The sequence below is a fragment of the Stenotrophomonas sp. STK17_22 genome, from assembly GCF_051983905.1.
GTDB lineage: Bacteria > Pseudomonadota > Gammaproteobacteria > Xanthomonadales > Xanthomonadaceae > Stenotrophomonas > Stenotrophomonas maltophilia_A.
The window spans coordinates 1065012-1119484 of sequence record NZ_CP197010.1 but is presented as its reverse complement, the minus strand read 5'-3'; the positions used below and the strand labels follow the sequence as shown (position 1 = coordinate 1119484).

The 54473-nt window shown below is 67.3% G+C and carries 53 protein-coding genes (2 of these 53 cut by a window edge); 30 read left to right on the top strand and 23 right to left on the bottom strand.

Annotated features, from left to right (window positions below; genetic code table 11):
• The 13 genes from lptB to ACSYS9_RS04995 all read left to right on the top strand — a co-directional run.
• On the top strand, nt 1–386 hold the 3' portion of the coding sequence (gene lptB, locus ACSYS9_RS05055) for an LPS export ABC transporter ATP-binding protein (protein WP_049400688.1). The gene continues 334 nt to the left of window position 1, outside the view; only the last 386 of its 720 coding nucleotides appear in the window; the start codon falls outside the window, past its left edge; its stop codon occupies nt 384–386.
• Between the two features lie 40 nt (nt 387–426).
• Nucleotides 427–1851 (top strand): RNA polymerase factor sigma-54, encoded by a 1425-nt coding sequence (locus tag ACSYS9_RS05050; protein ID WP_071228062.1) that lies wholly within the window; start codon nt 427–429, stop codon nt 1849–1851.
• Nucleotides 1852–1909: 58 nt separating this feature from the next.
• Entirely contained in the window at nt 1910–2227 is a 318-nt protein-coding gene (gene hpf / locus ACSYS9_RS05045) for a ribosome hibernation-promoting factor, HPF/YfiA family (RefSeq protein WP_004147311.1), read from the top strand.
• A 21-nt stretch (nt 2228–2248) separates the two neighbouring features.
• On the top strand, nt 2249–2701 hold the full coding sequence (locus tag ACSYS9_RS05040) for a PTS sugar transporter subunit IIA (protein ID WP_071228061.1): 453 nt from the start codon (nt 2249–2251) through the stop codon (nt 2699–2701).
• On the top strand, nt 2698–3648 hold the full coding sequence (gene hprK / locus ACSYS9_RS05035; protein ID WP_005408388.1) for an HPr(Ser) kinase/phosphatase: 951 nt from the start codon (nt 2698–2700) through the stop codon (nt 3646–3648). The genes ACSYS9_RS05040 and hprK overlap by 4 nt, the downstream gene beginning before the upstream one ends.
• Nucleotides 3649–3675: 27 nt before the next feature.
• Nucleotides 3676–4560, top strand: coding sequence for an RNase adapter RapZ (gene rapZ / locus ACSYS9_RS05030; protein ID WP_032130190.1), 885 nt, complete (start codon nt 3676–3678; stop codon nt 4558–4560).
• A gap of 284 nt (nt 4561–4844) precedes the next feature.
• On the top strand, nt 4845–5237 hold the full coding sequence (locus tag ACSYS9_RS05025) for a PTS sugar transporter subunit IIA (protein WP_049462131.1): 393 nt from the start codon (nt 4845–4847) through the stop codon (nt 5235–5237).
• Nucleotides 5230–5499, top strand: a complete 270-nt coding sequence (locus ACSYS9_RS05020) for an HPr family phosphocarrier protein (RefSeq protein WP_005408385.1) — start codon at nt 5230–5232, stop codon at nt 5497–5499. The genes ACSYS9_RS05025 and ACSYS9_RS05020 overlap by 8 nt, the downstream gene beginning before the upstream one ends.
• Before the next feature lie 2 nt (nt 5500–5501).
• The gene (gene ptsP / locus ACSYS9_RS05015) at nt 5502–7271 is read left to right on the top strand and encodes a phosphoenolpyruvate--protein phosphotransferase (RefSeq protein ID WP_049462132.1); all 1770 of its coding nucleotides are present in this window, start codon (nt 5502–5504) and stop codon (nt 7269–7271) included.
• 194 nt (nt 7272–7465) lie between these two features.
• Nucleotides 7466–8827 (top strand): magnesium transporter, encoded by a 1362-nt coding sequence (mgtE, locus tag ACSYS9_RS05010; RefSeq protein ID WP_005408383.1) that lies wholly within the window; start codon nt 7466–7468, stop codon nt 8825–8827.
• Nucleotides 8828–8888: 61 nt separating this feature from the next.
• Nucleotides 8889–9155 carry a hypothetical protein gene (locus ACSYS9_RS05005; RefSeq protein WP_071228060.1) on the top strand — a complete coding sequence of 89 codons (267 nt, stop codon included), beginning with the start codon at nt 8889–8891 and terminating at the stop codon, nt 9153–9155.
• A gap of 70 nt (nt 9156–9225) precedes the next feature.
• On the top strand, nt 9226–10044 hold the full coding sequence (locus ACSYS9_RS05000) for a prolyl oligopeptidase family serine peptidase (RefSeq protein ID WP_071228059.1): 819 nt from the start codon (nt 9226–9228) through the stop codon (nt 10042–10044).
• Nucleotides 10045–10251: 207 nt separating this feature from the next.
• Nucleotides 10252–10743 carry an REP-associated tyrosine transposase gene (locus ACSYS9_RS04995; RefSeq protein WP_071228058.1) on the top strand — a complete coding sequence of 164 codons (492 nt, stop codon included), beginning with the start codon at nt 10252–10254 and terminating at the stop codon, nt 10741–10743.
• A gap of 122 nt (nt 10744–10865) precedes the next feature.
• On the opposite strand, the gene ACSYS9_RS04990 is transcribed toward ACSYS9_RS04995, so the two are convergent.
• From ACSYS9_RS04990 to ACSYS9_RS04980, 3 genes are read right to left on the bottom strand one after another with little or no spacing between them, the layout of a single operon-like run.
• The gene (locus ACSYS9_RS04990) at nt 10866–11816 is read right to left on the bottom strand and encodes an aspartate carbamoyltransferase catalytic subunit (RefSeq protein ID WP_032130186.1); all 951 of its coding nucleotides are present in this window, start codon (nt 11814–11816) and stop codon (nt 10866–10868) included.
• Between the two features lie 15 nt (nt 11817–11831).
• The gene (gene ruvX / locus ACSYS9_RS04985) at nt 11832–12326 is read right to left on the bottom strand and encodes a Holliday junction resolvase RuvX (RefSeq protein ID WP_049400682.1); all 495 of its coding nucleotides are present in this window, start codon (nt 12324–12326) and stop codon (nt 11832–11834) included.
• Nucleotides 12319–12885, bottom strand: a complete 567-nt coding sequence (locus ACSYS9_RS04980) for a YqgE/AlgH family protein (RefSeq protein ID WP_004147177.1) — start codon at nt 12883–12885, stop codon at nt 12319–12321. The genes ruvX and ACSYS9_RS04980 overlap by 8 nt, the downstream gene beginning before the upstream one ends.
• A 91-nt stretch (nt 12886–12976) precedes the next feature.
• On the opposite strand from ACSYS9_RS04980, the gene ACSYS9_RS04975 reads away from it, so the two are divergent.
• Together ACSYS9_RS04975 and ACSYS9_RS04970 are read left to right on the top strand one after the other, a co-directional pair.
• Nucleotides 12977–14764: a DUF4153 domain-containing protein gene (locus ACSYS9_RS04975; protein ID WP_071228057.1), complete on the top strand. Its 1788-nt coding sequence runs from the start codon at nt 12977–12979 to the stop codon at nt 14762–14764.
• Entirely contained in the window at nt 14761–15303 is a 543-nt protein-coding gene (locus ACSYS9_RS04970) for a DNA-3-methyladenine glycosylase I (protein ID WP_049400680.1), read from the top strand. Before ACSYS9_RS04975 ends, ACSYS9_RS04970 begins: the two co-directional genes overlap by 4 nt.
• Nucleotides 15304–15376: 73 nt before the next feature.
• Here the strand turns inward: ACSYS9_RS04970 and ACSYS9_RS04965 are convergent, their stop codons facing one another.
• From ACSYS9_RS04965 to ACSYS9_RS04955, 3 genes are all read right to left on the bottom strand, one after another.
• Nucleotides 15377–16084 (bottom strand): YitT family protein, encoded by a 708-nt coding sequence (locus ACSYS9_RS04965; protein WP_032130182.1) that lies wholly within the window; start codon nt 16082–16084, stop codon nt 15377–15379.
• Nucleotides 16085–16177: 93 nt separating this feature from the next.
• Nucleotides 16178–16627 carry a GNAT family N-acetyltransferase gene (locus tag ACSYS9_RS04960; RefSeq protein WP_071228056.1) on the bottom strand — a complete coding sequence of 150 codons (450 nt, stop codon included), beginning with the start codon at nt 16625–16627 and terminating at the stop codon, nt 16178–16180.
• A gap of 96 nt (nt 16628–16723) precedes the next feature.
• Nucleotides 16724–16936 (bottom strand): DUF4287 domain-containing protein, encoded by a 213-nt coding sequence (locus tag ACSYS9_RS04955; RefSeq protein WP_071228055.1) that lies wholly within the window; start codon nt 16934–16936, stop codon nt 16724–16726.
• Between the two features lie 302 nt (nt 16937–17238).
• Here ACSYS9_RS04955 and ACSYS9_RS04950 point away from each other — a divergent pair, with 302 nt between their 5' ends.
• Nucleotides 17239–18138 carry a LysR family transcriptional regulator gene (locus tag ACSYS9_RS04950; RefSeq protein ID WP_071228054.1) on the top strand — a complete coding sequence of 300 codons (900 nt, stop codon included), beginning with the start codon at nt 17239–17241 and terminating at the stop codon, nt 18136–18138.
• Between the two features lie 72 nt (nt 18139–18210).
• Here ACSYS9_RS04950 and ACSYS9_RS04945 read toward each other — a convergent pair whose 3' ends face one another.
• From ACSYS9_RS04945 to ACSYS9_RS04935, 3 genes are all read right to left on the bottom strand, one after another.
• The gene (locus ACSYS9_RS04945; RefSeq protein WP_071228053.1) at nt 18211–19194 is read right to left on the bottom strand and encodes an aldo/keto reductase; all 984 of its coding nucleotides are present in this window, start codon (nt 19192–19194) and stop codon (nt 18211–18213) included.
• A 181-nt stretch (nt 19195–19375) separates the two neighbouring features.
• The gene (locus tag ACSYS9_RS04940) at nt 19376–20539 is read right to left on the bottom strand and encodes a PilT/PilU family type 4a pilus ATPase (protein WP_049400675.1); all 1164 of its coding nucleotides are present in this window, start codon (nt 20537–20539) and stop codon (nt 19376–19378) included.
• A 79-nt stretch (nt 20540–20618) separates the two neighbouring features.
• A complete protein-coding gene (locus ACSYS9_RS04935; RefSeq protein WP_006422551.1) occupies nt 20619–21656 on the bottom strand; it encodes a type IV pilus twitching motility protein PilT in 1038 nt (345 codons plus the stop codon).
• 87 nt (nt 21657–21743) lie between these two features.
• Between ACSYS9_RS04935 and ACSYS9_RS04930 the strand changes: the two genes are divergently transcribed.
• Together ACSYS9_RS04930 and proC are read left to right on the top strand one after the other, a co-directional pair.
• On the top strand, nt 21744–22421 hold the full coding sequence (locus ACSYS9_RS04930; protein WP_071228052.1) for a YggS family pyridoxal phosphate-dependent enzyme: 678 nt from the start codon (nt 21744–21746) through the stop codon (nt 22419–22421).
• Nucleotides 22422–22439: 18 nt separating this feature from the next.
• On the top strand, nt 22440–23261 hold the full coding sequence (proC, locus tag ACSYS9_RS04925; protein WP_071228051.1) for a pyrroline-5-carboxylate reductase: 822 nt from the start codon (nt 22440–22442) through the stop codon (nt 23259–23261).
• A gap of 59 nt (nt 23262–23320) precedes the next feature.
• Here the strand turns inward: proC and ACSYS9_RS04920 are convergent, their stop codons facing one another.
• A complete protein-coding gene (locus ACSYS9_RS04920) occupies nt 23321–24196 on the bottom strand; it encodes a LysR family transcriptional regulator (protein WP_071228050.1) in 876 nt (291 codons plus the stop codon).
• Between the two features lie 100 nt (nt 24197–24296).
• Here ACSYS9_RS04920 and ACSYS9_RS04915 point away from each other — a divergent pair, with 100 nt between their 5' ends.
• Nucleotides 24297–24899 (top strand): short chain dehydrogenase, encoded by a 603-nt coding sequence (locus ACSYS9_RS04915; RefSeq protein WP_071228049.1) that lies wholly within the window; start codon nt 24297–24299, stop codon nt 24897–24899.
• Nucleotides 24900–24971: 72 nt separating this feature from the next.
• Here the strand turns inward: ACSYS9_RS04915 and soxR are convergent, their stop codons facing one another.
• Nucleotides 24972–25406: a redox-sensitive transcriptional activator SoxR gene (gene soxR, locus ACSYS9_RS04910; RefSeq protein WP_071228048.1), complete on the bottom strand. Its 435-nt coding sequence runs from the start codon at nt 25404–25406 to the stop codon at nt 24972–24974.
• A gap of 29 nt (nt 25407–25435) precedes the next feature.
• On the opposite strand from soxR, the gene ACSYS9_RS04905 reads away from it, so the two are divergent.
• A complete protein-coding gene (locus ACSYS9_RS04905) occupies nt 25436–26857 on the top strand; it encodes an MFS transporter (protein ID WP_071228047.1) in 1422 nt (473 codons plus the stop codon).
• A 38-nt stretch (nt 26858–26895) separates the two neighbouring features.
• Here the strand turns inward: ACSYS9_RS04905 and ACSYS9_RS04900 are convergent, their stop codons facing one another.
• On the bottom strand, nt 26896–28917 hold the full coding sequence (locus ACSYS9_RS04900) for an esterase/lipase family protein (protein WP_049463618.1): 2022 nt from the start codon (nt 28915–28917) through the stop codon (nt 26896–26898).
• Nucleotides 28917–29891 (bottom strand): Lnb N-terminal periplasmic domain-containing protein, encoded by a 975-nt coding sequence (locus tag ACSYS9_RS04895; RefSeq protein WP_071228046.1) that lies wholly within the window; start codon nt 29889–29891, stop codon nt 28917–28919. Before ACSYS9_RS04895 ends, ACSYS9_RS04900 begins: the two co-directional genes overlap by 1 nt.
• Before the next feature lie 171 nt (nt 29892–30062).
• On the opposite strand from ACSYS9_RS04895, the gene ACSYS9_RS04890 reads away from it, so the two are divergent.
• A complete protein-coding gene (locus ACSYS9_RS04890; protein WP_049421554.1) occupies nt 30063–30467 on the top strand; it encodes a GFA family protein in 405 nt (134 codons plus the stop codon).
• Nucleotides 30468–30738: 271 nt separating this feature from the next.
• Here the strand turns inward: ACSYS9_RS04890 and ACSYS9_RS04885 are convergent, their stop codons facing one another.
• Together ACSYS9_RS04885 and ACSYS9_RS04880 are read right to left on the bottom strand one after the other, a co-directional pair.
• The gene (locus ACSYS9_RS04885; protein ID WP_071228045.1) at nt 30739–33840 is read right to left on the bottom strand and encodes an efflux RND transporter permease subunit; all 3102 of its coding nucleotides are present in this window, start codon (nt 33838–33840) and stop codon (nt 30739–30741) included.
• Nucleotides 33841–33844: 4 nt separating this feature from the next.
• Nucleotides 33845–35023 carry an efflux RND transporter periplasmic adaptor subunit gene (locus ACSYS9_RS04880; protein ID WP_071228044.1) on the bottom strand — a complete coding sequence of 393 codons (1179 nt, stop codon included), beginning with the start codon at nt 35021–35023 and terminating at the stop codon, nt 33845–33847.
• A gap of 152 nt (nt 35024–35175) precedes the next feature.
• Between ACSYS9_RS04880 and ACSYS9_RS04875 the strand changes: the two genes are divergently transcribed.
• From ACSYS9_RS04875 to ACSYS9_RS04865, 3 genes are all read left to right on the top strand, one after another.
• Nucleotides 35176–35859: a response regulator transcription factor gene (locus ACSYS9_RS04875; RefSeq protein ID WP_071228043.1), complete on the top strand. Its 684-nt coding sequence runs from the start codon at nt 35176–35178 to the stop codon at nt 35857–35859.
• The gene (locus ACSYS9_RS04870) at nt 35837–37219 is read left to right on the top strand and encodes a sensor histidine kinase (RefSeq protein WP_071228042.1); all 1383 of its coding nucleotides are present in this window, start codon (nt 35837–35839) and stop codon (nt 37217–37219) included. Before ACSYS9_RS04875 ends, ACSYS9_RS04870 begins: the two co-directional genes overlap by 23 nt.
• 99 nt (nt 37220–37318) lie before the next feature.
• A complete protein-coding gene (locus ACSYS9_RS04865; protein ID WP_071228041.1) occupies nt 37319–39409 on the top strand; it encodes a TonB-dependent siderophore receptor in 2091 nt (696 codons plus the stop codon).
• Here the strand turns inward: ACSYS9_RS04865 and ACSYS9_RS04860 are convergent.
• A complete protein-coding gene (locus tag ACSYS9_RS04860) occupies nt 39393–40910 on the bottom strand; it encodes an MFS transporter (RefSeq protein WP_071228040.1) in 1518 nt (505 codons plus the stop codon). The genes ACSYS9_RS04865 and ACSYS9_RS04860 overlap by 17 nt on opposite strands.
• 107 nt (nt 40911–41017) lie before the next feature.
• Here ACSYS9_RS04860 and ACSYS9_RS04855 point away from each other — a divergent pair, with 107 nt between their 5' ends.
• Complete coding sequence (locus tag ACSYS9_RS04855; protein ID WP_071228039.1) at nt 41018–41917, top strand: LysR substrate-binding domain-containing protein; 900 nt, start codon at nt 41018–41020, stop codon at nt 41915–41917.
• A 13-nt stretch (nt 41918–41930) separates the two neighbouring features.
• Here the strand turns inward: ACSYS9_RS04855 and ACSYS9_RS04850 are convergent, their stop codons facing one another.
• The 3 genes from ACSYS9_RS04850 to ACSYS9_RS04840 form a co-directional block, all read right to left on the bottom strand.
• Nucleotides 41931–42809, bottom strand: coding sequence for a LysR family transcriptional regulator (locus ACSYS9_RS04850; protein ID WP_071228038.1), 879 nt, complete (start codon nt 42807–42809; stop codon nt 41931–41933).
• 38 nt (nt 42810–42847) lie between these two features.
• Nucleotides 42848–43747: an SDR family NAD(P)-dependent oxidoreductase gene (locus ACSYS9_RS04845; protein ID WP_256200912.1), complete on the bottom strand. Its 900-nt coding sequence runs from the start codon at nt 43745–43747 to the stop codon at nt 42848–42850.
• Between the two features lie 141 nt (nt 43748–43888).
• Complete coding sequence (locus ACSYS9_RS04840; RefSeq protein ID WP_049421562.1) at nt 43889–44752, bottom strand: DMT family transporter; 864 nt, start codon at nt 44750–44752, stop codon at nt 43889–43891.
• Nucleotides 44753–44885: 133 nt separating this feature from the next.
• Here ACSYS9_RS04840 and ACSYS9_RS04835 point away from each other — a divergent pair, with 133 nt between their 5' ends.
• Nucleotides 44886–46265: an aminotransferase-like domain-containing protein gene (locus ACSYS9_RS04835; RefSeq protein WP_071228037.1), complete on the top strand. Its 1380-nt coding sequence runs from the start codon at nt 44886–44888 to the stop codon at nt 46263–46265.
• Here ACSYS9_RS04835 and ACSYS9_RS04830 read toward each other — a convergent pair.
• On the bottom strand, nt 46204–47148 hold the full coding sequence (locus tag ACSYS9_RS04830) for a LysR substrate-binding domain-containing protein (RefSeq protein ID WP_071228088.1): 945 nt from the start codon (nt 47146–47148) through the stop codon (nt 46204–46206). The two genes, ACSYS9_RS04835 and ACSYS9_RS04830, sit on opposite strands and share 62 nt — an antisense overlap.
• A 115-nt stretch (nt 47149–47263) precedes the next feature.
• Between ACSYS9_RS04830 and ACSYS9_RS04825 the strand changes: the two genes are divergently transcribed.
• The gene (locus ACSYS9_RS04825) at nt 47264–47962 is read left to right on the top strand and encodes a glutathione S-transferase family protein (protein ID WP_071228036.1); all 699 of its coding nucleotides are present in this window, start codon (nt 47264–47266) and stop codon (nt 47960–47962) included.
• Between the two features lie 87 nt (nt 47963–48049).
• Entirely contained in the window at nt 48050–48724 is a 675-nt protein-coding gene (locus tag ACSYS9_RS04820; protein ID WP_071228035.1) for a class I SAM-dependent methyltransferase, read from the top strand.
• Between the two features lie 3 nt (nt 48725–48727).
• On the opposite strand, the gene smqnr is transcribed toward ACSYS9_RS04820, so the two are convergent.
• Nucleotides 48728–49375, bottom strand: coding sequence for a SmQnr family pentapeptide repeat protein (smqnr, locus tag ACSYS9_RS04815; protein WP_071228034.1), 648 nt, complete (start codon nt 49373–49375; stop codon nt 48728–48730).
• Between the two features lie 159 nt (nt 49376–49534).
• Here smqnr and ACSYS9_RS04810 point away from each other — a divergent pair, with 159 nt between their 5' ends.
• A complete protein-coding gene (locus ACSYS9_RS04810; RefSeq protein WP_049400656.1) occupies nt 49535–50311 on the top strand; it encodes a DeoR/GlpR family DNA-binding transcription regulator in 777 nt (258 codons plus the stop codon).
• Between the two features lie 11 nt (nt 50312–50322).
• The gene (locus tag ACSYS9_RS04805) at nt 50323–51456 is read left to right on the top strand and encodes an MFS transporter (protein ID WP_071228033.1); all 1134 of its coding nucleotides are present in this window, start codon (nt 50323–50325) and stop codon (nt 51454–51456) included.
• A gap of 9 nt (nt 51457–51465) precedes the next feature.
• Here ACSYS9_RS04805 and ACSYS9_RS04800 read toward each other — a convergent pair whose 3' ends face one another.
• Both ACSYS9_RS04800 and ACSYS9_RS04795 read right to left on the bottom strand, forming a co-directional pair.
• A complete protein-coding gene (locus tag ACSYS9_RS04800; RefSeq protein ID WP_071228032.1) occupies nt 51466–52971 on the bottom strand; it encodes a PepSY domain-containing protein in 1506 nt (501 codons plus the stop codon).
• Nucleotides 52972–52982: 11 nt separating this feature from the next.
• Nucleotides 52983–54473, bottom strand: the 3' portion of a protein-coding gene (locus tag ACSYS9_RS04795; RefSeq protein WP_071228031.1) for a TonB-dependent receptor. 648 nt of this gene lie beyond the right edge of the window; only the last 1491 of its 2139 coding nucleotides appear in the window; its start codon lies off the right edge, out of view — the gene reads right to left on this strand; its stop codon occupies nt 52983–52985.

Sequence of the window (54473 nt, the reverse complement as noted above, 5' to 3'; positions counted from 1 at the left end):
GCGAGCGTGAATTGAACAGCCTGCTCGACGAACTGCAGCTGGGCCACGTCGCCGACCAGCTCGGCGCCAGCCTGTCCGGTGGCGAACGTCGCCGCTGCGAGATCGCCCGTGCCCTGGCCGCGCAGCCGCGCCTGATCCTGCTCGACGAACCGTTCGCCGGCGTCGACCCGATTTCCGTCGGCGAGATCCAGCGCATCGTCACTCATCTCAAGCAGCGTGGCATCGGCGTGCTGATCACCGACCACAACGTGCGCGAGACCTTGGGAATCTGCGACCGCGCGTATATTCTCGCTGAGGGCAGCGTGCTGGCCCAGGGCTCGCCGGAAGCGATCCTGGACAATGCCGACGTGCGTCGCGTCTACCTCGGGGATTCCTTCAAGCTGTGACGGCAAGCGCCGGGTCCCTCTCCTTCCTTTCGGCACAGGCATGAAGACTCGGCTGCAGACATCGTTGGGACAGCAACTGGTGCTCACGCCCCAGTTGCAGCAGGCGATCAAGCTGCTGCAGATGTCCACCACCGAGCTGGAGCTGGAGATCGCCCAGGCGGTGGAAAGCAATCCGCTGCTGGACTGGGCCGACAGCAGTGACAGCAGCAGCGCCAGCAACGAAGGCAGCGATGGCAACGACGGTGACGCCCCGGCAGAACGTACCGATGCCGGTGACGACTGGGCACCGGCCGAACTGGACTGGAGCGCGGCCGGCAGCGGCGGCAGCTTCGACGATGACGACGACACCGGCAGCGCCGCCGAGCGCGTAGCCGAAACCGAAACACTGGCCGACCATCTGCTGTGGCAGCTGCATCTGTCGCATTTGTCCTCGCGTGATCGCAGTATCGGTGCCGCACTGATCGATGCGCTGGACGACGACGGTTACCTGCGCGAGCCGCTGGCCACCATCGCCGAAACCCTGTTGCCGGCGATCCACGCCGACGAGGACGAGATCCTCGCCGTGCTGCATCGCATCCAGCGTTTCGATCCGGTCGGTGTGGCTGCACGCACGCTGGGCGAATGCCTGCTGCTGCAGCTGGATGTGCTGGCCGGTGACACGCCCGGCCTGGTGCTGGCGCGACAGATTGCCGCAGGCCCGCTGGAACGGCTGCCGCGCAGCGGCGTCGCCGGGCTGGCCCATGAACTGAAACAGCCCCTGGACGAGGTCGAGACCGCAGTCACCCTGCTGCGCTCGCTGGACCCGCGCCCGGGCACGCAGATCGCACCGCTGTCGCAGGACACCTACGTGGTGCCGGATGTGGTGGTGTGGCGGCAGAACGGCGTATGGCGCGCAGCGCTGGCCGCGCATGCCGGGCCGAAGGTGGTGATCCACCGCGGCTACGAACAGCTGATCCGACGTTGTGGCGACGCCGATGCCGGCTACCTGCGTGCCCAGCTGCAGGAAGCGCGCTGGCTGCTGAAAGGGCTGCAGCAGCGTGGCGAAACCCTGCTGCGGGTGGTACGCAGCCTGATCCTGCAGCAGGCCAGCTTCCTCGAATTCGGCGAGCAGGCGCTGCGTCCACTGACCCTGCGCGAGATCGCCACCGAGCTCGGCCTGCACGAATCCACGGTCTCGCGTGCGATCGCCCGCAAGCACGTGCGTACCCCGCGCGGCACCCTGCCGCTGCGCGCCTTCTTCGCCTCGGGCATCGATACCGAGGGCGGTGGCGAGGCGTCCAGCACGGCCATCCAGGCGATGATCCGGCGCCTGATCGACGACGAGAACCCGCGCAAGCCGCTTTCTGACGCCAAGCTGGCTGACCTGCTCAAATCGTCGGGAATTCCAGTAGCGCGACGCACCGTGGCGAAGTATCGTGAAGCCATGAACATTTCCGCCTCGCACGAAAGGGTCAGAATCGCTTGACGCGCCGCCGCGCCCGGCGGAGAGGTTCATTGGCACATCCGAACACAGGAGAAACCCGATGCGCATCGAAACGTTTGGCAAAGATGTCGAAGTCACCCCGGCCCTGCAGTCCTATGTAGAGGAGAAGCTGGCCCGGATCGGCAAACACTTCGACCAGCACTGCGAAGCGCGGGTGACCCTCAAGCTGCAGAAGACCGAACACCACGTCGACGCCAGCCTCAACATTCCCGGCCAGACCCTGCACGCCGAGGCCAATGCCCAGACCATGTATGCCGCGATCGACCTGCTTGCGGACAAGCTTGACCGTCTGGTGATCAAGCACAAGGAGAAAAAACAGCAGCACGCACCGCTGCCGGTGGGCGACAATGGTGGCTGATCGCCACCGTTCCCCGCAGACATGCCCCTGACTGACCTCCTGGCGGCCGTGCAGACCCAGCTCTGCACGGCCACCGACCGCGACAGAGTCCTGCAGGCCGCCGCCGGGTTGCTGGCCTGCCGCCAGGCCAACGCCGAACAGATCTATCTGAACCTGTGCCAGCGCGAAGCGCTGGGCAGCACCGCGATCGGTCACGGCATCGCCATTCCCCACGGCCGCGCGCCAACCCTGGACCGCCCCCGCGGCGCCCTGCTGCGGTTGGCCACCCCGGTCGACTTCGGTGGCGACGAGCCGGTGGACCTGGTGTTCGCCATGGCCGTCCCCGCCCACTACACCCACCAGCACCTGATGCTGCTGTCCGAGCTGGCCGAGCTGTTTTCGGCGCCCGACATCCGCCAGGCCCTGCGCGAAGCGGGCGATGCCCGGGCGCTGCGCGAGGCGCTGGACATGACCCCACCTGCGAGTGCCGCATGAATACCAGCATCACCGCCCGTGAACTGTTCGAACAGCAGCGCGAGCGGCTGGGGCTGCGCTGGGCTGCCGGCAAGTCCGGCGAGAAGCGCGAGCTGGAGGCCGGCAACACGGTCTCGCGGCGTCCATCGCTGGCTGGTTATCTCAATGCGATCTACCCCAACAAGGTGCAGATCCTGGGCACCGAGGAACTGTCCTGGCTGGATGCGCTGGAACCGCGCCAGCGCTGGGAGACCATCGAAAAGATCATGCAGTCGCACCCGCTGGCGCTGGTGCTGACCCGCAACCAGGCCTGCCCGGAAGACCTGCGCGCCGCTGCTGACGAATCCGGCACGCCGCTGTGGCTGTCGCCCAAGCGCGGCCACGAACTGCTCAACCATCTGTCCTACCACCTGGCGCGCACGCTGGCGCCGCGGGTGATCCTGCATGGCGTGTTCATGGAGATCTACTCCATCGGCGTGCTGATCACCGGTGAGGCCGGATCGGGCAAGAGCGAGCTGGCGCTGGAGCTGCTCAGCCGCGGCCACCGCCTGGTTGCCGACGATGCCCCCGAATTCACCCAGATCGCGCCCGACGTGCTCGATGGCACCTGCCCCGAACTGCTGCAGGACCTGCTGGAAGTGCGCGGCCTGGGCGTGCTGAACGTGCGCGAGATGTTCGGCGACACGGCTGTAAAGAAGAACAAGTACCTTCGGCTGATCGTCCACCTGACCAAGCCGATGACCGAACCCACCCCGCATGGCTACGAGCGCCTGACCGGCGACTCGGGCACCCGCCATGTGCTGGACCTGGATGTACCGCTGATCACCCTGCCGGTGATGCCCGGCCGCAACCTGGCCGTGCTGACCGAGGCCGCGACCCGCCTGCACATCCTGCGCACCAAGGGCATCGACCCGGCGGCCATGTTCATCGCCCGCCACAGCAACCTGCTGGAACGGCGAACACCCTGATTCCCCTGTCCTTCGAAGAGCCTGTCCATGAGCACCGTCACCCCCTCCGCCCCGACCCTGATCATCGTCAGCGGCCTGTCCGGCTCGGGTAAATCCGTCGCCCTGAAGACCTTCGAGGACCAGGACTACTACTGCTCGGACAACCTGCCGATCAATCTGCTGCCCGACTTCGTGCGCAGCCTGCTGGCCAACCACGACGGCAGCGCACCACGCCGCCTGGCCGTAGGCATCGACGTGCGCGGCCAGGCCGACCTGAGCCAGCTGGGCGACTGGCGGCAGCTGGCCACCGATGCCGGCGTGGAAGTGAAGGTGCTGTTCTTCGAGGCCAGCGACGAGGCCGTGCTCAAACGCTACGCCGACACCCGCCGCCGCCATCCACTGAGCCAGCTGGGCCTGTCGCTGCCCGAAGCGATCGCGCGTGAGCGTGAATTGACCGCACCGCTGCGCCGCGAGGCCGATGCGGTGATCGATACCAGCAATCTCAACGTGCATCAGCTGCGGCGGCGGATCATCACCGAGTTCACGATGGACCATGCCACCGGCCTGTCGCTGCTGTTCGAATCGTTCGCCTACAAGCGCGGCGTGCCGGCCGAGGCTGACTTCGTGTTCGATGCGCGGGTGCTGCCCAACCCACACTGGGACCCGGATCTGCGTGCGCTGAGTGGCCGCGAACCGGGCGTGCGCGACTACCTGGAAGCGCAGCCGGACGTGCAGCGCTACCTGACCCAGCTGATGGATTTCCTCGATACCTGGCTGCCGAAGCTGGGGGATGGCACCCGCAGCTATGTGACCGTGGCCTTCGGCTGCACCGGCGGCAAGCACCGTTCGGTGTTCCTGGCCGAGCGCCTGGCCCGGCATGCCCGCGAGATGGGCTGGGAAGACGTGGCGACCTACCACCGCGAACAGGATTGAGGGATGCGGCCGGGCTGCGCCCGGCACCCGCAGAGGCCACGTCAACGGCAAGAGCGGGATTACGTGGGATGGCGGGGCGGTGTGCTGTTGGTAGGTGTCGACCTTGGTCGACACGGTAGATCCACGCCATGCGTGGATGAATCCCGGTCAGGCACCGAAAAACGGATGGGGTCGGATCCTTTTCCAACGGAAATGGGCTCCGGCCCGAGCAACACTGAATACGGGACACAGTGCCCCTCATCTGCTGCTATCGCCAATTCACCTTGACCTGTTAACGTGCAGTAATGACCTGTGGCATTCTCCTCGTAACACATCCCGGGGTCGGGACCGCCCTGCTAGACGTGGCGACCCGGCTCCTGCGGCAATTGCCGCTGAAAACCGAAGCTTTCGAAGTACCGTTCGACGCAGACCTGGACGCCCTGCTCCCGCTCGCCTCGGCCGCTCTGCGGCGGGTCGACAATGGTGAAGGCGTGCTGATCCTGACCGACCTGTACGGCGCCAGCCCCGCCAACCTTGCCGGGCAGCTGGCCCGGCTGGGGACCCCGGTTCGCCGGGTGTCGGCGCTGAGCCTGCCGATGTTGCTGCGGGTGATGAATTATCCGGAACAGGGACTGGATCAACTGCCCGCCACAGCCGCGGCGGGTACCCGTAATGGAGCGATAGTCGACGATGCTTGAACGAGAACTCACCGTGAGCAACCGCCTGGGCCTGCACGCCCGGGCCACCGCCAAGCTGGTGCAGACCCTGGCGCCGTTCCGCTGCAACGTGACCATGGCCGCCAAGGGCCGTGAGATCAACGCCAAGAGCATCATGGGCGTGATGCTGCTGGCCGCCGGCCAGGGCACCCCGGTCACGGTGCGCATCAACGGCGAGGACGAAGCCGCCGCGATGGAAGCGGTGGTCGGCCTGTTCGAACGCCGCTTCGACGAGGACAGCTGAGCGTGCCACGCGCGCGCGCCGGCCAGGTCCCTTCCGGCCAGCGGCCGGTACAGCTGCTGGCCGGGCACGGTGCTGCCCGTGGCGCAGCGATGGGCCGGGCGCGGGTGCGCCTGCCACATGCGCTGGAAGTGGCCGAGCAGCGCGTCGCCGCCCATCAGGTCGAGGCCGAGCTGGCCCGCCTGCACCGCGCGGTGGATGCCGCGCGCACCGAAATGCACGAACTGCGACAGCGCCTGCATGGCGCCCTGAACCAGGAAGTGGGCGAGTTCCTCGACCTGCATGCCCTGCTGCTGGACGACCCCGAGCTGTTGTTCGGGCTGGACGAACTGATCCGCAGCGGCCCCTACAGCGCCGGCTATGCGTTGCGCCTGCAGCGTGACCGCCTGGCCAAGGTCTTCGATGGCATGGACGATGCCTATCTGAAGAGCCGCATGGACGACCTCGACCATGTGATCGGCCGCATCCACGCCTTCCTGCAGCCCGAACGCCCGGAGGTGATGAAAGGCCTGGCCGGTGAAATCCTGGTCTGCGACAACATCGCGCCCTCCGAGCTTGCCCAGTTGCAGGCGCAGGGCGTGGTCGGCATCGTCACCGCCGCCGGCAGCGCGCTGTCGCACAGTGCGATCCTGGCGCGCAGCCTGCACCTGCCCTTGATCGTCAACGTGCCGCAGCTGCTCAGCCGCATCGCCGATGGCGACGTGCTGATCATCGATGGCGCCGACGGCAGCATCACCGCCAACCCGCAGGCCGACAACCTGCGCGACTACCGCGCGCGCCTGAAAGAACATGCGCGCGAGCAGCGCGAGCTCGGCCGCCTGCGCAGCAAACCCAGCCGTACCCGCGACCAGGTCGACATCGCCCTGCTGGCCAATGCCGAATCGCTGGAGGACGTCACCCAGGCGCATGCGCTGGGCGCGCAGGGGCTGGGCCTGTACCGCACCGAATTCCTGTTCCTGCAGCGCAACGAGCTGCCGGACGAAGAAGAACAGTTCCAGACCTACCGCGATGCCGCGTTGGGCATGAGCGGGCGACCGGTCACTATCCGCACGCTCGATCTGGGCGCGGACAAGGCCGACCGCACCGGCCTGACCCTGAGCAACGAAGAAAACCCGGCCCTGGGACTGCGCGGCGTACGCCTGTCGCTGGCACGGCCCAAGGTGGCCGACACCCAGCTGCGCGCGATCCTGCGCGCCTCGGCCTACGGCAAGCTGCGCGTACTGGTGCCGATGGTCAGCACCCGCGAGGAACTGCTGGCGGTGCGCCGACGCATGCTCAAGCTGACCGAGCAGCTGCGCAGCGAAGGCCACATGGTGTCCGACCATGTGCCGCTGGGGGCGATGATCGAGGTGCCCGCTGCGGCGTTGGCGCTGGAGAGCTTCATCGACCTGGTCGACTTCCTGTCGATCGGCACCAACGACCTGGTGCAGTACCTGCTGGCCGCTGACCGCAACAACGAGGCACTGGGCGAGCTGTATTCGCCGCTGCATCCGGCCGTGCTGCGGTTGCTGCAGATGGTGATCGAGACCGGCGCGCGGCATCGCATTCCGGTGGCGGTCTGCGGTGAGATGGCCGGTGATGCACGGATGACTCCGCTGCTGCTGGCGCTGGGCCTGAGCGAATTCAGCCTGCACCCCGGCACACTGCTGGAGGTGCGCCGCGCGATCCGCGAGGCCGACCTGGCCGCGCTGCGCGCGCGCGCACCGAAGCTGCTGGCCGCACGCGACCGTCGCGCGATCGAGCGCTGGCTGGCGCTGGTGGCGGATACGCCCTGAGCGCCAAGGGTAGTGCCGGCCGCTGGCCGGCAACCTCATGGCCTTCGATGGGGCCGCTTGCCGGCCAGCGGCCGGCACTACCACCGCCCGGCGGCTATGCGTTGAAACATCCCCTTGCGATAATGACGCGCTGAACACCCCTGTTGCCGCATCCTTGCCGGGATCGCGGCTTTTCTTATCCCGCGGGAGCTGCGATGGCTGAAGCTGTACGCCACGACAAGACTGCGCGCCAACTGCGGATGCTGTCCGACGCACTGGACAGCGGTCGGCTGGGCCCGGTGCGCCGCCTGGTCAACACCCTGGCCCCGGCCGAGATCGGCAACCTGCTCGAATCGCTGCCGCCGGGCAAGCGCGAGGTGGTCTGGGGCCTGGTCGATCCGGAAGATGACGGTGAGGTGCTGGTCCACGTCGGCGACGACGTGCGCGAGAGCCTGCTCGCCGACATGGACCCGGACGAGATCATCGCCGCGGTCGAAGACCTGGACATCGACGATCTGGCCGACCTGGTCGAAGATCTGCCGGACACGGTCATCGACGAAGTCCTCAAGTCGATGGACCGCGAGAACCGCGAGCGCCTGGAGCAGGTGCTGTCCTACCCCGAGGACAGCGCCGGCCGCCTGATGAACCCGGACGTGGTGACCGTGCGCGCCGACGTCAACGTTGACGTGGTGCTGCGCTACCTGCGCCTGCGTGGCGAACTGCCCGACCACACCGACCACCTGTTCGTGGTCAGCCGGCGCCACCAGTACCTCGGCCGGGTGTCGCTGGCGGCACTGGTGACCCACGAGGACACCACCCCGATCAACCGTCTGATCGACGACGAGCAGCCGGCCATCGACGTCGGCGAGAGCGACCAGGAGGTCGCCCGCCAGTTCTCCGACCATGACTGGATCTCCGCGCCGGTGGTGGACGACAACAACATCCTGATCGGCCGCATCACCATCGATGACGTGGTCGACATCATCCGTGGCCAGGCCGAGCACCAGGCGCTGGGCGCCGCCGGTCTGGACGAGGACGAGGATCTGTTCAGCCCGGTCTGGCGCGCCATGCGCCGGCGCCTGATGTGGCTGTCGGTGAACCTGTGCACCGCCTTCCTGGCCTCCAGCGTGGTCGGCCACTTCGAAGGCACCATCGACAAGCTGGTGGCGCTGGCCGTGCTGATGCCGATCGTGGCAGGCCTGGGCGGCAATGCCGGCACCCAGGTGCTGGCGCTGATGGTGCGCGGCCTGGCACTGGGCCAGGTGGGCGCGTCCAACGCGCGCACGCTGCTGTGGAAGGAGGTGCGGGTCGCCTTGTTGAACGGCGTGATGCTGGGTTCGGTGCTGGGCCTGATCGTACTCGCTTGGTTCCACTCGCCCGGGTTGTCGGCGGTGATCGCCATCGCGCTGACCTGCAACCTGCTGTTCGCCGCGTTGGCCGGCGTGCTGGTGCCACTGACCCTGAAACGCTTCGGCTTCGACCCGGCGCTGGCCAGCGGCATCTTCCTGACCGCCGTGACCGATTCGATGGGCTTCTTCACCTTCCTCGGCCTGGCCACCCTGGTGCTGCTGCACTGACCGCATCAAGGGTCGGATCCGCACCGCGCGGGGCGCTGACCCGATCCCAACTGGAACACCCATGGCAACGACGATCGAAAATTACTTCCAGCCCGGCTGGCGTGACCAGCAGTACACCTGCACGGCCTGCGAATGGAAGGGCAGCTCGCGCGCCATGGTGATGGAGTTGGACGAAGACGCCACCGAGTACGACTGCCCGGTCTGCGAGAACCCACTGCTGGTGGTGCTGCATCCGGATATGGCGCAGGTGCAGGCGGCCGCCGCCGAAGGCAATGCTGAAGCACAGGAGCAGCTGGACATCATCGCCAGCTTCCCGCGCCCGGAGTGACGCAGCGCATGATGCCAGGCTGATCGCGGCGGACTACGATGCAGACGATCCTGCCGCTACGGGAAAGCCCATGGTCCGTTCGCTGTCGCGCTGGCTGCCATTGCTGGCCCTTCTGATGATGAGCGGTTGCACTTCGCTGCCGGACAGCGCGCGTGGCCGCTTCGAAGCACGTGCGGTGAAGGTGGACGGGCACACGGCCTACTACCAGGTGTTCATTCCCGCGGGCCTGCAGGCCCGCAGCCCTGGTGGGCAGACGCCCGCAACCTCCAACGTCCCGGTCATCCTGTTCCTGCACGGTTCGGGCGAGCGCGGCGCCGATGGCATCAAGCAGACCCACGCCGGGCTGGGGCCTTATCTGCGCGAGCATCCCGACTTCCCTGCCCTGGTGGTGTTTCCACAGGTACCGGGCCATGAGGAATGGAGCGGCCGCAACAACCGTGCGGCCGTTGCCGCGCTGGACGCGACGATCGCCGAATTCGGCGCCGACCCGGCACGGCAGTACCTGACCGGCATGTCGATGGGCGGCTACGGCAGCTGGAACATCGCCCTGGACGACCCGCGCCGCTTTGCCGCGATCGTCCCCGTGTGCGGCGCAGTACTTGCACCACGCGCAAAGCGTCCGACCCTGTTCGTCGAGCAGGTCGTCCAGGAAACCGATCCGTATGCCGTGATCGCGCAGCGCCTGCAGCACACGCCGGTCTGGATCTTCCACGGCGCGCTGGACGACGTGGTGCCTCCGGATGACGACCGCAGGCTGCACAGCGCATTCCAGAGCGCCGCTGCACGCGACGTGCGCTACACCGAGTACCCGGAAGGCAATCACAATGCCTGGGACGCTACCTACGCCGACCCGGCAATGTGGGCGTGGCTGTTCGCGCAGAAGCGCTGAACCGCAGTTTCTCGTAGCTGCCAACCTTGGTTGGCACTGACTGCTCTGGTAGTTGCCAACCTTGGTTGGCATTGACTGCTCCGGTAGTTGCCAACCTTGGTTGGCATTGACTGCTCTGGTAGTTGCCAACCTTGGTTGGCACTGGCCTACCTGAAACCAAGCCATTCCCCGATGTTCACTGGAAGCAGGCCCATCCATGCTTGCTCCATGCAGAACACACGTCTCCTGCTCGGTCGTCGCTCCAGCGTCGGCCTCAGCTATATCCTCACCACAGTCGTCCATGACCGCGCACCGCTCTTCACCAACGCCGCAGTGGCCGCCTTGGCAGTGCGCGAATTCCAGCGACTTGATCAGGAAGGCTTCACCCGCTCGATTGCCTACGTGGTCATGCCCGACCACATTCACTGGCTGGTCGAACTGCGCGCCGGGTCACTGGAAACCGTCATGAAGCGTTTCAAGTCGCGCACAGCCCAGCAGGCAAACCGGCTGCTGGGGCGAGTCGGGCGCTTCTGGCAGGCCTGCTATCACGATCATGCGATCCGCTCGGACGAATCGTTGCACCGACATGCGATGTACCTGATGGGAAATCCGATCAGGGCCGGGCTGACGACGCGGTTGGGGCAATATCCCCATGCCTGGTGCGAATGGGAGCTTGGGGCATCATGTGATCTGCCCGATGACATGAGCTCCGGTGGATAGTGCCAACCAAGGTTGGCATCTACCAAAGCGGTGCGCGGACAAGCCGAGCGGTGAGTGTGCCAACCAAGGTTGGCACCCACCACAACAGCAGTACCAACCAAGGTTGGCACCCACCAAAGTGGTCAGCCCAGCAGCGTTTCCAGCACGGCCATGCGTACGGCGACGCCGTTGGCGACCTGGCGCAGCACCCACGACTGCGGGCCGTCGGCCACCTCGTCGGTCACTTCCACGCCGCGGTTGATCGGGCCTGGATGCAGCACCGCGGCATCCTTGCCGGCGCGGGCCAGGCGTTCGTTGGTCAGGCCGTACTGCGCGTGGTACTGCTCCAGCGACGGCACCAGGCCTTCTTCCATGCGCTCGCGCTGCAGGCGCAGCATCATCAGCGCGTCGACGCCTTCCAGCATCGCGTCGAAATCATCACCGACCACGCAGCCCTTCAGGGTCTCGTCGTCCGGCAGCAGCGACTGCGGGCCACACACGCGGATCTCGCCCACGCCGAGCGTGCGCAGCGCATGCAGGTCGGTGCGGGCCACGCGCGAGTGCTTCACGTCGCCGACGATCACCACTTTCATCTTCGAGAAATCCGGGCCCTTGGCCTGGCGCAGGGTCAGCATGTCCAGCAGGCCCTGGGTCGGGTGCGCGCTGCGCCCGTCACCGGCGTTGATCAGTGCAGTGCCCTCACCCGCTGCCTCGGCCAGTGCGGCCACGGCGCCATCATCGGGGTGGCGCACCACGAAGCCGCGCACGCCCATCGCCTCCAGGTTGCGCAGCGTGTCGCAGGCGGTTTCGCCCTTGCGCGTGGACGAGGTCGATGCATCGAAGTTCAGTACGTCGGCGCCCAGGCGCTGCGCGGCCAGCTGGAACGAGCTGCGGGTGCGCGTGGACGGTTCGAAGAACAGCGTGCACACCGCCGAACCGGCCAGCACGTGGCGCTTGTTGCCGACACGACCGACCGCGGCGTCGCGGATCTGCCCTGCCCGGTCAAGCAGCTGCAGCAGGGTGTCGCGCGGAAGGCCTTCGAGGGTCAGCAGGTGGCGCAGGCGGCCGGAGGCATCGAGTTGCTGGGCGGTCATGGCGGTGTCGGGCAGTCAGGGAATGGGGGTGGCGTCGTCCGGCGACGACAGCCAACGGTCGATGATCACCGCCGCGGCAACGGCATCGAGGGCGGCCGCATCACGGCGGCGCTTGCGCCCTTCGGCGCGCTCGACAGCGAAGCGGCGGGCGGCCTCGACCGAGCTGGAACGCTCGTCGATCATCACCACCGGCAGCTTGAAACGTTCCCGCAGCTGGCGGGCAAAGCCCTGCGCGCGCTTGCGGTTGGGCTGGTCCTGGCCGTCCAGGGTCAGCGGGTCGCCGACCACCAGGCCGTCGGGCTTCCATTCCTTGAGCAGGCGTTCGATCGCGGTCCAGTCCGGGCCGTTGCCGTGCACATCGACCACCGCCACCGCGCGCGCATGCGCAGCGAAGGCACTGCCGATGGCCACGCCGATACGCCGCGAGCCAACATCGAAACCCAGAACGGTGCCATCACGGCGGATGGCCGGGGCAGCAGAATCCGGCGCGGGCGCGATGGGCTCAGACATGGCCGCTGTAGTCGGTCAGCCGGAACAGGTCCACACCGATACGCGAGGCTGCACCCTGCCAGCGCTGCTCCAGCGGCAGCTGGAACACCAGCTCGGCGTCAGCCGGTACGGTCAGCCAGCTGTTCTCGGACAGCTCGCTTTCCAGCTGCCCTGCACCCCAACCGGCACAGCCGAGGGTGACCACGGCATTGGCCGGGCCTTCGCCGCGCGCCATCGCTTCGAGGATGTCGCGCGAGGTGGTCAGGTACAGGCCTTCACCCACGATCAGGCTGGAATCCCATGCGCGTGCGTCGTCATGGATGACGAAGCCGCGTTCGGGATGCACCGGGCCGCCATTGAGCACCATGCGCGCCTGCAGGTCGCCATCACCGGTGGTGATGTCCATCTGCGCAAGCACTTCACCCAGCGTGTACTCGGAAGGCTGGTTGACCAGCACGCCCATCGCGCCGTTCTCGTCGTGCTGGCAGATCAGCGCGACGCTGCGGGCAAAGGTCGCGTCGAGCAGCGACGGCAGCGCGACGAGCAGGTGATCGGCAAGGGAGGTCGGCGTTACAGGCATGGGCCCATTCTACCTGCTGGGGGCGGGATGGTCGCGCGATGGTGCCGAACCGCGATGGGCTAGGATGGTGCTTTGCCATGGAAGGTCATCGATGCAGTCTTCATCGCCCCTGACCCTGCCGGCACGCAGCGCCATCGTCCTGATCGCGCTGCTGCAGGGCCTGATGCTGTATGCCGCACAGGAGCTGTCCGATGCGTGGCCGTTCCGCGATATCGGCTGGCGCTACTGCTGGTATGCCTGGGTGCTGGCCATTCCCAGCGCGGTGGCGCTGAGCCTGGTCGAGCTGGGCCAGCGCCGCCTGTGGCTGCAGGCGGTGCTCGGCTCGGCGGTGGTGCTGGCGCTGGCCGCCTGGATCGGCTGGAACCTCAACGGCGAGACCGCACTGGAATCGGGCGCACTGCAGTTCCCGCTGACCCTGGGCATGGCCGTGGCGGTGTTCGTGGCCCTGCCCTGGTGGCAGTTCCAGTTGCAGCACGGGCATTGGCGCGCCAGCTACCCGGAGCTGTTCGAGCGCGCCTGGCAGAATGGTTTGACCCTGGCCCTTGCCGCGCTGTTCACCGGGCTGACCTGGCTGCTGCTGTGGCTGTGGGCGGCGCTGTTCCAGCTGCTCGACGTGACCATCTTCCGCGACCTGTTCCGGCAGGACGCGTTCATCGCGCTGGCCACCGGCAGCCTGGCCGGGTTCGGCGTGCTGATCGGGCGCACCCAGCACCGCGCGATCCAGATCACCCGCCAGGTGCTGTTCGCGATCTGCCGCGGGCTGCTGCCGCTGCTCTCGTTCATCGCCGTGCTGTTCGTGCTGAGCCTGCCGCTGACCGGGCTGGAGCCGCTGTGGAAGACCCGCTCGGCCGCCAGCCTGCTGCTGGTGCTGTCGCTGCTGCTGGTGTCATTCACCAATGCGGTCTACCAGCAAGGCGACGACACCGCGCCCTACCCCGTCGTGCTGCGCCGGCTGGTCGAGGCCAGCCTGCTGGCGCTGCCGGTCTATGCGGTGCTGGCGCTGTATGCACTGGGCCTGCGCGTGGTGCAGTACGGCTGGACCCTGGACCGCTTCTGGGCGGTGCTGATCGCGTTGGCCGTGGCCGGCTATACACTGGGCTACGCGCTGGCGGTAGTCCGCCGGCAGGGCCGCTGGCTGCAGACGCTGGAGCCGGTCAACCGCTGGATGTGTTGGGCGGTGCTGGCACTGGCATTGCTGGGCAACTCGCCGCTGCTGGACCCGGTGCGGCTGACCCTGTCCAGCCAGTTGGCGCGCCTGCGTGCGGACCCGCCAGCGATCACCAGCAGTGACGTCAACGTGCTGCGCTTCGATCTTGGGCGCCGTGGCGTGCAGGCGCTGCGCGAGCTGCAGCGTGATCCGGCCATCACCGCCGATGCCAACGCGCCACAGGTGATCGCTGCCGCGCTGGCACGTACCTCGCGCTGGGACGATGGACAGCGCCTGGACAAGGGTCTGCAGGACGTCGCCGCCCTGCAGCGCGCGCTGAAGCTGGCCAAGGGATCCAGCTCGCCACCGGACGATTGGTGGCAGGCACTGGCCACCCGCGCGATCAATGGCGAATCCTGCGCCCAGAGCGAGCGCGACTGCCTGATCGTGCATCGCGACCTGGATGGCGATGGCAGCAACGAGGTGCTGCTGTGCGAGCTGTACACCCACCGTGGGCCGGACTGCGTGCTGTACGCACGTGGCGGGGATGGCCAGTGGCGCCGGGCCGGTTCGCTGTTCGGCACCGTCAGCGGCCAGGCCGAGGCGATCAACCAGGCCCTGCGTGACGGCAAACTCACGCTTGTGCCACCGCGCTGGCCGATGCTGTCCATCGGCGGGCGCCCCGCGCTGGCCATCGATCCCGAACCCGAATCCAACGAGCCTTCCCCATGAGCGGTTACTGCCTCATCGCCCCGGGCCATCCGGTGCACGACTACTACCACGCCAACGAATACGGCTTCCCGCAGCGTGACGAGCGCGAGCTGTTCGAGCGGCTGGTGCTGGAGATCAACCAGGCCGGGCTGAGCTGGGAGACCATCCTGAAGAAGCGCGAGGGCTTCCGCGCGGCCTATGACGGCTTCGATGTGGATCGGGTTGCAGCCTACGCCGAGCAGGACATCGAACGGCTGCTGTCGGACGCAGGCATCATCCGCAACCGGCTGAAGGTGCTGGCGGCGATCCACAACGCACAGGTGATCCAGCAGCTGCGGGCCAGCCACGGCAGCTTCGCGGCGTGGCTGGACGCGCACCATCCGCGCAGCAAGGCCGACTGGGTGAAGCTGTTCAAGAAGACGTTCCGCTTCACCGGCGGCGAGATCACCGGCGAATTCCTGATGAGCCTGGGCTACCTGCCCGGTGCGCACGCCGAGGACTGCCCGGTGCATGCGCGGCTGCTGACGCTGTCGCCGCCGTGGTTGCAGGCCTCCCGGTAGTGCCGGCCGCTGGCCGGCAGCCTCGGAATGCTGCAGGTGTTGCCGGCCAGCGGCCGGCACTACCGTCGAATCGTCACACGCCCATGTAACGGCCCGGGCGGTGGTTGAACATCAGCACCAGGCTGAGCACCACCGCGCCGATCGCCGAGTACAGCACCTTCGACGGCGACAACACGAAGAACGCGGCCACCATCAGGCAGGCGTCGTAGGACATCTGCACCTTGCCCGCGCTCCAGCCACGGGTGCGCTGCAGGTACACCGCCAGGATGCCGATACCACCGAGGCTGGCACGGTGCCGGATGAAGAACAGGATGCCCAGGCCGGACAACGCACCACCGACGATCGCCGAATACAGCGGGTTGATGTGCGAGAAATCGATCCAGCGCGGCAGCAGGTCGGTCAGCACGCCACAGGCGGTGACCGCGGCGAAGGTCTTCAGGGTGAATTCCCAGCCCATGCGCCGCAGCGCCACCCAGTAGAACGGCAGGTTGACCAGCACGAACACCAGGCCGAAGTTCCAACCCATTGAGTAGTGCAGCAGGAAGGCCATGCCGGCCATGCCGCCGATCATCAGCCCACCCTTGGCGAAGATGGCCAGGCCCAGCGAGGCCACCATCGTGGCCAGCACCATGCCCTGCACGTCCTCGGCGATCGAGTGGCGCAGCGCTTTTTCGTCGGCGGTGGTGCCGGCACTGTCGGGCGGCGGGGTCAGCGGACCAGCGGTGACCAGGTGGCCGTCAGCGTCGTCGCACGGCGCGGGGCCATGGGCGGGAAGGGACATACGGGTGGGGGAACAGCAGGTGGGGAGCGATATTAGACACGATCTGCATGACAGTTGCAGATGAAATCGTTCAGCTGCGATCGCCCATTCAGGTTATTCCGGAGGCGTCACCGGCAGCACGGCCAGCATGTCCTCGCCATCATCGTCCATGCCTGTCTCGACGAAACCGAAGCTGCCATAGAAGGCGCCCGCCACCGGATTGCGCGGGTTGTAGCAGATCTCGATCTCGGCCAGGCCGGGCGTGTCCCGGATCTGCGCCAGCGCCACTTCCAGCGCGCGGCGCCCGATGCCACGCCCCTGCCAGCGCTGATCGACCATGAAGCGCCAGATCGAGATGCGCTGCGGCGTCTCCGGCACCCACATGAAGAACCCGACCAGCTCGCCATCGGCCTGGATGGCGCGGGTCTGGTAGCCGGGATGGAATGCTGCCTGCACCAGCGACCAGGTATTGCCGGCGACGAAATCCTGCTGCGCCTCACTGACGTCGAGGTCGCACACGGCTTCGTAGTTGTCGACGGTGATCGCGTCCAGCGTGACCTGCATGAGGGCGTCCTGCCTCGGGATGAACGCCCAGTCTGCCTGACTCTGATTGCCGTGTGGCCAAGCCCCACACGGCCATTCAGCGCAGCGTTGCCTGCCTCATCCCTTTCCGGCCAGATGATGCGCCACCAGCGCGTTGGCGTGGCCATGGCCCAGCCCATGCTCGCCTTTCAGGAAACTGACCAGCTCCATGTGTTTCAGGCCCTTCTTGCCGGCCAGCAGGCCGAACCAGTGCGTCACCGGCTGCCCGTAGGTCTTCTCGATGGAGGGGAAGTACGAGGCCGTGCCCTTCGGCTTGGTGTCAGTGCTCATGTGCAGCTCCTGTTGAAGTCATTCATTCGACGAACCACAGTCCCTGAAATCGACATCCCCACACGCCTACACAGAATGGGGTCGGAGCCGTTCCAACAGCTCGCGGGAAATTGTCGAAGGCGGGGCGGCTCAGGTTGCGGGGGCGTGAGCGCCATGGATGGCGCGACCGAGGCTACATGGACGTACTTGCGCCGTCCCCCGCAACCTGAGCCCCCCCGCCTCCCACGGGAAGCCAGCTTTTGACGTTGCCATTGACGTTGTTTCGGCGGGTGCCGGGCGCAGCCCGGCCGTATCATCCCGCCATGCCCCGTGAAAACCTCAACGACCTGCAGGCCTTCGTCCACGTTGCCCGCGAGGGCAGTTTCACCCGGGCCGCCGCCCAGCTGGGCGTTTCCCAGTCGGCGCTCAGCCATGCCATGCGCGGGCTGGAAGAGCGACTCGGCGTGCGCCTGCTGACCCGCACCACCCGCAGCGTGTCCACCACCGAGGCTGGCGCCCGCCTGCTCGATACCCTCGCCCCGCGCCTGGCCGAGATCGAGGACGAACTGGCCGCACTGGCCGAGTACCGCGAGCGACCGGCCGGCACCATCCGCATCAATGCGACCGGCCATGCCGCCGAGTACATCGCCTGGCCGCGGCTGGCGCCATTGCTGCAGCAGTATCCGGACCTGAAGGTGGAACTGGCTGCCGACTACGGGCTGGCCGACATCGTCGCCGAGCGCTACGACATCGGTATCCGCCTCGGCGAACGGCTGGCGCGCGACATGATCGCGGTACCGGTCAGCACACCGCTGCGCATGCGCGTGGTCGGTGCGCCCAGCTACTTCCGCCAGCACGTGGTGCCGCGGCATCCGCACGACTTGGCCGAGCACAACTGCGTGACCCTGCGGCTGCCCACGCATGGCGGGCTGATGCCGTGGGATTTCGGCCAGGACGGCAACGAACTGAGCGTGCGCGTGACCGGTCAGTGGACCTTCAACACCATGGGCATGACCCGCGCGGCTGCACTGGCCGGCAGCGGCCTGGCCTGGCTGCCGGAAGACCAGGTGCAGCCGATGCTGGACGATGGCCGCCTGCAATCGGTGCTGGACGACTGGTGCCCGCACTTCGATGGCTACTACGCGTATTACCCGTCGCGCCGCCACGTCACCGTGGCGATGCGGACGGTGCTTGATGCGCTGCGCGGGCCGATGGCTGGATGAGCTGAGGAGTGCGGACCAACGGTCCGCACCCACCCCGGTCCGCACCCGCCAGAGGCAGGGGGGGGCCGGCGGTCAGCCCTTGGCCTGCGCGGCGCGCTGCGCGTTGTAGCGCTCACCGACAATCGACACTTCATCCAGCGCCTGCGCGATGCGTTGCAGTTCCTCCGGCGCCAACTGCAGGTCGGCCGCGCCCAGGTTTTCTTCCAGGCGATGGATCTTGGTGGTGCCCGGAATCGGCACGATCCACGGTGCCTGCGCCAGCAGCCAGGCCAGCGCTACCTGCGCCGGCGTCGCGCCACGTGCGGCAGCGATCGTGCTGATGCGGTCAACCAGCGCCTGGTTGGCACGACGCGCCTCCACTTCAAAACGCGGCACGCTGTTGCGGAAGTCGTTGGCGTCGAAGGTGGTGTCGGCGTTGATCGCGCCGGTCAGGAAACCACGGCCCAGCGGGCTGAACGGTACGAAGCCGATGCCCAGTTCCTGCAACGTGGGCAGCAGCTCGCGCTCCGGCTCACGCCACCACAGCGAGTACTCGCTCTGCACGGCGGCCACTGGCTGCACCGCATGCGCACGGCGAACGGTCGCGGCGCTCGCCTCGGACAGGCCGAAGTGGCCGACCTTGCCCTCGGCGATCAGGTCGCGAACGGTGCCAGCGACATCCTCGATCGGCACGTTCGGGTCCACGCGGTGCTGGTAGAACAGGTCGATATGGTCGGTGCGCAGGCGCTTGAGGCTGGCCTCCGCCACCGCGCGGATGTTCTCGGGACGGCTGTCCAGCCCGGTATCGACGCGCGCATCCTTGAAGCCGAACTTGGTGGCGATCACCAGCCTGTCGCGGTACGGCGCCAGCGCCTCGCCGAGCAGGTCTTCGTTGGTGTAAGGGCCGTACACTTCGGCGGTGTCGAAGAAGGTCACGCCACGCTCGACGGCGGCCTGCAGCAGGGCGATGCCCTGGCCCCGCTCCACCGGTTGGCCGTAGCCATGGCTCAGGCCCATGCAGCCCAGGCCGAGGGCGGAAACCTTCAGGCCACTGCGGCCGAGTTCACGTGTCTGCATCGTCGTGCTCCAGAGGGGGGAGCGCTGACGATACGCCTGCAGAGCCCACGGATTGAATGGGCAGCATTGCAGTTGGTCATGACTGGAATTCATCAATGCGCGGAGCCGCCCGCCCGTAGCGTCGAGCTTGCTCGACTCGACAAGAACAGTCGAGCAGGCTCGACGCTACGGAATACCCAGGTCACCGGATCTCGGAGATCTCCACGCCATCCAGCCCCTGCGACAGGGTGCGGGCGTCGCCGCCCTGGCTGAGCTTGATGCGCAGGCGCACTTCGTTCTGCGAATCGGCGTAGCGCAGTGCGTCCTCGTAGCTGATCTCGCCCGCCTGGTACAGCTCGAACAGGCTCTGGTCGAAGGTCTTCATGCCCAGCTGGACCGAATCCTTCATCACTTCCTTCAGCTTGTGGATCTCGCCGTCGCGGATGTAGTCCTGCACCAGCGGCGTGCCCAGCAGGATCTCCATCGCCACCTTGCGCGAGCGGCCATCGGGCGACGGCACCAGCTGCTGCGCGACCACGCCCTTGAGGTTCAGCGACAGGTCCATCAGCAGCTGGTTGCGGCGGTCTTCCGGGAAGAAGTTGACGATGCGGTCCATCGCCTGGTTGGCGTTGTTGGCATGCAGGGTGCACAGCACCAGGTGGCCGGTTTCCGCGAACGCGATGGCGTGGTCCATGCCTTCGCGGGTACGCACCTCGCCGATCATGATCACGTCCGGCGCCTGGCGCAGGGTGTTCTTCAACGCGGCTTCCCAGCTGTCGGTATCGATGCCGACTTCGCGCTGGGTGATGATGCAGCCCTCGTGCTTGTGCACGAATTCGATCGGGTCTTCGATGGTGATGATGTGGCCAGTCGAGTTCTGGTTGCGGTAACCGATCATCGCCGCCAGCGAGGTCGATTTACCGGTACCGGTGGCACCGACGAACAGGATGATGCCGCGCTTGGTCATCGCCAGCGTCTTGATGATCGGCGGCAGGCTCAGCTCTTCCACGGTCGGAATGCGCGTCTCGATGCGACGCAGCACCATGCCGACCTGGTTGCGCTGGTAGAAGCAGCTCACGCGGAAGCGGCCGACGCCGGACAGGCCGATGGCGAAGTTGCACTCGTGGGTCTTCTCGAATTCCTCGCGCTGCGCCGGGGTCATCACGTTGAGGACCAGGTCGCGGCTCTGCTGCGGCGTGAGCGGGGTCTGCGTGATCGGCGAGATCTTGCCGTTGACCTTCATCGCCGGCGGCATGCCGGCGGTGATGAACAGGTCCGAGGCGCGCTGGTGCGCCATCAGCTTGAGGAACGAAGTGAAATCGATGGTGGTCGCGGTGGTGTTCACGGCGGGCTCCCAATGGGGCATGTACCAGGAAACGGTCGGAGGCGGAAACGGCGCGGAAACGGCGGCGCACTGGCGCACGCCGTCCCGTTGCGGCCCCGCCTTACTCGAACAGGCGCTTGTCCTTGGCGTAGTCGCGGGCCTGGTTGCGGGTGATCAGGCTGCGCTTGACCAGGTCCTGCAGGTGCTGGTCCAGGGTCATCATGCCGTACTGCTGGCCGGTCTGGATCGCCGAGTACATCTGCGCCACCTTGTCCTCGCGGATCAGGTTGCGGATGGCCGGGGTGCCGACCATGATTTCCCACGCAGCGGTACGCCCGCCACCGACCTTCTTCAGCAGCGCCTGCGAGATCACCGCACGCAGCGATTCGGACAGCATCGAACGCACCATCGGCTTTTCGCCGGCCGGGAACACGTCGATGATACGGTCGATGGTCTTGGCCGCCGAGCTGGTGTGCAGAGTGCCGAACACCAGGTGGCCGGTTTCCGCGGCGGTCAGTGCCAGGCGGATGGTTTCCAGGTCACGAAGTTCGCCGACCAGGATGATGTCCGGGTCTTCACGCAGTGCCGAGCGCAGCGCTTCGTTGAAGCCGTGCGTATCGCGGTGCACTTCGCGCTGGTTGATCAGGCACTTCTGCGAGGTGTGCACGAATTCGATCGGATCCTCGACGGTGAGGATGTGGCCGTATTCGTTTTTGTTGATGTAGTCGATCATCGCCGCCAGCGTGGTCGACTTGCCCGAGCCGGTCGGGCCGGTCACCAGGATCAGGCCCTGCGGCTGCTGGATCACTTCGCGGAACAACGGCGGGCAGGCCAGGTCCTCGAGGGTGAGCACCTCGGACGGAATGGTACGGAACACCGCACCGGCGCCGCGGTTCTGGTTGAACGCGTTGACACGGAAGCGCGCCAGCGACGGGATCTCGAAGGAGAAGTCCACTTCGAGGAATTCCTCGTAATCGCGGCGCTGCTTGTCGGACATGATGTCGTACACCAGCGCGTGGACCTGCTTGTGGTCCAAGGCTGGGATGTTGATCCGGCGCACGTCGCCGTCCACGCGGATCATCGGCGGCAGGCCTGCGGACAGGTGCAGGTCGGACGCTTTGTTCTTTACGGAAAACGCCAACAGCTCGGCGATATCCATGAGCGGCTACTCCCCAATAACGGCTTCGACTGGAAGGATCTTTCCCCGGGCGGCAGTATAGCCTCCTGATTCAACGGAACGCGTTACGTGGCCACTCCTCTGCCCCAGATCCTGAGCAACCTGCACGCCGCCGCCGAGGCCGCTGGCAGGCCCGACCCACGCCTGCTGGCGGTGTCCAAGACCCAGCCGGCCGAGGCCGTGGCCGCGCTGGCCGCACAGGGCCAGCACGCCTTCGGCGAGAACTACGTGCAGGAAGCACTGGCCAAGATGCAGGCGCTGCAGCACCTGGCGCTGGAATGGCACCTGATCGGCCACCTGCAGTCGAACAAGGCCGATGCCGTGGCCAGCCATTTCGACTGGGTGCAGAGCGTGGACCGTTCCAAGCTGGTGACCGCGCTGGCACGCCATCGCCCGACCGCGCGTGGCCCGCTGAACGTACTGATCCAGGTCAACATCGACGATGAATCCAGCAAGCATGGCTGTGCACCGGAAGAAGTGGATGCACTGGCCGCCGCGATTGCCGCCGAACCCAGCCTGCGCCTGCGTGGCCTGATGGCGATTCCCGCACCGTGGCCGGAAGCGGAGCGCCGTCGGGATGCGTTCGTGCGCATGCGCACACTTTTCCAGTCGCTGGCTGCCCAGCACGCGCGGATCGACACGCTGTCGATGGGCATGAGCAGCGACTACGCCGAAGCCATCGCCGAGGGTGCCACCCTGGTGCGCATCGGCACCGCCCTGTTCGGCGCCCGCCCGGGCCCGGCCTGATTTTCCAAGGAGACTTCCATGGCAGCTGATTCCATCACCTTCATCGGCGGCGGCAACATGGCCCGCAGCCTGATCGCCGGCCTGATCCGCCAGGGCGTGCCTGCCGCGCACATCCACGTGGCCGAACCGGTGGCCGCACTGCGCGAGTCACTGGCTGCCGACTTCGGCGTGCAGGTGCACGACAACGCCGCCGATGCCGCCGCGCACGGCCGCACCTGGCTGCTGGCGGTGAAGCCGCAGGTGCTGCGCGATGTGTGCCAGTCGCTGCAGGCGCTGGCACAGGCGAACCGACCGCTGGTGGTGTCGATTGCCGCCGGCATCACCAGCACGCAGCTTGAACGCTGGCTGGGCGGGAACCTGCCTGTGGTGCGCGCGATGCCGAACACGCCGGCCCTGCTCGGCGCCGGCGTGACCGGCCTGTACGCCACCGCGTCGGTGGACGCGCAGCAGCACGCACGCGCCGAACAGGTGCTGGCCAGTGCCGGGCGCACGGTGTGGATCGACAGCGAGTCGCTGATGGATTCGGTGACTGCCGTATCCGGCAGCGGGCCGGCCTATGTGTTCCTGCTGGCCGAAGCGATGGAAGCGGCAGGTATCGCCCAGGGCCTGCCGGCCGACGCTGCGCGTGCGCTGGTGGTGCAGACCCTGCTGGGCGCCTCGCGCATGCTTGATGAGGCCGGTGAAAGCCCGGCCGAGCTGCGCCGTCGCGTGACCTCGCCGAACGGCACCACCCAGGCCGCGATCGAGAGCTTCCAGGCCGGTGGTTTCGAGGCGCTGGTGAATACGGCGCTGCGCGCCGCGCAGGTGCGTGGGCAGGAATTGTCTGCGGCGAATGATTGATCCCGATGTGTGCCGACCAACGGTCGGCACCTACCATCATCCACGCATGGCGTGGATGTTCACTGCCCCAATGTGGCCATGACGAAATCGACGAAGCACTGCAACCGCGGGCGCGGCCGTCGATCCGGCAGGTAGATCAGATGCATGGGCCGCGGTTCGGGCAGGTAGTCGCGCAGCAGCGGCTTCAACCGCCCGGCCGCGATTTCGCCGGCCAGCAGCGCGGCCGGCTGCAGCACCAGCCCTGCGCCGGCCACGGCGGCCTCGCGCAGTGCAACACCGTCGTTGCAGGTCAGCCGCGCCTCCCAGTCCACCTGTTCGCCGTTGGCCAACTGCCAGCCATGGCCACCGCGCCAGGCCAGGTGGCTCAGGCAATCATGCCCCTGCAGATCCGCGGGCGTGCGCGGCGTGCCGCGCCGGCGCAGGTAGGACGGTGCCGCACACAGGCTCATTGCATACGGCGGCAGCGGCCGCGCCACCACCTCCTGCGATGGCAGCGGCCCGACCCGGATCGCCACGTCGAAGCCATCCTCGATCAGGTCCACGCGGCGGTTGCTCAGGTCCAGCTCGATGTTCAACTGCGGCTGCGCGCGCAGCAGGCCGGCCAGTTGTGGCGCCAGCACACAACTGCCCCAGGTGGTTGGCGCGCTGACCCGCAGCAGTCCGCGGGGTTGTACCTGCAGGCCGGCCACGTCCGCCTCCGCCTGCTGCACCTGCTCCAGCACCTGCCGGCACCCGGCCAGGTAGGCGCTGCCGGCTTCGGTCAGGCGCTGGCGGCGGGTATTCCGTTGCAGCAGCGCGGTACCCAGGTGCGCCTCCAGCTGCTGGATGTACTTGCCGACCATCACCGCTGAGACCTGCAGCTGTTCGGCGGCGCCGGCGAAGCTGCCACGTTCGGCGACCGCCACGAAGGCCTGCATGCAGCGAAGGGTATCCATTACTAATCCAGAGTTAGGAATCTGCGAAGCATACGCCGCTTACCCAACGCCACTGTGAGGGCGCAGACTGCGCCCATTCCCCCTCTCGCAAGGAACGGCCATGAAGATCCTCCTCGTCGGTGCCAGCGGCACCCTCGGCCAGGCAGTCGCCCACCAGCTCGGCCAGCAGCATCAGATCCTCGCCGCCGGCCGCAACAGCGGTGAGCTGCGCGTCGACCTGACCGACGACGCCAGCGTCGCCGAACTGTTCTCGCGCACCGGTCCGGTCGATGCAGTGATCTCCACCGCTGGCAAGCTGCACTTCGGTCCGCTGAAGGACATGACACCCGAGCAGTTCAACCTCGGCCTGCAGGACAAGCTGCTGGGCCAGGTGCGGCTGGCACTGGTCGCCCAGCACCACCTCAACGCCGGCGGCTCGATCACCCTGACCAGCGGCATCGTCAGCGCACAGCCGATCCGCGATGGCGTCAACGCCACCTCGGTGAATGCCGCGCTGGAAGGCTTCGTGCGTGCCGCCGCGTTGGAGCTGCTGCCCCGTGGCCTGCGCATCAACGTGGTCAGCCCGAACGTGCTGATCGAATCGATGGCGGCTTACGGCCCCTATTTCCCAGGCTTCGAAGCGGTGAGCGCGCAGCGCGCGGCGCTGGCCTTCCAGCGCGCGGTGGAAGGCATCCAGAGCGGCGAGACGATCACGGTCTGGTAAGAAAAAGGGGACGGAGGGGATTAAGTCGTTAATGCACAAACGACATAATCCCCTCCGTCCCCTTTTCGCGGGTCACTCCCAGCGCATCGGGCCGTCGCCGCGTTCGCCGAGGACGTCTTCGGGGTTGGCCAGGCGGCAGCGCTGCAGCGACAGGCAGCCGCAGCCGATGCAGCCGGTCAGTTCATCGCGCAGCAGTTCCAGCATGCGGATGCGCTCCTCCAGCTCGGTGCGCCAGCGCGCGGACAGCTTGGCCCAGTCGGCCTTGGTCGGCGCGCGGCCCTCGGGCAGGCTTTCGAAGGCACGTCCGACGGCTTCCAGTGGCATGCCTACCCGCTGCGCCACGCGGATCACCGCCAGCCGTCGCAGCACGTCACGGCTGTAGCGACGCTGGTTGCCCGAGGTGCGCAGGCTGCTGATCAGCCCCTTGCGCTCGTAGAAATGCAGCGCGGAAACAGCCACGCCGCTGCGCTGGGAGACTTCGCCAACGCTCAGTTCCTGGGACACCATTGCTTGACCTCAACTGCAGTTGAGGTGTCATGCTGCTATCTTCGCCGGCTGTTGACAAGCGCGGCCCGCATCTGACTCGTATGTCCCCCACTCTTTCGCCCGCCGACGCCCGTGCGCCGGCTGATACGTCGATCCTGTCTCCCCGCTATCGCGCCACCACCATCGGCATGGTGGCACTGGTGGCGCTGCATGCCTTCGAGGCCCTGGCGGTGGCGGCCGCCATGCCGACCGTGGCCGAGGCGCTGGATGGCCTGCGCCTGTATGCGCTGGCCTTTGGCGGCACCCTGGCCACCAGTGTCATCGGCATGACCCTGGCCGGACGCTGGGCCGACCGCCAGGGACCAGCTCGGCCGCTGTGGTATGGCCTGGGCTGCTTCGTGCTGGGCCTGCTGCTGGCCGGCTTCGCCATGCGCATGGGCATGCTGGTGGCCGGGCGCCTGCTACAGGGCCTGGGCGCAGGCGCGATCTCGGTCTCGCTGTACGTGATGGTTGGCCGCAGCTATCCCGAACACCTGCGCCCGAAGGTATTCGCCGCGTTCTCCGCCGGCTGGGTGGTGCCGTCGATGATCGGTCCCGCGCTGAGCGGGCTGATCGTGCAGCATCTCGGCTGGCGCTGGGTGTTCCTGGCCGTACCACTGCTGGCGGTCCCGGCCGCGCTGCTGCTGCGCCCGGCGCTGGCACGCAGGCAACCGAGCGATGCAGGAAACAGCGACGATGGTCGCGGCAACGTGGTGCGCTGGGCCAGCGGCGCCTCGCTGGCGGCGCTGCTGCTGTACTTCGGTGGCCAGCAGCGCGGCCTGCCCGCCCTGCTCTGCATTGGCGCAGCGCTGCTGGCGCTGCTGTTCTGCGTGCATCACCTGCTGCCCGCCGGCACATTGATCCTGCGCCGCGGATTGCCCAGCGTGATCGCGCTGCGCGGCGTCGCGGCGGCCGCATTCTTCGCCTGTGAGGCCTACCTGCCACTGCTGTTGCAGCGCGAACGCGGGCTCTCGCCCAGCTGGGCCGGCGCGGTGCTCAGCCTCGGTGCACTGGGCTGGTTCGCCGGCTCCTGGCTGCAGGGCCACCAGCAGCGCGGCTGGTCACGCCAGCAGCTGCTGCGCGTTGGCACACCGCTGATGACGATCGGTATCGCCGCCACACTGGCCGTGCTGTTCAACGCAGTGCCGCTGCCGGTGGCCCTGGTCGGCTGGGCCATGACCGGCTTCGGCATGGGCATGATCTACGCCAGCCTGTCGGTGCTGACGCTTTCGCTGTCGGCGCCGCATGAGCAGGGCGCCAACACCTCGGCGCTGCAGCTGAGCGAAGCGTTGTCGGTGACCACCGCACTGGCGGTGTCCGGTGCTCTGTTCGCGTTGTTCGTGGAAACCGCACCACACACCGGCTACTTCCTGTGCCTGGCAATCACCTTCGGCCTGGCACTGCTGGCCACGGTGATCGCGCGGCGGGTGTAGCACCGCCGCATTGCGGGATTGCCGGCCAGCGGCCGGCACTACCGGGTACCCGTCCCCATGTCATCGATATCCCGGTGCAGGATGCGCCTCACCTCCAGCACCGCCTGCGGGGTTTCCTGCACGCTGTGGCCGGAGATGATCACCTTCTCCGACAGCGCGCCCGGCAGATGTGCGCTCCAGTACGGCACCAGCCCATCATCGGATTTCTCCACCGGCAGCTCGGGTTTGCGCTGGGCGATGATCGAGTGGTACTTCAGGCCCGCTTCGATCGGCAGCTGTGCGGCGGCCTTCACGAACGGATCGCTGGCCTTGAGGTTGTCGATGCTGTTCGGGATCTTCGGCTTGGCGGTGCCATCGACCTGCTGCTCGGCCTGCGCCAGCGCCATGAACACGTCCTCGAACTTGCCGAGGATTGTCAGCGGCAGGCGTACCAAGCGACCGATCAGGCGACCGACCTTGTTGCCGGCAATGTCGGTGCCCTGGTGCGGCGCGGCGATGAAGATCGCACGCTCCACGTTCGGCTGTGCCTTGAAATGCAGCAGCGGACCCAGCTTGTTCTGCACCCGCTTCAGCCGTTCCCCCTTCAGGTCGTAGTTGGCCAGCAGGTCGTTCCACAGTACATCGCCGGAATCGCTCACCAGCAGGCGCGCCAGCACGCCGCCCATGCTGTGACCGATGTAGACCATGTCCTTCGACGCACGCGTGCTGCCGTTGGGATCGAAATGCTTCAGCGTGTCGTTGAATGCATTGGCGATCTCGTAGCGGTTCAGCGCGATCGGCGCATTGGTCGGGTAATAGACCTGCCACACCTGGAACTGCTGGCGCAGCTCGGGGTCACCCATGATCTCGTTGGCCAGGTTCACCCACGCTTCCGGGCTGCTGGCCAGGCCGTGCAGCATGAAGATGATGCGGCGGTTCGGGTCCCACGGCTGCATCAGGTAGATGTGCGGCTCGCCGATGCCCTCGCTCATACCGAACAGGGTACGCAGCGACTGCCGGGCGAAGCCACTCTGCGCCAGCCACAGGCCGTAGGCGGCAGTGAAGTTGCCGGCCAGCGGTACCTGCTCACCGTGCAGAGTGATGCGCTCGGTCGCTTCCGGCGAATAGGCATCCAGCTCGACCCGGCGCGTGCGCATCACGTCTTCCAGGCTGCTGCCCTCGAACCGCAGCAGTGCGGTGACGTTGATCGAGGACATCTCACTGAACTCGGGCACCGAATCGTCATGGCGGTGGCGGCGGCCACGACGCTCGTCGTCCTCGTCGTCCTGCGCGGTTTCAGCCTTCGGGCCGTCGGGCGCGATCACTGGCGCGACCAGTTTCGGCGGGTCCATCACCATCACCAGTTCGGCACCGAAGCCATCGCGGCGATAGGTGCTGCGCAGGCCAACGAAGCTGACCGTTCCCGCTGGCACCAGCTGCGCCGGAATGCTCTTCAGACCCAGCTGCTGGTAGTTGGAGGCCAGCGACCAGCTACCGACCGTGAGCGGCTTCGTATAGTCCTCGCCGGCCAGCGCAGCGGCGCGTGCGCGCACGAACAACACCACCGCCGCCTTCTCGGCCGCGTAGTTGTAGTAGTCGCGCACCTGCGTCTGCCGGTCCTCGAAGGCCCGGTCGGACGGTGAGCGGCCACTGTAGAACAGGTAGGCATAGGCATAGCGCGCGGCTTCCAGCCAGGCATCCAATGCCGCATCGCTCATCGGCGGGTCGCCTGCGGCGGTCTTCTTCGGCGTCATCGCCAATGCAGCCTTCACCCACAGTTCGGACAGCGCCGACAGCCGCTGCTCGACATTGAGGTCGTCGGTCATCAGCAACGTGCTGCGGCAGACCAGGAAGTCCTTCTCGCACTGCGATTCGTCCAGGCCCGCTGCGCTGAGCGTTTCACGCGCGGCGGGGCTGAGCTTGCCAGTGTTGAGCACATCCGCGCGCTTGTTGACCAGTGAATCACTGGATTTGACCTGCTTGACGGTGACCATCGCGCAGCCGCTGCTGCCCAGCAGCAGGAAGGCGGCGAACAACACCGGCAGCAGGCGCTGCCAGCGGGTCAGAAAAAGTTGGGTCATTACTGCGGGTCCTGCTCGGTGCCGGGCACGCCCTGGCGGGTCACGGTGGAGAAATGCTCGCCATCACCCAGGTCCAATGCGCGCTGGGTGATGCGGCCCTTGTCGTGCAGCTCGGTGTACGGCACGCCCGGCGTGAGCGCGCCGACCTCCTGCGCGTACTCGGCCAGATAGCCGGACAGCAGCAGCCGATAGTCCAACGGCAGGCGCGGCGCGATGTGGCGGGCCAGGTCGAAGACGATGGTCGTGCAGTTGCTGGTCAGCGTGTTGTAGAAGCCCGGCTTGGCATCCAGTTCACGCGCCTGTTCGATGTACGCGGCGAACAGTTCCTTCAGCTGCGCGCGGTCCATGCCATGCAGGCGGTACAGGTAGACATCTTCGCCACGCGCGTTGGTGCGGGTGCGGATGATGTCGGTCTCCTCCGAAGCCACCAGGGTCATCTCGAACTTGCGGAAGAAGCCGCCCAGCGCGGAGAACGACTCATCGCGCTCCTTGCGGATCTCCAGCGAGAACACCACGTGGCGACCATCCTCGAAACCGAACGAGATCAGCGTGTGGGCGATCGCCGGGCCCATCCAGTACGACAGCACCAGGTCGGCCGAGCGCAGCTGGTCCAGGTCGTATTCGCGGCGCACCCAGTGCGCGTCGTAGTCGCTTTCGCTGCGCCAGGTGAAGTCGCGCACGTTGTCCAGCACCACATGGCGCCCGTCGAAGGACACCACGTGCAGGCGCTGGGCCACGTCGTCGGCCCATACGCGGTCCTGGCGCGGGGTCAGCAGCAGCCACCACAGGCCGGCCAACGCCAGCGCCACACCGAAGGCCGTGCCGAGGCGGCGGGAGGCACGTCCCCGCGCGACCCGCCACGACGCCCACAGCGCCACCAGCAGCCACAGCACGGCCACGCCGGTGGCCAGCCAACCCGGCCCCGGCAGCTGGTAGGCCAGCAGCCCGCTCACCCACAGCGCCGCCAGCGCCATGGCACTCCCTGTCATCCAACGTCCTGCGGCGTTCACTGGCATCCTGTCGCGGTCTTGAAGCCGCATAGTTAGCCACAAGCGGGTTCACCGTGGCATCTACAGACCGTTCAGGCTGGGCAGCGCACCGTCGGCGGCGGCCTCTGCGGCCAGGTTCACTTCACAGGAGCAACGATGGGCATCACTTCCGTGGCCGGCGTTCCGGTCCAACCCCGGCACCGAGCCACCTGCCACTGCGGCACGGTCGAACTGCTGCTGGACCTGCCGGACGGTATTGTCGAACCCCGCCGCTGCGACTGCTCGATGTGCCGGCGCCGGGGGGCCATTGCCGCCAGCGTCAGCCGCGCGGGCCTGCAGGTAGTGCGCGGGCAGAACCACCTGCAGCGGTACCAGTTCAACACCCATGTGGCCGAGCACTATTTCTGTGGCGTGTGCGGCATCTACACCCATCACCGGCGCCGCTCCAACCCGGAACAGTACGGCTACAACGTGGCCTGCCTGGAAGGCATCGACCCGTTCGCGCTGGGTGTGATCCCGGTCAACGATGGGGTCAACCATCCCGCCGACCGCACCGGTTAGTGGCGCGTGCGCCGTGGCGGTGCGGCAACCTTCTGCCAGGGGGCCATGCCGCTGCGGCCTGCCCGCACCGGGCGCTTCAGCCAAGGCCGGCGGGGCGTCGCCTGCGGTTCGGTGGCGACCGGGGAAGGAACAGGTCTGCGGCCGGGCCAGAGATGATCGAGCAGCCACATGGCAGGTCTCCGTGGGGGACGGGGACGACCTACGCTAGCGACACCTGGGCAAAGAACGGGTGAGGGTGCTGCGGCAGCCAGATGACAGCCGCCCCCCCCCCTCAGTCCTGCGGCCGTGACCGGCCCAGGCGGCGCACCAGCACGAAGAACAACGGCACCAGCACCACTGCCAGCACCGTGCCGGAGACCATGCCACCGATCACGCTCATGCCGATTTCACGGCGGCTGACCGCGCCCGCGCCGGTGGCCAACGCCAACGGGATCACACCGGCCACGAAGGCCAACGACGTCATCACGATCGGGCGCAGGCGCAGGCGTGCGCCCTGCAGGGCCGCTTCCACCGCTGAACTACCAACGCGATAGCGTGCCTCGGCAAACTCCACGATCAGGATCGCGTTCTTGGCCGACAGGCCGATGGTGGTCAGCAGCCCCACCTGGAAGTAGATGTCGTTGACGAACCCGGCCGCGGTGGTCGCCAGCACGGTACCAATCACGCCCAGGGGGATCACCAGGACCACCGCCACCGGCACCGTCCAGCTTTCATAGAGCGCCGCCAGGCACAGGAAGATGAAGGCAATGGAGGCGATGTACAGCCACAGCGTCTGGTTGCTGGCCAGCTGTTCCTGGTAGGACAGGCCACTCCACTGCAGGTCGAACCCGGGTTGATCGGCAACCAGTGCCTGCATGCGCCGCATCGCCTCGCCCGAGCTGCGCCCTTCAGCGGCGCTGCCCTGGATCTGCATTGCCGGCAGCCCGTTGAAACGCTGCTGCAGCTGCGGCCCGCGCGCCCAATGGCTGCTGGCGAAACTGGCGAACGACGCCATCTGGCCGTTGCCACCGCGCACATACCACTGGCCGATGTCGTCGGGCACGCTGCGGTAGGGCTGGTCGCCCTGCATGTAGACACGCTTGACCCGGCCGCGATCGAGGAAATCGTTGATGTAGCTGCCGCCCCAGGCCGCCGACAGCGTGGAATTGATGTCGGCCTGGGCAAGGCCCAGTGCGCTGGCCTGGGCATGGTCGATGTCCAGCCGCAGCTCGGCCTTGTCGCCAAGACCGTTCAGGCGCACCGAGGTGAGCCCATCGTCTTCACCGGCCGCACGCACCACCTGTTCCTGCGCCGTCTGCAGGGCCACACGCCCGGCCGCACTGGTGTCCTGCAACCACAGTTCGAAGCCGCTGGACTGGCCAAATCCACGCACCGCCGGTGGTGCCAGTACATTGACCTTGGCATCCGGCAGGCTGCGGAAGTAGGCATTGGCACGCGTGATGATCGACGCGGCAGTGTTGTCGCCCGTGCGCTCATCCCAGGGTTTCAGTGCGAGGAAGCCCTGCCCGGCGTTCTGGCCGGTACCGGCATTGTTGCGGCCGACCACTACGAACACCACATCCAGGTTCTGCTTTTCGTGCTCCATGAAGTAGCGGCTGATCTGCTGGCCCAGCGCTTCGGTGCGTGCCATCGGCGTGCCTTCCGGCGTGGAGAACTGGAAGGTCACCTGGCCCTGGTCTTCCACCGGCAGGAAACCGGTCGGCATGCGCACGTACAGCACGACCATGGCGACCACCAGCAGCAGGTAGAACGCCATCCAGCGCCGCGGCCGGGAGACGACGCCACCGAGTTTTCCCTGGTAGGCCAGCTGGCTGCGCTCGACACCCCGGTTGAACGCCCGGAAGAAACGGCCCTGCGGCTTCTGCGCCGAAGACGGCTTGAGCAGGGTGGCGCACAGCGCCGGGGTCAGTGTCAGCGCCACCAGTGCCGACAGCGCCATGGCAGATGCAATCGTGATCGAGAACTGCCGGTAGATGATGCCCGTGGAACCACCGAACAGGGCCATCGGCAGGAACACCGCGCCCAGCACCACGGTGATGCCGATCAACGCGCCGGTGATCTCGCCCATCGATTTTTCGGTCGCTTCGCGCGGCGGCAGATGCTCGTCGTGGATGATGCGCTCCACGTTCTCCACCACCACGATCGCATCGTCGACCAGCAGCCCGATCGCCAGCACCATCGCGAACAGGGTCAGTGTGTTGATGGTGAATCCGGCAACGGCCAGCACGCCGAACGTGCCCAGCAGCACCACAGGCACCGTGATCGCCGGAATCAGCGTGGCGCGCAGGTTCTGCAGGAACAGGAACATCACCACCACGACCAGCACGATGGCTTCGATGAGGGTATGGATGACCCCCTCGATCGAGACCCGCACGAACGGCGTGCTGTCACGCGGATAGGCCACCTGCAACCCCGGCGGGAAAGTCGGTCGCAGCCGTTCGATCTCCGCGCGGACCGCGTCGGCGGTGGCCAATGCGTTGGCGCCGGAGGCCAGGGTGACTGAGAAGCCGGCCGCCGGATAGCCATTGAGATAGCTGCTGGTCTGGTAGTTCTCCGCGCCGATCTCGACCCGTGCGACGTCGCCCAGCAACACCGCCGCGCCATTGGGCAGGGTGCGCAGGATGATCGCGCGGAACTGTTCGGGCGTCTGCAGGCGCGACTGCGCGGTGACCGTGGCGTTGAGGCTCTGCGTCGGGCTGGACGGCATCGCGCCCAGCTCACCCGCCGTCACCTGGGTGTTCTGCGCCTGGATCGCAGCGCGAACGTCCGAGGGCATCAGGTCATAGGCGCGCAGCTTGTGCGGGTCCAGCCACACGCGCATTGCGTAAGCCGAGCCGAACACGTTGATCTCGCCAACGCCGGGAATACGGCTGATCGGGTCCTGCACGTTGCTGACCAGGAAATCGGAGACGTCCACGCGCTCCATGCGCCGGCTGGTGTCGTACAGCGAGACCACCATCAGCGAATCGCCCTGCGACTTGGCCACCGTCACGCCCTGCTGCTGCACTTCCTGCGGCAGCCGGTTGATGGCCTGGTTGACGCTGTTCTGCACCTGCACCTGGGCGATATCCGGGTTGGCGCTCTGGTCGAAGGTGACCGTGATGCGCGCCTGCCCCGATGACGAACTGGTGGAGGAGAAATACAACAGGTGATCGATGCCTTTGATCTGCTGTTCGATCACCTGGGTGACGCTGTCTTCCACCGTCTGTGCCGAGGCACCGGTGTAGTTCGCGGTGATGTTGACCTGCGGCGGCGCGATGTCCGGGTACTGCTCCACCGGCAGCTGGGTCACCGCGATGGTGCCGAAGGCCATGATGCAGATCGCCAGGACCCAGGCGAATACCGGGCGATGGATGAAGAAGCGCGGCAGCATCTGCTCAGTCCTTCCCGGCCGGTGCCGGTGCCGGCTTCACCCGTACCGTCATGCCATCGGCCAAGCCCTGCGCGCCGGCTACCACCACCTGCTCACCGGCGGCCAGGCCATCGAGCACCAGCCACTGATCGCCCACCGCACGCGCGGTGCGGAACAGGCGCAGCCGGGCCTTGCCGTCCTTGTCCACCAGCCACGCCTGTGCCTCGCCCTTGGGGCTGCGGTCGACCGCCGCCTGTGGCACCAACAGCGCCTGCTGGCGGGTTCCCTGCCCCACCAGCGTGCGCACGTACATGCCTGGCAGCAGCTGCCCATCCGGGTTGGGGAAACGCGCCCGCAGGGTGATGCTGCCGGTCTCCTGCTGCACGTCCACGTCGGCGAATTCCAGCGTGCCGGGCAGCGGGTAGTCGGTGCCATCGGACAGGCGCAGCCGCACCGGTGCTGTATCGGCCTGCACGCCACCGTCGGCGATGGCGCGGCGCAGTGCCAGGTACTCATTGCTGGACTGGGTGATGTCCACGTTCATCGGGTCCATCTGCTGCACCCGTGCCAGTGGATCGGCCTGGCCCGAGGTGACCAGCGCCCCCGGCGTGAATAGCGCGCGGCCGATGCGCCCGGCAATCGGCGAGGTCACCGTGGCAAACCCCAGCCGTGTGCTGGCCGTGTCACGCGCGGCCTGTGCGGCCTGCGCCGCGGCGGCAGCCTGCTGGTCGCTGGCGATCGCATCGTCCACGTCCTGGCGCGCGGCCAGCTGGTCCTTGCCCAACGCCTGCATGCGCTGCGCCCGCAGGCGCGCGGTCACCGCAGCGGCCTCGGCGGTCTTCAGGTTGGCCTGCGCCTCGTTCAGCGCCGCCTGGTACAGCGCGGGCTCGATCTGGAACAGTGGCTGCCCGGCCTTCACCCACTGGCCCTGCTCGAACAACCGCTTCACCAGCACACCATCCACCTGCGGACGCACGTCCGATTCCTGCGAGGCAACGCTGCGCCCAGGCAGTTCCTGCTGCAGTGCCAGCGGCTGGCTGCGCAGGGTCAGTATCGTCACCTCAGGCGTCGTCGCGCCGGGCTTGGGCGCGTCCTTGCCGCAGGCGCTGAGCAGCCCCACTAGGGCGAGCGCCAGCAGCGGCAGGCCCGCGGTTCGCGGCAGCCGCCAGGCACGGTACGGACGGGAGGGGTTCGGAAGGATCATCGGCTGCAGGTTCCACGCGTGGGGGAGCGTTCGGCGCCGAATATAGAAGACGTGGCGGCACGATCCTGCTAAATGGCGCATGAAACATTTTTCATTTGCAGTCGCTGCCCACGATTGCGAGGATGCCCCTGTCCCACTCTGCACACTGGCCCATGCCGCGCGTACTCACCATCGAGGACGATCTTGTCACCGCCGAGGAGATCGCCACCGAACTGCGCAGCCACGGCTTCGACGTGGACCTGGCCAGCGACGGCAGCAACGGCCTGGCGCTGGCACGTGCAGGTGACTACGCGGTGATCACCCTGGACCGCATGCTGCCCGGCATCGACGGGCTGGCCCTGGTCACCACCTTGCGCCGTGAAGGCATCACCACGCCGGTACTGATGATCAGTGCGCTGTCGGACGTGGATGAACGCGTGCGTGGCCTGCGCGCCGGTGGCGACGACTACCTGACCAAGCCCTTCGCTTCGGACGAGATGGCTGCACGTGTGGAAGTGCTGATCCGGCGTCAGGGCCCGACTGGCGCCATCGACAACGTGCTGCGCGCCGGTGACCTGGAACTGGACCTGATGGCCCGTTCGGCGCGACGCGGCGGGCATGAAATCGCGCTGTTGCCGACCGAGTTCAAGCTGCTCGAATTCCTGGTCCGCAACGCCGGCCAGGTGGTCACCCGCAGCATGCTGTTCCAGGAAGTCTGGGGCTACCACTTCGATCCGGGTACCAACCTGATCGACGTGCATATCGGCCGCGTGCGCAAGCGCATCGAACAACCCGGCCGGCCGCAGCCGATCATGACCGTACGGGGAACCGGCTATGTCTTCGACGCGCAATCCTGACCACTGGCGCTCTTCCAGCAGCCGACTGCTGGGCCTGTACTGCACCCTGTTCGTGGCGTGGTCGAGCCTGCTGCTGGGCGTGATGTACTGGCGCATCTCGGATTACCTGAGTGACCTGACCGAATCGGGCCTGCAGCAGCGCGCGCACCTGTTCATGAGCTTCGACGGCCCGGCACTGGATGAAGCATTGCGCGACAGCCAGCGCTTCGATCTGCACCGGGTCTATACCTATGGGTTGTTCGACAAGGGCGGCATGCCGATGGCGGGTCCGCTGACAGCGATCCCCGAGGGACTGCCGCTGGATGGCAACTCGCATGCGGTGGACGGTTGGACGCTGGCCGATGGCCGCCACGACAACGGCGGCAGTGCGCTCGGCGTGGTGACCCGCGATGGCCGCACGCTGGTATTCGTACGCCAGAATGGCAAGCTCATGGCGGTCAACAGCATCATCCTCGATGCGCTGCTGTGGGGCGTATCGCTGACCGTCATTCCCGGCCTGGTGGGCTGGCATCTGCTGCGTCGGCGCCCGTTGAAACGTATCCAGCAGATCGAAGCGGCCACCAACCGCATCGTTGCCGGCGACCTCGGCCAGCGCCTGCCGGTGTCCAGCCGTCGCGACGAGATCGATCGGCTGTCGAGCATCGTCAACGCCATGCTGGAACGCATCGAACAGCTGATGACCGAGGTCAAAGGCGTGTGCGACAGCATCGCCCACGATCTGCGCACGCCGCTGACCCGCCTGCGCGCGCATCTTTACCGCATGCGCGTGGGCCTGGACGAACGGGACCCGCATGCCGATCCACTGGACAAGGCGCTGGCCGAGACTGACATGCTGATGGCGCGCTTCGCCGCGCTGCTGCGGGTGTCGGAACTGGAGAGTCACCAGCGACGTTCGGCCTTCGACGCGGTCGACGTCTCTGAGCTGCTGCAGGAACTGCACCAGTTCTACCTGCCGCTGGCCGAAGAGAAGCAGCAGTTGCTGGAGCTGCAGGTGGACCCGAAGGTGGGCCCGCTGCGTGGAGACCGCGAGCTGCTGTTCGAAGCGCTGGCCAACCTGTTGTCCAATGCCCTGCAGTTCACCCCTGCACACGGCCGTATCCTGCTGCGTGCGGTCGATGATCACGGCGCCCCGAGGATCGATGTGATCGACAACGGGCCGGGCATTCCGCCACAGGACCGCACGCTGATCTACCAGCGCTTCTTCCGTGGCAGCAGCGCCGGCCAGGGGCCTGGATTCGGCCTGGGCCTGTCGATCGTGGCCGCCATTGCCGGCCTGCACGGCTTCCGTGTCCGCGCCGGCAGCGCCCCCGGTGGCGGTGCCTGGATGAGCATCCGCGGCGCGACGGACGGCCTGCCCTGACGCCGGGCCAGGGCGCCCCAATCGCACTTGGGAATCATTTGTATTTGTGGGCGGGCATCCGGATAATCCGCCGTCACCGCCCTTCCCGGATCACTCCCGATGCCCGCTCTGCCGTCGCGTCCGCTGCTGTACACGCTCGCCCTGCCCACCCTGCTGGCCTCGGCCATCGCCCAGGCCCAGGACACCCCGGCGGCGCGCACCCTGGACAAGGTAACGGTGGTGGCCGAGCGGGCCAGCACCGCGACCAAGACCGACACCGCCCTGACCGAGACGCCGCAGGCGATCAGCGTGGTCACCCAGCAGCTGTTCACCGATCGCGGCGCGCACAACCTGCAGGAAGTGCTGCGCTACAGCGCCGGCGTCACCGCCGATGCGTGGGGGCTGGATACCCGCAACGATGCGACCTCGGTGCGCGGGCTGGACCCGGTGCAGTACCAGGATGGCCTGCGCCGCAGCTACGGTTTCAGCCCCCTCGCCCGCCCGGAAATCTATGGCCTGGAGCGGGTGGAAGTGCTGCGCGGCCCGTCCTCGGTGCTGTATGGTGCCGGCGCCACCGGCGGCATCATCAATGCAATGAGCAAGCGCCCGACCTTCGGCGCCCTCAACGGCGAGGTCGGCGTGCAGCTCGGCAGTTTCGACCGCAGGCAGCTGCAGGGTGACATCGGCGGCGCATTGAACGATGCCGGTACGGTTGCCGGCCGCTTCGTCGGGCTGGTGCGCGAATCGAACATGCAGACCGATGTATTGAAGGATGACCGCGTCTATCTGGCACCGTCGATCAGCTGGCGCGGTGAACGCAGCACCTTGACCCTGCTGGCCAGCTATCAGCATGACAAGACCGGCTCCAGCCAGCAGTTCCTGCCGCTGGCCGCGACCCTGCTTGCAGCGCCCGGACGCCGCCTCGACCCGTCCACCTTCATCGGCGATCCCGGTTTCGACCGCATCGACTCGCGCGTCTACAGCCTGACCGCGCTGTTCGACCACAGCTTCAACGACACGCTCAGCCTGCGCTCGGCAGTGCGTTACATCGATGGCAGGACCACCCTGCAGCAGATGTACGTGGACAGCTACAGCAGTCCGGAAGATCCCTTCATCGACGCCGAGCGGCGCGTGGTCAACCGCACGGCCTATGGCACCCGCCCCGACGTGCAGATCTTCAGCGCCGACAATGCGCTGCAGTTCGACTTCGCCACCGGTGCCTTCCAGCATCTGCTGCTGGCCGGCGTGGACTACAGCCAATACAAGGAGCAGCTGCAGCGGCTGGACGCCACCGGCACGCCGATCGACATCTACACCCCGGTATCGGTCGCGCCGATCGTGCGTGGCTGGGATCGTCAGCCGGACCAGACCTCCACCCAGCTGGGTGTCTATGTGCAGGACCAGATCCGCTGGGCCGACCGCATCTCGCTGGTGCTGGGCGCGCGCCGCGACCATGCACGCTCGAAGACCGAAGGCCAGCCCAGCCAGACCGACAATGCCACCACCTACCGCGCCGGGCTGATCGGCGAACTGGGTGCGGGCGTTTCGCCCTACCTGAGCTACAGCGAATCGTTCCTGCCGGTGTCCGGCCAGGATCTGTTCGGCAGCGCCTTCAAGCCGATGCGCGGCCGCCAGTCCGAGGCCGGCATCAAGTGGCAACCGGCGCGCAGCCTGCTGCTGACGCTGGCGGCGTACCGCATCACCGAAACCAACCGGCAGACCAACGACCCGGACAACGTATTGAACGTGGTGCAGACCGGGCAGATCCGCTCCAAGGGCGTGGAGCTGGAAGGGCAGTTCCAGTTCGCCAACGACCTCACAATCACCGCTGCCGTTGCGCGCAACGAGGCCGAGGTCAGCCGCAGCAACTTCGCATTGGAAGTAGGCCAGCGCCTCAACGACACCCCGCAGGACCTGGCCTCGGCCTGGGTGTCGAAGGGCTTCCAGCTGGATGATGCCGCACGCTTGCGCCTGGGCCTGGGCGTGCGCCATGTCGGCAACACGGTGTCGCTGGGCAATGGCGGGCGCATCGTCACGCCCAGCTACACGCTGGCCGATGCATTGCTGGAAGTGCAGGTGACCGACTGGACGATGGCGTTGAACATCACCAACCTCACCGGCAAGCGCTACTGCGCGCCGTGCCGCACCTTTGGCGACTGCTTCGCCGGCTACCCGCGCGTGGTGACCGGCACCATCAGCTATCGGTTCTGATCACGGCCAACGCTGGCCGCTGCAGCAGCAGGTGCAACAGCACCGCGCATGCGGCGGTCAGCAGCGCCAGGACACGCAGCAGTATCGCCAGCGCCTCGGCACTGGCCTCCTGCAGCTGTGCGCCGCTCATCGCCGGAAGCAGTGCCTGCGCCTGTGCCTGCGCCCCCGTGGCCAGATAGGCACCGGCACGCGCCAACGATGCCGGCGATGCTCCCTGCAGCTGGTGGCCGATCAGCAGCGCAAGCAAGGCCGTGACTGCGGCCAATGCGATGCCTTCGCCGGCCACCCGCACGGTTCCGAAGATGCCGGCGGCCATGCCCGCACGCTGCACCGGCACCACACTGACCGACAGCCCATCCATCAGGCCCCACGGCAAGGCCGTTCCAGCGCCGATCAGCATCAGCAACGGCACCCACTGCGACGGCGACGGATGCGATGCGTGGCGCGACAACAGGTACAACCCAGAGGCACAGACCAGCAGGCCCAGCGTACACAGCCGCGTACTTCCAACGCGTTCCGCCCAGCGCGCGGCCAGCATCGGCAGCACCAGCATCGGCGCGGACAGGGCCAGCATCTGCAGCCCGACCAATGTCGCGCTCTGTGCATTCACGCCCAGCAGCTGCAGAGGCAACACCACCAGCAGCACCACGTAGCCGAAGCAGGTTGCGACCGGCAGCAGCTGGACACCGAGGAACGCCGGTTGCGAGAACAGCGAGAGGTCCAGCAACGGTGAGCGGTGCAGCCGTTCGATGCAGACGAATACCCCGCCCAGCATCAGCGTCGCCAACAGCGCCAGTTGCACGTGCATGGCATGCAGGCCGAATTCACCCAGCCACAGCAGGGCCAGGGTCAACGCCGCCAGCATCAGGCTGAAACCCAGCATGCCGCCGACATCCAGCCGCCCGCGTTCGCCATGGCTTTCGGACAACGCGCGCGCGCCCACGGCGAACGCCGCCAGCGTCAGTACACCGCCCGCGGCGAACACACTGCGCCATCCCAATGCCTGCAACAGCAGACCCGCGAGCAGCGGCCCCAGCGCCAGCCCCGCACCGAATGTGGTGCCCAGCAGGGCGAACACACGGGCACGCACCGGGCCCTGCCAGGCATGCGCCAGCGCAGCGGTGCCGGACGCCAACGCCGCTGCAGCGGCAACGCCCTGCAGCCCGCGCGCCAGATCCAGCCACAGCAGCGTGGGCGCGAGGCAGACGACGACCGTGGCTACGGTGAAGCCTGCCGTGCCCAGCAGGAACAACCGTCGTCGGCCATAGCGGTCGGCCAGGCCACCGGCAGCAAGCAGCAGGCTGCCGAAGGTGAGCATGAACGCGTTGGTCACCCACGCCAGCGCGGTCGGCGACGACGCCGCGGAACGGGCCAGCGCCGGCACCGCGACCGCACCGGCCGAGAAGGACAACGGCAGCGCCAGTGCAGCCAGGCAGACGGCAAGCAGCGCCCACCGCTGCTGCGTGTGGGAAGGTACGGAGAGCATCGAAACCGGGGCCATGTGGGCCTCCATCCATCAGGGGCATTGATGATGGACAGGCCGCTATTCCAGAAAAACAGGCTCGATGTACGTTGATTGCGGCCTAATGTTCCGTAATCATGCCCCGCATGGATTCCATCTCTGCCCTGCTGGCCTTCGTCCGTACCGCCGAAGCAGGCAGCATCGTCGGCGCCGCTCGCGTCCTCGGCCTGTCCGCGTCGGCCGTGGGCAAGCGCATCGCCCGCCTTGAACAGGAACTCGGCACGCGCCTGTTCCAGCGCACCACCCGCCGCGTGCACCTCACCGACGAAGGCGAACTGCTGCTGCAGCGCTGCCGGCGGGCACTGGATGAACTTTCCGAAGCGCAGGCGGATCTGGCGCAGCGACAGCACGCCCCGAGTGGACTGCTGCGCATCGGCCTGCCCACCATCGGCTACCGCTTCCTGTTGCCGGTACTGCCGGGGTTCCAGCAGCGCTACCCGCAGGTGCAGCTGGAGCTGGACTTCAACGACCGCATCGTCGACGTGGTCAGCGAAGGCCTCGACGCGGTGATACGCAGCGGTGAACTGGCCGATTCCAGCCTGACCGCACGGCGGCTGGGCGGCTTCCGTTTCATCCTCTGTGCGGCGCCGGGCTATCTGCAGGCCCATGGCATTCCCGGTGATGTGAGCGAGCTGCGCCTGCATACCGCGCTGCGCTTCCGTTACCCGACCACCGGAAAGCTGCACCCGTGGCAGCTGCCGGGTATCGAAGGCGATGCCGGCGCGCGCCTTCCCACGGCGATGACCTGCAACAACATGGAGGCCGTACTGGCCGCTGCGATCGGTTGCATGGGCCTGGCCTGGATGCCTGACTTCCTCGCAGCCGATGCGCTGGCCGATGGCCGCCTGCAACAGGTACTGCCAGCACTGCCCACGCACCAGGGGCAGTTCTCGTTGCTCTGGCCCGGTGGGCGCCATCCCAGTGCACGCCTGCGGGTGTTCATCGACTACGCCGTTGCCAACCTGTTCCGCGGCGACGAGGCATAGCAGCTCCACAGAATCAGTTGGTGCCCGCCGTCTGCAGGAAATTGCGCAGCACCGGCGACGGTTGTTCCGGCCTCATGCAGAACTGCAGGGCGAAACGGGCGGCTTCGCTCTCCAGCACGCGATAGACGATCTCCTGCGGGCGGAAGCTGGCCATGCTGGCCGGAACGATCGCCACGCCCGCCTCCACCGCCACCAGCGACAGCACCGCGTGCATGCCCTGCGCTTCCTGCATCACGCGCGGGGTGAAGCCCGCCGCGGTGCACAGACCCAACACCTGCGCGTGGAAGCCGATGCCCTCTCCAGCCGGCCATGAAACGAACGGCTCATCGGCGAGCATCGCCACGCTGACCTCCGGCGCGTTGGCCAGCGCATGTGCACGCGGCAGCGCAATCGCCAGGCGGTCGTGGTCGAAGTCGTACAGCACCAGCTCGGCGGCGGGAATCGGTGGAATCAGCACGCCGACATCGATGCGCTGCTCACGCAGCCACAGCTGCTGCTGACGCGAGGTCGCTTCCTGCAGATGCAGCTGCACCTGCGGGTACTGTTGGCGGAAGCGGCGGATCAGGCCCGGCAACCGGCCATACAGCGCACTGCCCACATAGCCCACGCGCAGACTGCCGGACTGTCCGGCGGCGGCTTCGCGCGTGCGCTGCAATGCCTGCTCGGCCTGCTGCAGCGTTGCCCGCGCCTCCACCAACAGCGTCTGCCCGGCCACGGTCAGGCCCAGGGTACGGTTGCCGCGCACGATCAGTTCACTTCCGAGTTCGTCTTCCAAGCGTCGTATTGCCGCGGTCAGCGGCGGCTGCGACATGTGCAGGCGGGCTGCGGCGCGGTGGAAATGAAGCTCTTCGGCCACGGCCACGAACTGGCGAAGCAGGCGCAGGTCGATCATCTCGATGCAGGCAGTGGGAACCCGCCTAGGGTACGCCCTCAGCCGCGCACGTCGACGCTGGCGCGGGCGATGGCCGGCCACTGCAGCGCCACCGACTCGATGCTGTCGGCACTGACCGCGCGCAGATCCCGCGGATACGCCACATGCTCGGCCTCCTGCAGGCGCAGTGCGTGGAACTGGCCATTGCTTGCGCGCAGCACCCAGCCGCCGTCCTGGCAGCGCGTGGACGTCAGATAGGCCACGCCCTGCGCGACCGCGTCCGGATGCAGTTCGTCGGGCTCGCCGTCGATGCCCCACATACGCGTCTTTGCCACCGGCGAAACCGCGTTGACCACGATGCCATGCTCGGCGCCTTCCAGCGCCAGCACATTGACCAGTCCCAGCGCCCCCAACTTGCCCATCGCGTAAGCGGACAGCCCGCGCTGTGCGTACTGCGGATACAGCGCGCGATCGGAGGTGGTGATGACGATGCGCCCACCGCCCGCCGCGCGCATTGCCGGCCACGCCGCCTGCGCCAGCCACAGCGGCGTCTTCGCGGCCAGGCACAGCATCTGCTCCAGCGCCTCGTCCTCGATCGCTTCCAGCGTCTGGTACTCGACCCAGCCGGCGTTGTGGATCAGGAAATCGATGCGGCCATGCGCCTGCAGCAGTTCCTGCACCAGCGCATGGCAACCGCCACGATGGTCGATGGGACCGCTTGCGGCCTGCACCGGCAAACCCTGCCGCTGCAGCGCTTCGACGCTGCGCAGGATGCGCTGTGGATCGGCGCCGCGGCCGTCGGTACCGGCGCCGACGTCATGCATCAGCACCTGTGCACCGCGCTCGGCCAGCAGGCGGCTGTAGGCCAGGCCCAGTCCACCGGCGGCACCCGTCACCAGGCCCACCTGGCCTTCAAAGGAAATTCGGGAAATCGGCTGCATCTGCACAGCTTCGGCCATGCCCCCAGGTTGCGGCCAATACCATTGACCACAGCGCACGATACGCCCGCGCTATCACTGGAAAAGGGGACGGAGGGGATTAAGTCGTTTCAGGCACAGTAGGACCGATTACGACTTAATCCCCTCCGTCCCCTTTTTCGTTCAGCGGCTGAAGCGGCGCGCGCCGGCCACGCAGATCACCGCGACCACGGTCACCAGCACCATGCTGAGGCTGACCGCTTCGTGCAGCAGCAGCGCGGCCAGGGCCAGGCCGAAGAAGGGCTGCAGCAGCTGCAGTTGGCCGACGGCGGCGATACCGCCCTGCGCCAGACCGCGATACCAGAACAGGAAGCCGATCAGCATGCTGAACACCGCCACGTAGCCCAGTGCCCACCACGCCGAGGCACCGACCGCAGTGAACGAGGCCGGACGCATCAGCACTGTCAGCGGCAGCATCACCGGCAAGGCCAGCAGCAGCGCCCAGCTGATCACCTGCCAGCCACCCAGATGGCGGGCGAGCCGACCGCCCTCGGCATAGCCCAGCCCGCACACCACGATCGCCGCCAGCATCAGCAGGTCGGCCTGCAACGACGCCTCGATGCCGTTGCGCACCGCATAGCCGACCACGCAGGCACTGCCCAGCAGCGAGAACAACCAGAACGCCGGGCGCGGTCGATCGCCGCCGCGCAGCACGCCGAATACCGCAGTGCTCAATGGCAACAGGCCGAGGAACACGATGGTGTGTGCCGATGACGCATGCCGCAGCGCGAGCGCGGTCAACAGCGGAAAGCCGACCACCACCCCCAGACTGACCACCACCAGGCCTGGCAGGTCATTGCGCCGCGGCCACGGCTGGCGCAGCAGAAGGAGCAGGCCAAGGCCGAGCACGGCGGCAATGGTCGCGCGTGCAGCAGTGACGAATCCGGCGTCCAGCTGCAGCACCGCCAAGCGGGTGGCCGGCAGGGAGCCCGCGAAGATCACTACACCGATGAAGCCATTGATCCAACCACTCGCCGACCGTTCCACGCCTGTACTCCTGAAGGTGCCGGACGATGCCCGGCTGGACCTGTATGGAAGCATCCAGCGCGGAACGACCCCAGCTACAATCCAGTACAGTCGCAAGTAACTGTACTGCCCACACTTCCACTACGGTTCCGCCATGCCACGTTCGCTCACCCGCATCGAATCGGTCATCCAGACCGTCCGCACCCGCATCGGTGCGCGGGTGGATGGCCCCGGCTCCCGCCTGCCCTCGGTACGTGCGCAGGCGGCGGCGATGGGGGTCTCGGTCTCGACCGTGGTCGAGGCCTACGAGCGCCTGGCGGCCGAAGGCCTGATCAGTGCGCGCGCAGGATCCGGCTTCTACGTCAGTGGGCCGGCCGCCCCGCTGGCGCTGGCTGAAATGGAGCCGCGGCTGGACCGCGCGGTGGATCCGCTGTGGGTGTCGCGGCAATCGCTGGAAACGCCCGCGGGCCACCTCAAGCCGGGTTGTGGCTGGATGCCCAGCGATTGGCTGTACCACGATGGCGTGCGCCGCGGCCTGCGTCGGCTGGCGCGTGCCGATGCATCACAGCTGGTCGACTACGCCGGCCCACTCGGGCTGCCCCCATTGCGCCAGCTGCTGCAACGGCGCAGCGCGGCACTGGGCATCGATGCGCCGATGGAGCAGATCCTGCTGACCGAATCCGGTACGCACGCGGTCGATCTGCTCTGCCGTTTCCTGCTCAAGCCCGGCGACTGCGTGCTGGTCGATGACCCCAGTTACTTCAACTACCACGCGTTGCTGAAGGCGCACCAGGTGCAGGCCATCGGCGTGCCGTACACGCACAGCGGCCCGGACCTGGAGGCGTTCGCGCAGGCAGTTCAGGCGCATACGCCGCGGCTGTACATCACCAACTCGGGCCTGCACAACCCGACCGGCGCCGTATTGTCGGCCAGCACCGCCCACCGCCTGCTGGGCCTGGCCGAACGCAATGAACTGATCATCGTCGAGGACGACATCTTCGCCGACTTCGAACTGCAGCCTGCACCGCGGCTGGCCGCGCTCGATGGGCTGTCGCGGGTGATCCACGTCGGCAGTTTCTCCAAGACGCTGTCGGCGGCTTCGCGCTGTGGCTACGTCGCCGCTCGCCCTGAGTGGATCGAGGCGCTGACCGATCTGAAGCTGGCCACCAGCTTCGGCGGCGGCCATCTGGCGATGCAGTTGATGCACATCGCGCTGACCGACAGTGGCTACCGCCGCCACATGCAATCGGTGCGTTCGCGCCTGGCCGATGCGCGCCGGCACACGCTGCGCAAGCTGCAGACGCTGGGCATCAGGCCGTGGCTGCAGCCGGAAGCCGGGCTGTTCCTGTGGTGCCAGCTGCCCGATGGCCGCGATGCCGCCGCACTGGCCCGGCAATGCCTGCGCGAGGGCATCGTGCTGGCACCGGGCAACGCGTTCAGTCAGTCGCAGCGCGCGGCTGACTATGTACGCTTCAACGTTTCGCAGTGCCAGGACCCGAGGATCTGGCAGGTACTGGCGCGCGCGCTGCGTTGAGCTGGTAATGCGCGACCAGCGCATCCACCACCACGCGCACGCCCGGCAACTGGCCGCGACGATGCGGCAGCAGCACGCTGGTGGTCACTTCGCCGGCATGCCACGCCGGCAGCACCTGCTGCAGGCGGCCAGCGGCAAGGGCCTCGGTACACAGGCTCTGTGGCAACACGGTAATGCCAAGACCGGCTTCGGCCGCCGCGATCAGCAGCTGCGATTCATTGCCGACCAGCGCCACCTGCGGCTCCACCTGCACGGTGCGCGCGTCGGGGCCGTGCAGCGTCCAGCGCGTTGCATGACGCGCGGTCAGCAGGCCGGCATGCGCACGTAGCTGCTCGGGCGTATCCACTGCCGGCGCGGCTGCCAGATAGCCTGGGGACGCCACCAGCACGATGCGCTCGCTACCCAGCGAGCGCTGCACCAACCCGGAATCCGGCAGCGGACCGAAGTGACTGCGCAGAGCGATGTCGATGCCCTCCTGAGCCAGATCGATGAAACGATCACTCACTTCAACTTCGATGCGCAACCGTGGATAGCGGCGGGCCAGTGCAGGCAGGCACGCGGCGAGCTCGCCCTGCACCACCGGAATCGAAGCGCTGATGCGTACGGTGCCGCTGGGTTCGGCCTGGCGGTCGCGGACGATGGCCTCGGCGGCCTCGACCTCAGACAACGCTGCGCGTGCGCGCTCGAAGAAGTCCTGGCCGACCTCGGTCAATGCGAAGCGGCGCGAACTGCGTTGCAGCAGCCGCACCTGGAGCTGTTCTTCCAGCAGCGCCACGCGCTTGCTCAACGTCGAGCGCGGCAGGCCCAGATGGCGCCCGCCTGCGGCGAAACCGCCCTGCTCCACCGCAGTCACGAACAGGGCCAGATCGTTGAGGTTGAGCATGCGCAACGTCCACATATGTGGACTTCAGGATGCCATTCGGATGGCTTCAGCGGCAATGTCCATGCTGGCACGCTTTCCTCACCCGCCGCGTCGCGGCTCGAACCGGAAACCTGCCATGACCCCGACCCTCTTCTACGGCGTGCCCTCGGGCTGCTCGTTCGGCTCCATCGTTGCGCTGGAGTGGCTGCGCCAGCCGTATCACCTGTGCCGCATCGAGATGCCCGGCCAGGTGCAGGGCGAAGACTACCGCCGCCTCAATCCACTGGGCGAAACCCCGACCCTGCGAACCGCGCAGGGCGAGCTGCTCAGCGAGAGCCTGGCCATCCTCAACCACCTGGCCGCGAAGGGCATCGCACAGGGGCTGGGCTTCGCACAGGGCACCTCCGGCTTCGATCGCCTCAACCATCGGCTGGCCTATCTCAACACCAGTTTCTTCGGTGCCTACGCGCCGCTCTGGCACGCACTGGAGCATGCGGAAGGCGATGAAGGCGAGGCGCTGCGTGCCTATGGCACGACCAAGGTGCGCCACGCCCACCAGGCGCTGGAGCAGATGATCGGCACGGGCCCGTGGCTGCTGGGCGAACAGCGCAGCTTTGCCGACGCCTACTTCGCAGGCATCGCGCGCTGGAACGACTATCACCAGGTGGTCGATCGACGCGAGTTCCCAAGGGTGCAGCAGCTGTTCGAGCGCCTGCAGGACGACGCCGGCGTGCAGTTCGCCCACGCCATCGAAGCGCAGCAGCCGGCAACCAGCGGCGGTGGATTCCTCGGCGAGGTGCGGCTGGAAGACGTGCTTGAGGCCGCAGCGGCCTGAGCCCTGTCCTGCCCGTGCGGCAGCGGCGCGCAATGCCTCTTGCGCGCCGCGCTACAGTGGTATGTCCCCCGCTGCAGGAATCCGCGCATGTCCACGTTCTCCGATCCGCAGGCGGTGGCCCGCTATGCCGAAGCGCCGCTGCGCCAGGTGCCTGGCTTCCTCGCCCTGCAGCAGATGAGCCGGCTGCTGCTGGCCGAACGTGTCCCTGAGCAGGGCCGCGTGCTGGTGCTGGGTGCCGGTGGCGGGTTGGAACTGAAGGCCTTCGCCGAGGCGCAGCCGGGCTGGCAGCTGCTGGGCGTAGACCCGGCCGCGCCGATGCTGGCCCTGGCCGAGCAGACACTGGGTCCGCTGATGTCGCGCGTGCAGCTGCTGGAAGGCTATATCGACGATGCACCCGATGCGCGCTTCGACGGTGCCAGCTGCCTGCTGACCCTGCACTTCCTCGATGCCGGGCAGCGCCTGCACACGCTGCGCGAACTGCACCGGCGCCTGCAACCCGGCGCGCCGCTGGTGGTGGCGCACCACAGCGTGCCGCAGGACCCGGCCGGCAAGCTGCGCTGGTTGCAGCGCTACGCGGCGTTCGCCGAAGCCTCGGGGGTTGCCCACGCCGATGCGCAGCGCGCGATCGACGCCATTGCCGAGCGATTGCCGTTGCTGTCGCCCGAGCAGGAGGTTGCGCTACTGCAGGAGGCCGGCTTCGACAACGTGGAGCTGTTCTACGCCGGCTTCAGCTTCAAGGGCTGGGTGGCGTACGCCGGATGATGCCTACGGCACCACGGTAATGCCGATACGCTGCATCAACAGCACCACCTGCTGCACATCCAGTGTGGCGCCGCGCAGATTGGTGCTGCGCAGGTCCAGCTCGCCCAGCTCCGAGTTGGTCAGGTTGCAGTCGGTGAAGTTGGCACTGTTCCAGTCGATCCCCTCGAACTGGCCACCGGACAGGTCCGAACCGGCGAAGCTGGCACCGCTCACATTCGCGCCATCCCAGCGGTTTTCCCACAGTTCGCACTTCTCCAATGTCACCCGCGAGAAATTGGCGTAGCGCAGGTTCGACTTCTTGATGAACGCGCTGCAGAACCAGCTGCGCGTGGTGATCTGATTCATGAAGCTGGCGTTGCTGAAGTCCGCGCCCTGCGCACGGCACTCACTGATCTCCAGGCCCAGCGCCTTGATGAAACTGAAGTGGCACATGCTGATGTCGCAACTACGGAAGCTGGCTTCCTTCAATGTGGCGCCGTTGAAGCGGCAACCGGCGCGGTTTTCAGCGTCATAGAAGCTGCAGTTGATGAACTCGGTGGCGGTGAGGTCAGCGCCGGAGAAATCGCATTCGTAGAACTGCTGGTCGACCACTTTCTGGCCGGTGTACTGGTCCGCGCCGATGCGCAGCTTGCGGTGAACGGTGGGGGACATCGTGGATTCCATGCCAGGTGCCCCGCCATGATGCCGGGCCGCGAGGGCGATCCATAGACGCTGGCGCGGTCGGGTTCACCGGCAGTCCAGCCGATCTGTGGCCACGCCCGCCCAATGCACGTTGTTGCACGTTAATGCACGAACGTGCAGACTTGCGTCATGAGCTCCGATCCCAGCCCCCTCCCCGCCCAGCGCACCCTGCAGATCCTCGAGGAACTGCGCCAGCAGGGCCGCGTGGTCGCCGCCGAACTGGCGCGCCGCTATGCCGTCTCCGAAGATTCGATCCGCCGTGATCTGCGCGAGCTGGCCGCCCAAGGCCTGTGCCAGCGTGTCTACGGCGGCGCCGTGCTGCCGCCCCCCAAGGAACGCCCGCTACGCGAGCGCCTGACCCGCGACCGTGGCGACAAGGCCGAACTGGCCGCCCGCGTCTGCGCGCTGCTGCAACCGGGCCAGGTGGTACTGCTCGATGCCGGCTCGACCAACCTGGCGATCGCCCAGCAGCTGCCGACCGCTCTCGGCCTGACGGTGATCACCAATGCTCCGCAGATCGCCACCGCCGCCAGCATGCTTGAAGGCACCTCGGTGCAGCTGATCGGCGGCCGCCTGGCCAGCGGTGGCGGCGCGGTCGGCGCTGAAGCGTTGGCGCAGGTGCAGCGCCTGCGCGCCGACGTATACCTGCCCGGCCCCTGCGCGGTGGACGGCGACACCGGCGTCTGGGCAATGGATTCGGAAGAAGCCACGCTGAAACGCGCGATGGTGGCCTGCAGCAGCCGCGTCATCGTCGCCGCCACCACTGAAAAGCTCGGTGCCCGCGGCAACTGGCAGATCGCCAGCCTCGATGAAATCGACGATCTGGTGCTGACCACCTCGGCTCCGCCGGCGCTGGCCGCGCGCTTCCGCGCAGCCGGCATCGCGGTACACCCCACTCCGCCCTGACCGTACCGCCCATGTCCCTTGCCAACCGCGCGCGTGCCGAACAGCACGCGACCCGCGCTGCGTTCTTCATTCCCGGCTTCGCCACGGCGTTGTGGGCCACCCTGGTGCCATTCGCCAAAGCGCGCACCGACATCAACGACGCCACGCTGGGCCTGGTGCTGCTCTGCCTCGGTGCCGGTTCGCTGCTGGCCATGCCGCTGTCCGGTGTACTGGCCGCACGCCTGGGCTGCCGGCGGGTGATGGTGGCCAGCAGCCTGCTGATCTGCCTGACCGTGCCCGGCCTGGCGCTGGCCGGTTCGGCCTGGACGCTGGGGCTGGTGCTGTTCGTGTTCGGCGCCGCCGTGGGCGCGATGGACTGCACGATGAACGTGCAGGCCGTCATCGTCGAGCGCGAAGCACGGCGCGTGATGATGTCCGGCTTCCATGCCTTCTTCAGCATCGGCGGCTTCCTCGGCGCGGCCACCATGACCGTGCTGTTGTCCGCACAGCTGCCGCCACTGGCATCGGTGCTGATCGGCGTCGGCGCCATGCTGCTGGTGATGCTGCTGTCGGCGGCGTACTGGCACAGCGAACGCATGCCGCACGACGCACCGATGCTGGCCCTGCCGCACGGCATCGTGCTGTTCATCGGCGTGCTGGCGTTCGTCGCCTTCCTCGGTGAAGGCGCGATGCTGGACTGGAGCGCGGTCTTCCTCAGCGATGTGCGTCACGTCGATGCCAGCCTCGCCGGTATCGGCTATGTAACCTTCACCCTGACCATGACCGTGGCGCGCCTGTTCGGCGACGCACTGGTGGCACGCGTAGGCCGTGAGCGCGCGATCGTGTTCGGCGCGCTGCTCGCCGCCGCGGGTGTGCTGGTGCTGACCCTGGTCACGCCGTGGCAGGTGTCGCTGGTGGGCTATGTGCTGGTCGGCCTCGGCTGCGCCAACATCGCACCCGCGCTGTTCTCACTGGCTGGCCACCAGACCCGCATGCCGGGTGCGCTGGCGATCACCGCGGTATCCACGCTGGGCTTCGCCGGCATCCTTGCTGGCCCAGCACTGATCGGTTTTGCTGCCAACCACTTCGGCCTGATCGCCGCCTTCATCGGCGTGGCCACGGCCTTGTTGCTGGTGGCCGTGTCCACACGTTGGCTGCGGATGTAGCCCAGGGCCTCAGCGCCGCCTGTGCCGCAGCTTCATCCGCAATCGCCGATAGCCGATCACCGTCGCCGTGGCACACAGCGCGGTGCCAGCAGCGCTCAGCAGCAGCAACACCGCCAGCCGGGCACCTTCCTGGCGCAGCATCGCCGGCAGGTCCCAGCTGTGCAGGAAGTAGAACAACCAGCGCCCCACGCGCTCGCGATGCCCCATCGTCAGCAACGGGTCGCCGGTGGCCTGATCGAGATAGACGCGCGTCGCTTCGGCATCGCCGAAGTCCACAACTGCTACCGGGAAGCGGCGTACCGCTGCACCATTCATGGCCTCGGGTGCACGCGGATAGAAGTAGGCATCCGCTGCCTGCTGCACCACGAAGCCCTGCATCGGCGCAGCGGACAGCGCACGCGCCTTCTGCTGCAGCCACGCGGCCGGCAGCAACCGCGCAACCTGCAGATGCCCATCGTTGCCGGACACGATGCAGGTATCGCCTTTCCCATCCAGCAGCACCGCGAACAGCTCGCCTCCGATGCGGCGCCACTGGATCTCGACTGGTTGGAAGCGCTCAGCATCGGCCACCGCCAGAAGCTTCGCCGGCTCACCCAACGCGCCATCCACCGTTACCAAGCTGCCACGATAGCGTTCAACATCGATCGCCTCCCGCGTGCTGCTGAAGACTCCCAATGGATTCATCGACATCAGCCCGCTGAAGATCCAGGTGAACACGAAGGCCGCAGCCATCAGTCCGATCAGATGGTGCCAGCGCATCCACGGTTCGACGTACGGCGTCTTTGCACCGGAGCGGTAGCGCCCGTGGAAACGCCAGCGCCACACACCGACCACAATGCCGCTGACTGCCGCCACCGTGCACAGCGCGGACAGCACGATCACCACCCACGTCCACACCGGATCCACCGACTGCATGCGCAGGAAATACAGCCAGTGCAGCCAGGCCCCCACATAGTTCCAGCGCTGCTGCACATGCGGTGCGTCCAGCACCACTTCACCGGTGCGCGAGGACACGTACAGGTCACCGGGCTGTGCGCCCCCCACCTCCACCCGGTACAGCGGCCGGTGCGCGTCCAGCGCGCGCGAATGCGTCCAACGGTCCCCTTCCACGCGCATTGCACCGACAAAGGCCGGGCCGCCAGCAAACTGTGCCGCAGATGCTTCGGCGCGCTGTGCCGACACTGGCAGCAGGACCTGGCCGGTGACGGCTGACCACGCCCCCACGCTGCTTCCCGTGCGCACCACATACGCAGGCTCGCCACGCAGCGTGGTCAGTGCCACGGTCTCCGGCTCAGCCTGCACGGCTGCAGGCAGCACCGACAGCCCGCGCAGATCGCGGGCCTCCGGCAGCACCGGCAATGCCGCCAGACGTTCACCGGGCGTCAGCTTCGGGTAGCCAATGAACAACATCACCATGCCGCTGACGAACCACAACAGCATCAGCAGGCATCCGCCGATGCCGAGCCAACGGTGCACCAGGTAGGTCCAGCGCTTGGCAGTGGATCGCAGCGACATGGTGCGCGTCCTCAGAAGCGATGGTCGACGGTGAACTCGACGTGGCGATCCGCGCCCAGCAGCCACTGCGTGCTGGTGTAGTACGCGGTGGCGTAGTACGCCTTGTCGAATACGTTGAACAGGCGCGCTGACAATCGCGTGCGCGGTGCTGCCTGCCAGGTCAGCGCCAGATCAGTGGTGCTGTAGCTGGGCAACTCCAGCGTGTTGGCATTGTCTGCGTAGCGCTTGCCGACATAGCGAACGCCACCCGCCGCGCTCCAGTCCGGTGCGAACTGCCAGCTCAACCACACATTGGCCAGGCGTTCGGCCACGTTCGGCGGCACGTTGCCATCGCGCGACACCAGCAGCGGCGGCGAGCCGGTGGTCTCCAGGAAGTCCTCGAACTCGGCCTTCAGCACCGTGGCGTTGGCATCCAACGTCCAGTGCAGCGCGACGTTCCAGTTCAACGACGCCTCGATACCACGCGAGGTCTGCGCGCCCACCTGCACGCGGCGGTCCGGTACCAGCGGATCGCGGCTGAGCAGCCCGGTCTTGCGGATGCGATACGCCGCCAGCGTCCACTCGCCGCCTTCGAAGGCCTGCTTCAGGCCCACTTCGATCTGCCGGCCCTTGGCCAGGTCGAAGGCGCCGTTGGCCGGGCTGATCATCAGCAGCCCACTGACCGGGTCTGCTGCCTGCGAGTACTGCGCATACAGGCTCAGCGTCGGCCGCAGCGCGAATACCGTGCCTGCACGCCAGCCGGTGCTGCTGTAGGTCTTCGAGAACGCATTCTGGCCGCTGATCAGATCGGTACGGTCGATGCGCGCGCGGTCGTGGCGCAGCCCACCCAGCACCGACCAGCGCTCGCTCAGCGCCAACCGATCTTCCACGAACAGCGCGTACTGCTCGGCACGATTGCGGTAGCGCGGCAGGTTCGGCGCGTCGCTGGCGAACTGGCCCGGCACCGGATCGAACGGATCGACCGGGCCCGAGCTGCCGGCATAGGTGTTGTTGGTGTGCTTGAAGTGCGCGCGGTTGGCGTCCAGGCCCACCGCGAAGTTGTTCTGCAGGCCACCCGCCGTTCCCTGCACGCGCAGCGTCGAGGTCAGTCCGGTCTGGTCCTGGTTGTGGGTGATCTCGGTATTGCCAGATCGATCGATCAAGCCGGTAGCGCGGTTGTAGACATAGGCCTCGGCATTGCGCCAATCGCGCTGGCTGTCGATCTGGTAGAGGCGCGTGCGCCATTCCACGTTCGCGTTCGGTGTCCACAGCGCATCAAGCTGGGTCCAGCGGTCGCGATAGCGGATCTGGCTGTCGTCCACGTTGTAGTTGCGGTGGCGCAGCGCCTCCAGCTGGCGGCCCTCGACCAGCGGCGTGCCGAAGTAGCGCATCGGTTGCTGGTAGCCCTGCGCATGGGTGAGGGTCAGCTGCAGGTCCGCGCGCGGCTGCCACAGCAACGCACCGGAGAATGTCGCGTCACTGTTGCGCCCACGATCGACCCAGCCACCGCTGTAGTTGCCACT

What these genes read in the sequence shown, in the direction of transcription:
- ACSYS9_RS04960 (WP_071228056.1), bottom strand. Translation starts at nt 16,627, where the DNA reads ATGCAGGTCACGCTGGACGCGATCACCGTCGACAACTACGAAGCCGTG.
- ACSYS9_RS04955 (WP_071228055.1), bottom strand. Translation starts at nt 16,936, where the DNA reads ATGAGCACTGACACCAAGCCGAAGGGCACGGCCTCGTACTTCCCCTCC.
- ACSYS9_RS04885 (WP_071228045.1), bottom strand. Translation starts at nt 33,840, where the DNA reads ATGCTGCCGCGCTTCTTCATCCATCGCCCGGTATTCGCCTGGGTCCTG.
- ACSYS9_RS05020 (WP_005408385.1), top strand. Translation starts at nt 5,230, where the DNA reads ATGCTTGAACGAGAACTCACCGTGAGCAACCGCCTGGGCCTGCACGCC.
- ACSYS9_RS04950 (WP_071228054.1), top strand. Translation starts at nt 17,239, where the DNA reads ATGCCCCGTGAAAACCTCAACGACCTGCAGGCCTTCGTCCACGTTGCC.
- ACSYS9_RS05005 (WP_071228060.1), top strand. Translation starts at nt 8,889, where the DNA reads ATGGCAACGACGATCGAAAATTACTTCCAGCCCGGCTGGCGTGACCAG.
- ACSYS9_RS04915 (WP_071228049.1), top strand. Translation starts at nt 24,297, where the DNA reads ATGAAGATCCTCCTCGTCGGTGCCAGCGGCACCCTCGGCCAGGCAGTC.
- ACSYS9_RS04825 (WP_071228036.1), top strand. Translation starts at nt 47,264, where the DNA reads ATGACCCCGACCCTCTTCTACGGCGTGCCCTCGGGCTGCTCGTTCGGC.
- ACSYS9_RS04940 (WP_049400675.1), bottom strand. Translation starts at nt 20,539, where the DNA reads ATGCCCCATTGGGAGCCCGCCGTGAACACCACCGCGACCACCATCGAT.
- ACSYS9_RS04920 (WP_071228050.1), bottom strand. Translation starts at nt 24,196, where the DNA reads ATGGATACCCTTCGCTGCATGCAGGCCTTCGTGGCGGTCGCCGAACGT.
- mgtE (WP_005408383.1), top strand. Translation starts at nt 7,466, where the DNA reads ATGGCTGAAGCTGTACGCCACGACAAGACTGCGCGCCAACTGCGGATG.
- ACSYS9_RS04980 (WP_004147177.1), bottom strand. Translation starts at nt 12,885, where the DNA reads ATGCCTGTAACGCCGACCTCCCTTGCCGATCACCTGCTCGTCGCGCTG.
- ACSYS9_RS04995 (WP_071228058.1), top strand. Translation starts at nt 10,252, where the DNA reads ATGCAGAACACACGTCTCCTGCTCGGTCGTCGCTCCAGCGTCGGCCTC.
- ACSYS9_RS04875 (WP_071228043.1), top strand. Translation starts at nt 35,176, where the DNA reads ATGCCGCGCGTACTCACCATCGAGGACGATCTTGTCACCGCCGAGGAG.
- rapZ (WP_032130190.1), top strand. Translation starts at nt 3,676, where the DNA reads ATGAGCACCGTCACCCCCTCCGCCCCGACCCTGATCATCGTCAGCGGC.
- soxR (WP_071228048.1), bottom strand. Translation starts at nt 25,406, where the DNA reads ATGGTGTCCCAGGAACTGAGCGTTGGCGAAGTCTCCCAGCGCAGCGGC.
- hprK (WP_005408388.1), top strand. Translation starts at nt 2,698, where the DNA reads ATGAATACCAGCATCACCGCCCGTGAACTGTTCGAACAGCAGCGCGAG.
- ACSYS9_RS05050 (WP_071228062.1), top strand. Translation starts at nt 427, where the DNA reads ATGAAGACTCGGCTGCAGACATCGTTGGGACAGCAACTGGTGCTCACG.
- ACSYS9_RS04855 (WP_071228039.1), top strand. Translation starts at nt 41,018, where the DNA reads ATGGATTCCATCTCTGCCCTGCTGGCCTTCGTCCGTACCGCCGAAGCA.
- ACSYS9_RS04845 (WP_256200912.1), bottom strand. Translation starts at nt 43,747, where the DNA reads ATGGCCGAAGCTGTGCAGATGCAGCCGATTTCCCGAATTTCCTTTGAA.
- smqnr (WP_071228034.1), bottom strand. Translation starts at nt 49,375, where the DNA reads ATGTCCCCCACCGTTCACCGCAAGCTGCGCATCGGCGCGGACCAGTAC.
- ACSYS9_RS04865 (WP_071228041.1), top strand. Translation starts at nt 37,319, where the DNA reads ATGCCCGCTCTGCCGTCGCGTCCGCTGCTGTACACGCTCGCCCTGCCC.
- ACSYS9_RS04935 (WP_006422551.1), bottom strand. Translation starts at nt 21,656, where the DNA reads ATGGATATCGCCGAGCTGTTGGCGTTTTCCGTAAAGAACAAAGCGTCC.
- ACSYS9_RS05000 (WP_071228059.1), top strand. Translation starts at nt 9,226, where the DNA reads ATGGTCCGTTCGCTGTCGCGCTGGCTGCCATTGCTGGCCCTTCTGATG.
- ACSYS9_RS04965 (WP_032130182.1), bottom strand. Translation starts at nt 16,084, where the DNA reads ATGTCCCTTCCCGCCCATGGCCCCGCGCCGTGCGACGACGCTGACGGC.
- ACSYS9_RS04810 (WP_049400656.1), top strand. Translation starts at nt 49,535, where the DNA reads ATGAGCTCCGATCCCAGCCCCCTCCCCGCCCAGCGCACCCTGCAGATC.
- ACSYS9_RS04835 (WP_071228037.1), top strand. Translation starts at nt 44,886, where the DNA reads ATGCCACGTTCGCTCACCCGCATCGAATCGGTCATCCAGACCGTCCGC.
- ACSYS9_RS05025 (WP_049462131.1), top strand. Translation starts at nt 4,845, where the DNA reads ATGACCTGTGGCATTCTCCTCGTAACACATCCCGGGGTCGGGACCGCC.
- ACSYS9_RS04900 (WP_049463618.1), bottom strand. Translation starts at nt 28,917, where the DNA reads ATGACCCAACTTTTTCTGACCCGCTGGCAGCGCCTGCTGCCGGTGTTG.
- ACSYS9_RS04870 (WP_071228042.1), top strand. Translation starts at nt 35,837, where the DNA reads ATGTCTTCGACGCGCAATCCTGACCACTGGCGCTCTTCCAGCAGCCGA.
- ACSYS9_RS04820 (WP_071228035.1), top strand. Translation starts at nt 48,050, where the DNA reads ATGTCCACGTTCTCCGATCCGCAGGCGGTGGCCCGCTATGCCGAAGCG.
- ACSYS9_RS04905 (WP_071228047.1), top strand. Translation starts at nt 25,436, where the DNA reads ATGCTGCTATCTTCGCCGGCTGTTGACAAGCGCGGCCCGCATCTGACT.
- ACSYS9_RS04895 (WP_071228046.1), bottom strand. Translation starts at nt 29,891, where the DNA reads ATGGCGCTGGCGGCGCTGTGGGTGAGCGGGCTGCTGGCCTACCAGCTG.
- proC (WP_071228051.1), top strand. Translation starts at nt 22,440, where the DNA reads ATGGCAGCTGATTCCATCACCTTCATCGGCGGCGGCAACATGGCCCGC.
- ACSYS9_RS05040 (WP_071228061.1), top strand. Translation starts at nt 2,249, where the DNA reads ATGCCCCTGACTGACCTCCTGGCGGCCGTGCAGACCCAGCTCTGCACG.
- ACSYS9_RS04830 (WP_071228088.1), bottom strand. Translation starts at nt 47,148, where the DNA reads ATGCTCAACCTCAACGATCTGGCCCTGTTCGTGACTGCGGTGGAGCAG.
- ACSYS9_RS04945 (WP_071228053.1), bottom strand. Translation starts at nt 19,194, where the DNA reads ATGCAGACACGTGAACTCGGCCGCAGTGGCCTGAAGGTTTCCGCCCTC.
- ACSYS9_RS04850 (WP_071228038.1), bottom strand. Translation starts at nt 42,809, where the DNA reads ATGATCGACCTGCGCCTGCTTCGCCAGTTCGTGGCCGTGGCCGAAGAG.
- ruvX (WP_049400682.1), bottom strand. Translation starts at nt 12,326, where the DNA reads ATGTCTGAGCCCATCGCGCCCGCGCCGGATTCTGCTGCCCCGGCCATC.
- ACSYS9_RS04990 (WP_032130186.1), bottom strand. Translation starts at nt 11,816, where the DNA reads ATGACCGCCCAGCAACTCGATGCCTCCGGCCGCCTGCGCCACCTGCTG.
- ACSYS9_RS04890 (WP_049421554.1), top strand. Translation starts at nt 30,063, where the DNA reads ATGGGCATCACTTCCGTGGCCGGCGTTCCGGTCCAACCCCGGCACCGA.
- ACSYS9_RS04800 (WP_071228032.1), bottom strand. Translation starts at nt 52,971, where the DNA reads ATGTCGCTGCGATCCACTGCCAAGCGCTGGACCTACCTGGTGCACCGT.
- hpf (WP_004147311.1), top strand. Translation starts at nt 1,910, where the DNA reads ATGCGCATCGAAACGTTTGGCAAAGATGTCGAAGTCACCCCGGCCCTG.
- ACSYS9_RS04805 (WP_071228033.1), top strand. Translation starts at nt 50,323, where the DNA reads ATGTCCCTTGCCAACCGCGCGCGTGCCGAACAGCACGCGACCCGCGCT.
- ACSYS9_RS04880 (WP_071228044.1), bottom strand. Translation starts at nt 35,023, where the DNA reads ATGATCCTTCCGAACCCCTCCCGTCCGTACCGTGCCTGGCGGCTGCCG.
- ACSYS9_RS04975 (WP_071228057.1), top strand. Translation starts at nt 12,977, where the DNA reads ATGCAGTCTTCATCGCCCCTGACCCTGCCGGCACGCAGCGCCATCGTC.
- ACSYS9_RS04970 (WP_049400680.1), top strand. Translation starts at nt 14,761, where the DNA reads ATGAGCGGTTACTGCCTCATCGCCCCGGGCCATCCGGTGCACGACTAC.
- ACSYS9_RS04860 (WP_071228040.1), bottom strand. Translation starts at nt 40,910, where the DNA reads ATGGCCCCGGTTTCGATGCTCTCCGTACCTTCCCACACGCAGCAGCGG.